Source organism: uncultured Algibacter sp. (assembly GCF_963976535.1).
In the GTDB taxonomy this organism is placed as follows: Bacteria; Bacteroidota; Bacteroidia; order Flavobacteriales; family Flavobacteriaceae; genus Algibacter_B.
On record NZ_CAXBLF010000010.1, the window covers coordinates 1 to 57,671 of the forward strand.

General features: G+C 31.8%; 53 protein-coding genes and 1 riboswitch (1 of these 54 running past the window's edge). Of the genes, 28 read left to right on the forward strand and 25 right to left on the reverse strand.

The features are described 5' to 3' along the window. The first annotated feature begins 444 nt into the window (after nt 1-444). The 10 genes from AAC024_RS04745 (at nt 445) to AAC024_RS04790 (ending at nt 12,591) form a co-directional block, all read left to right on the forward strand. Nucleotides 445-717: a hypothetical protein gene (locus AAC024_RS04745; RefSeq protein ID WP_339894066.1), complete on the forward strand. Its 273-nt coding sequence runs from the start codon at nt 445-447 to the stop codon at nt 715-717. A 100-nt stretch (nt 718-817) separates the two neighbouring features. Continuing rightward, nucleotides 818-1,588, forward strand: coding sequence for a hypothetical protein (locus AAC024_RS04750; RefSeq protein WP_339894067.1), 771 nt, complete (start codon nt 818-820; stop codon nt 1,586-1,588). Between the two features lie 28 nt (nt 1,589-1,616). After that, nucleotides 1,617-1,907: a hypothetical protein gene (locus AAC024_RS04755; protein ID WP_339894068.1), complete on the forward strand. Its 291-nt coding sequence runs from the start codon at nt 1,617-1,619 to the stop codon at nt 1,905-1,907. Nucleotides 1,908-2,041: 134 nt separating this feature from the next. Continuing rightward, nucleotides 2,042-2,692, forward strand: coding sequence for a TetR family transcriptional regulator C-terminal domain-containing protein (locus tag AAC024_RS04760; RefSeq protein ID WP_339894069.1), 651 nt, complete (start codon nt 2,042-2,044; stop codon nt 2,690-2,692). Between the two features lie 106 nt (nt 2,693-2,798). Continuing rightward, nucleotides 2,799-4,109 carry an AarF/UbiB family protein gene (locus AAC024_RS04765; RefSeq protein WP_339894070.1) on the forward strand — a complete coding sequence of 437 codons (1,311 nt, stop codon included), beginning with the start codon at nt 2,799-2,801 and terminating at the stop codon, nt 4,107-4,109. A 179-nt stretch (nt 4,110-4,288) separates the two neighbouring features. After that, on the forward strand, nt 4,289-6,130 hold the full coding sequence (locus AAC024_RS04770) for a wax ester/triacylglycerol synthase family O-acyltransferase (RefSeq protein ID WP_339894071.1): 1,842 nt from the start codon (nt 4,289-4,291) through the stop codon (nt 6,128-6,130). Between the two features lie 3 nt (nt 6,131-6,133). Continuing rightward, nucleotides 6,134-7,063, forward strand: coding sequence for a lysophospholipase (locus tag AAC024_RS04775; RefSeq protein WP_339894072.1), 930 nt, complete (start codon nt 6,134-6,136; stop codon nt 7,061-7,063). 15 nt (nt 7,064-7,078) lie between these two features. Beyond that, the gene (locus AAC024_RS04780; protein WP_339894073.1) at nt 7,079-8,260 is read left to right on the forward strand and encodes an alpha/beta hydrolase; all 1,182 of its coding nucleotides are present in this window, start codon (nt 7,079-7,081) and stop codon (nt 8,258-8,260) included. Between the two features lie 6 nt (nt 8,261-8,266). Continuing rightward, on the forward strand, nt 8,267-11,497 hold the full coding sequence (locus AAC024_RS04785; RefSeq protein ID WP_339894074.1) for an HAD-IB family hydrolase: 3,231 nt from the start codon (nt 8,267-8,269) through the stop codon (nt 11,495-11,497). Between the two features lie 86 nt (nt 11,498-11,583). Next, the gene (locus tag AAC024_RS04790; protein WP_339894075.1) at nt 11,584-12,591 is read left to right on the forward strand and encodes an NAD(P)H-dependent glycerol-3-phosphate dehydrogenase; all 1,008 of its coding nucleotides are present in this window, start codon (nt 11,584-11,586) and stop codon (nt 12,589-12,591) included. A gap of 496 nt (nt 12,592-13,087) precedes the next feature. On the opposite strand, the gene AAC024_RS04795 is transcribed toward AAC024_RS04790, so the two are convergent. Further along, on the reverse strand, nt 13,088-14,302 hold the full coding sequence (locus AAC024_RS04795) for an RsmB/NOP family class I SAM-dependent RNA methyltransferase (protein ID WP_339894076.1): 1,215 nt from the start codon (nt 14,300-14,302) through the stop codon (nt 13,088-13,090). Nucleotides 14,303-14,403: 101 nt separating this feature from the next. Here AAC024_RS04795 and AAC024_RS04800 point away from each other — a divergent pair, with 101 nt between their 5' ends. After that, entirely contained in the window at nt 14,404-15,450 is a 1,047-nt protein-coding gene (locus tag AAC024_RS04800) for an oxidoreductase (RefSeq protein WP_339894077.1), read from the forward strand. A 12-nt stretch (nt 15,451-15,462) separates the two neighbouring features. Here AAC024_RS04800 and AAC024_RS04805 read toward each other — a convergent pair whose 3' ends face one another. The 7 genes from AAC024_RS04805 to AAC024_RS04835 all read right to left on the reverse strand — a co-directional run bounded on the left by AAC024_RS04805 (nt 15,463) and on the right by AAC024_RS04835 (nt 22,832). Further along, nucleotides 15,463-15,906, reverse strand: coding sequence for a hypothetical protein (locus AAC024_RS04805; protein ID WP_339894078.1), 444 nt, complete (start codon nt 15,904-15,906; stop codon nt 15,463-15,465). A gap of 13 nt (nt 15,907-15,919) precedes the next feature. Next, on the reverse strand, nt 15,920-16,426 hold the full coding sequence (locus tag AAC024_RS04810) for a hypothetical protein (protein ID WP_339894079.1): 507 nt from the start codon (nt 16,424-16,426) through the stop codon (nt 15,920-15,922). Between the two features lie 45 nt (nt 16,427-16,471). Then, entirely contained in the window at nt 16,472-17,014 is a 543-nt protein-coding gene (locus AAC024_RS04815; protein WP_339894080.1) for an RNA polymerase sigma factor, read from the reverse strand. Nucleotides 17,015-17,536: 522 nt separating this feature from the next. Next, nucleotides 17,537-19,396, reverse strand: coding sequence for an ABC transporter ATP-binding protein (locus tag AAC024_RS04820; RefSeq protein WP_339894081.1), 1,860 nt, complete (start codon nt 19,394-19,396; stop codon nt 17,537-17,539). An 86-nt stretch (nt 19,397-19,482) separates the two neighbouring features. Next, complete coding sequence (locus AAC024_RS04825) at nt 19,483-21,213, reverse strand: phospho-sugar mutase (RefSeq protein ID WP_339894082.1); 1,731 nt, start codon at nt 21,211-21,213, stop codon at nt 19,483-19,485. 99 nt (nt 21,214-21,312) lie between these two features. Further along, entirely contained in the window at nt 21,313-22,263 is a 951-nt protein-coding gene (locus AAC024_RS04830) for a glycosyltransferase family 2 protein (RefSeq protein ID WP_339894083.1), read from the reverse strand. 38 nt (nt 22,264-22,301) lie between these two features. After that, nucleotides 22,302-22,832, reverse strand: a complete 531-nt coding sequence (locus tag AAC024_RS04835) for a DUF4199 domain-containing protein (protein ID WP_339894084.1) — start codon at nt 22,830-22,832, stop codon at nt 22,302-22,304. Between the two features lie 226 nt (nt 22,833-23,058). On the opposite strand from AAC024_RS04835, the gene AAC024_RS04840 reads away from it, so the two are divergent. The 3 genes from AAC024_RS04840 (at nt 23,059) to AAC024_RS04850 (ending at nt 25,245) form a co-directional block, all read left to right on the forward strand. Next, nucleotides 23,059-23,310 (forward strand): type B 50S ribosomal protein L31, encoded by a 252-nt coding sequence (locus AAC024_RS04840; protein ID WP_295982517.1) that lies wholly within the window; start codon nt 23,059-23,061, stop codon nt 23,308-23,310. 139 nt (nt 23,311-23,449) lie between these two features. Then, on the forward strand, nt 23,450-24,625 hold the full coding sequence (locus tag AAC024_RS04845) for a GlmU family protein (RefSeq protein ID WP_339894085.1): 1,176 nt from the start codon (nt 23,450-23,452) through the stop codon (nt 24,623-24,625). 284 nt (nt 24,626-24,909) lie between these two features. Next, nucleotides 24,910-25,245, forward strand: coding sequence for a hypothetical protein (locus AAC024_RS04850; protein WP_339894086.1), 336 nt, complete (start codon nt 24,910-24,912; stop codon nt 25,243-25,245). Here the strand turns inward: AAC024_RS04850 and AAC024_RS04855 are convergent. Beyond that, nucleotides 25,242-26,861 (reverse strand): ABC transporter substrate-binding protein, encoded by a 1,620-nt coding sequence (locus tag AAC024_RS04855; protein ID WP_339894087.1) that lies wholly within the window; start codon nt 26,859-26,861, stop codon nt 25,242-25,244. The genes AAC024_RS04850 and AAC024_RS04855 overlap by 4 nt on opposite strands. A 136-nt stretch (nt 26,862-26,997) precedes the next feature. Between AAC024_RS04855 and mtaB the strand changes: the two genes are divergently transcribed. Beyond that, nucleotides 26,998-28,338, forward strand: coding sequence for a tRNA (N(6)-L-threonylcarbamoyladenosine(37)-C(2))-methylthiotransferase MtaB (gene mtaB / locus AAC024_RS04860; protein ID WP_339894088.1), 1,341 nt, complete (start codon nt 26,998-27,000; stop codon nt 28,336-28,338). Between the two features lie 155 nt (nt 28,339-28,493). Continuing rightward, nucleotides 28,494-29,012, forward strand: a complete 519-nt coding sequence (locus AAC024_RS04865) for a hypothetical protein (protein ID WP_339894089.1) — start codon at nt 28,494-28,496, stop codon at nt 29,010-29,012. Nucleotides 29,013-29,081: 69 nt separating this feature from the next. Here the strand turns inward: AAC024_RS04865 and AAC024_RS04870 are convergent, their stop codons facing one another. Beyond that, nucleotides 29,082-29,378: an N-acetyltransferase gene (locus AAC024_RS04870; protein WP_339894090.1), complete on the reverse strand. Its 297-nt coding sequence runs from the start codon at nt 29,376-29,378 to the stop codon at nt 29,082-29,084. 117 nt (nt 29,379-29,495) lie between these two features. On the opposite strand from AAC024_RS04870, the gene AAC024_RS04875 reads away from it, so the two are divergent. Then, nucleotides 29,496-30,161: an alpha/beta hydrolase gene (locus AAC024_RS04875; RefSeq protein WP_339894091.1), complete on the forward strand. Its 666-nt coding sequence runs from the start codon at nt 29,496-29,498 to the stop codon at nt 30,159-30,161. Between the two features lie 35 nt (nt 30,162-30,196). Then, nucleotides 30,197-31,123 carry a lytic transglycosylase domain-containing protein gene (locus AAC024_RS04880; protein ID WP_339894092.1) on the forward strand — a complete coding sequence of 309 codons (927 nt, stop codon included), beginning with the start codon at nt 30,197-30,199 and terminating at the stop codon, nt 31,121-31,123. Nucleotides 31,124-31,145: 22 nt separating this feature from the next. On the opposite strand, the gene AAC024_RS04885 is transcribed toward AAC024_RS04880, so the two are convergent. Then, nucleotides 31,146-31,721 carry a DUF2892 domain-containing protein gene (locus AAC024_RS04885; protein WP_339894093.1) on the reverse strand — a complete coding sequence of 192 codons (576 nt, stop codon included), beginning with the start codon at nt 31,719-31,721 and terminating at the stop codon, nt 31,146-31,148. A 296-nt stretch (nt 31,722-32,017) separates the two neighbouring features. On the opposite strand from AAC024_RS04885, the gene rpmH reads away from it, so the two are divergent. Further along, complete coding sequence (gene rpmH, locus AAC024_RS04890; RefSeq protein ID WP_295982498.1) at nt 32,018-32,179, forward strand: 50S ribosomal protein L34; 162 nt, start codon at nt 32,018-32,020, stop codon at nt 32,177-32,179. A gap of 112 nt (nt 32,180-32,291) precedes the next feature. Further along, on the forward strand, nt 32,292-35,144 hold the full coding sequence (gene carB, locus AAC024_RS04895) for a carbamoyl-phosphate synthase large subunit (protein WP_339894094.1): 2,853 nt from the start codon (nt 32,292-32,294) through the stop codon (nt 35,142-35,144). Between the two features lie 24 nt (nt 35,145-35,168). Here the strand turns inward: carB and AAC024_RS04900 are convergent, their stop codons facing one another. The 10 genes from AAC024_RS04900 to AAC024_RS04945 form a co-directional block, all read right to left on the reverse strand. Continuing rightward, the gene (locus AAC024_RS04900) at nt 35,169-35,705 is read right to left on the reverse strand and encodes an acyl-CoA thioesterase (protein WP_339894095.1); all 537 of its coding nucleotides are present in this window, start codon (nt 35,703-35,705) and stop codon (nt 35,169-35,171) included. Nucleotides 35,706-35,898: 193 nt separating this feature from the next. After that, nucleotides 35,899-37,218: a DNA recombination protein RmuC gene (gene rmuC, locus AAC024_RS04905; protein WP_339894096.1), complete on the reverse strand. Its 1,320-nt coding sequence runs from the start codon at nt 37,216-37,218 to the stop codon at nt 35,899-35,901. Between the two features lie 89 nt (nt 37,219-37,307). Next, a complete protein-coding gene (locus AAC024_RS04910; protein ID WP_339894097.1) occupies nt 37,308-38,297 on the reverse strand; it encodes a hypothetical protein in 990 nt (329 codons plus the stop codon). A 326-nt stretch (nt 38,298-38,623) separates the two neighbouring features. After that, nucleotides 38,624-39,013: a hypothetical protein gene (locus AAC024_RS04915; protein ID WP_339894098.1), complete on the reverse strand. Its 390-nt coding sequence runs from the start codon at nt 39,011-39,013 to the stop codon at nt 38,624-38,626. A 1-nt stretch (nt 39,014) separates the two neighbouring features. Continuing rightward, nucleotides 39,015-39,734 (reverse strand): glycosyltransferase family 2 protein, encoded by a 720-nt coding sequence (locus AAC024_RS04920; protein ID WP_339894099.1) that lies wholly within the window; start codon nt 39,732-39,734, stop codon nt 39,015-39,017. A 152-nt stretch (nt 39,735-39,886) separates the two neighbouring features. Then, a complete protein-coding gene (locus AAC024_RS04925) occupies nt 39,887-40,507 on the reverse strand; it encodes an SCO family protein (protein WP_339894128.1) in 621 nt (206 codons plus the stop codon). 42 nt (nt 40,508-40,549) lie between these two features. Next, on the reverse strand, nt 40,550-42,244 hold the full coding sequence (locus tag AAC024_RS04930) for a hypothetical protein (protein WP_339894100.1): 1,695 nt from the start codon (nt 42,242-42,244) through the stop codon (nt 40,550-40,552). 116 nt (nt 42,245-42,360) lie between these two features. After that, nucleotides 42,361-43,155 carry an ABC transporter ATP-binding protein gene (locus AAC024_RS04935; protein WP_339894101.1) on the reverse strand — a complete coding sequence of 265 codons (795 nt, stop codon included), beginning with the start codon at nt 43,153-43,155 and terminating at the stop codon, nt 42,361-42,363. Nucleotides 43,156-43,299: 144 nt separating this feature from the next. Continuing rightward, nucleotides 43,300-44,325, reverse strand: a complete 1,026-nt coding sequence (locus AAC024_RS04940; protein ID WP_339894102.1) for an iron ABC transporter permease — start codon at nt 44,323-44,325, stop codon at nt 43,300-43,302. A gap of 67 nt (nt 44,326-44,392) precedes the next feature. After that, complete coding sequence (locus AAC024_RS04945; RefSeq protein ID WP_339894103.1) at nt 44,393-45,538, reverse strand: ABC transporter substrate-binding protein; 1,146 nt, start codon at nt 45,536-45,538, stop codon at nt 44,393-44,395. Between the two features lie 209 nt (nt 45,539-45,747). After that, nucleotides 45,748-46,025, forward strand: a riboswitch (cobalamin riboswitch). Between the two features lie 67 nt (nt 46,026-46,092). Here AAC024_RS04945 and AAC024_RS04950 point away from each other — a divergent pair. Beyond that, a complete protein-coding gene (locus AAC024_RS04950; RefSeq protein WP_339894104.1) occupies nt 46,093-47,976 on the forward strand; it encodes a TonB-dependent receptor in 1,884 nt (627 codons plus the stop codon). 119 nt (nt 47,977-48,095) lie between these two features. On the opposite strand, the gene AAC024_RS04955 is transcribed toward AAC024_RS04950, so the two are convergent. After that, nucleotides 48,096-49,529 carry a S41 family peptidase gene (locus AAC024_RS04955; protein WP_339894105.1) on the reverse strand — a complete coding sequence of 478 codons (1,434 nt, stop codon included), beginning with the start codon at nt 49,527-49,529 and terminating at the stop codon, nt 48,096-48,098. Between the two features lie 635 nt (nt 49,530-50,164). Between AAC024_RS04955 and AAC024_RS04960 the strand changes: the two genes are divergently transcribed. From AAC024_RS04960 to AAC024_RS04975, 4 genes are read left to right on the forward strand one after another with little or no spacing between them, the layout of a single operon-like run. Next, nucleotides 50,165-50,674 carry an RNA polymerase sigma factor gene (locus AAC024_RS04960; protein ID WP_339894106.1) on the forward strand — a complete coding sequence of 170 codons (510 nt, stop codon included), beginning with the start codon at nt 50,165-50,167 and terminating at the stop codon, nt 50,672-50,674. After that, on the forward strand, nt 50,661-51,149 hold the full coding sequence (locus AAC024_RS04965; RefSeq protein ID WP_339894107.1) for a hypothetical protein: 489 nt from the start codon (nt 50,661-50,663) through the stop codon (nt 51,147-51,149). Before AAC024_RS04960 ends, AAC024_RS04965 begins: the two co-directional genes overlap by 14 nt. A 43-nt stretch (nt 51,150-51,192) precedes the next feature. Next, nucleotides 51,193-51,753, forward strand: a complete 561-nt coding sequence (locus AAC024_RS04970) for a DUF4252 domain-containing protein (RefSeq protein WP_339894108.1) — start codon at nt 51,193-51,195, stop codon at nt 51,751-51,753. A gap of 15 nt (nt 51,754-51,768) precedes the next feature. Continuing rightward, on the forward strand, nt 51,769-52,311 hold the full coding sequence (locus AAC024_RS04975) for a DUF4252 domain-containing protein (RefSeq protein WP_339894109.1): 543 nt from the start codon (nt 51,769-51,771) through the stop codon (nt 52,309-52,311). Nucleotides 52,312-52,700: 389 nt separating this feature from the next. Here AAC024_RS04975 and AAC024_RS04980 read toward each other — a convergent pair whose 3' ends face one another. Together AAC024_RS04980 and purB are read right to left on the reverse strand one after the other, a co-directional pair. Beyond that, complete coding sequence (locus AAC024_RS04980; RefSeq protein ID WP_339894110.1) at nt 52,701-52,898, reverse strand: hypothetical protein; 198 nt, start codon at nt 52,896-52,898, stop codon at nt 52,701-52,703. 9 nt (nt 52,899-52,907) lie between these two features. Beyond that, nucleotides 52,908-54,251: an adenylosuccinate lyase gene (gene purB / locus AAC024_RS04985; RefSeq protein WP_339894111.1), complete on the reverse strand. Its 1,344-nt coding sequence runs from the start codon at nt 54,249-54,251 to the stop codon at nt 52,908-52,910. 143 nt (nt 54,252-54,394) lie between these two features. Between purB and AAC024_RS04990 the strand changes: the two genes are divergently transcribed. Next, nucleotides 54,395-55,375 carry a DUF1028 domain-containing protein gene (locus AAC024_RS04990; protein ID WP_339894112.1) on the forward strand — a complete coding sequence of 327 codons (981 nt, stop codon included), beginning with the start codon at nt 54,395-54,397 and terminating at the stop codon, nt 55,373-55,375. Between the two features lies 1 nt (nt 55,376). Here AAC024_RS04990 and AAC024_RS04995 read toward each other — a convergent pair whose 3' ends face one another. After that, a complete protein-coding gene (locus tag AAC024_RS04995; RefSeq protein WP_339894113.1) occupies nt 55,377-55,949 on the reverse strand; it encodes an adenylosuccinate lyase in 573 nt (190 codons plus the stop codon). A 59-nt stretch (nt 55,950-56,008) separates the two neighbouring features. Here AAC024_RS04995 and AAC024_RS05000 point away from each other — a divergent pair, with 59 nt between their 5' ends. Both AAC024_RS05000 and AAC024_RS05005 read left to right on the forward strand, forming a co-directional pair. Then, nucleotides 56,009-56,482 (forward strand): heme-binding domain-containing protein, encoded by a 474-nt coding sequence (locus AAC024_RS05000; protein ID WP_339894114.1) that lies wholly within the window; start codon nt 56,009-56,011, stop codon nt 56,480-56,482. 131 nt (nt 56,483-56,613) lie between these two features. Continuing rightward, nucleotides 56,614-57,671, forward strand: the 5' portion of a protein-coding gene (locus AAC024_RS05005; RefSeq protein ID WP_339894115.1) for a glycosyltransferase family 4 protein. It continues 187 nt past the right edge of the window; 1,058 of the gene's 1,245 nt are visible here — the first part of the coding sequence; the start codon lies at nt 56,614-56,616; the stop codon falls past the right edge of the window.

Here is a 57,671-nt window from a genome sequence, read left to right on the forward strand (position 1 = left end):
CATTCACTAGAAAATTTTTCAAAATAAACGATGCTCTCAAATTATTATTTAAATTCAATAGTGTCCGATTAAAATTTGTAGGATAGTCCGAACGATATATTGTGTATAGGCTAAAAGTTTTTTTTGAGATATGCCCCTTACTTTTACCACAAGTAAAAAATCAAAGTCTTTCTGAAATGAAAAATCTATTGTGAATTGATTATCAATTAGTTAAAACCAAGTCTTGATTCTATATTCTATCAGCGAAGCGGTCTTGGTTCTTTTATCGGACAATAATGATTTAAATTATTGAAACACCTGTTATTGCTGTGTTTTATTCTTCATACTTTAAGCTTTATTCCATTTTAATCTCTTTTTGAAAGCGAATTGCAACTCATTTGTAACTGCTTGATTATATGTTTGTACCATAAATTAATACATAGCACATTAAAACACTATAATATTATGGCAACTAAAACTAAAAAAGCGCAAACAACGATTATCGATACTACTGCAAACAAAGCATTAAAATTAGTAACTAAAGCAAATGATTTAGCGTTAAACACAACTGAAAAAGTAGTAACGAAGTCTATTGACTTAACCGAAAAAGGTTTAGGGCTTTCTTCTAAAATGGTGAAGAAAGGTTTAAAAGCGTCAGCAAAAAACCAAGACTTTGTATTTAATACATTAGAAACAGTAAAAGGGAAGGCTTTAAAGTTTTTACCAAAATTTAAATAATTAAAAAATAGGGCGCATACAAAAGTGTAACTCATTTGTAACTCACTGATTGTATGTTTGTACCAGAATTAAAATATTAATAAAATAAAAACAACATATTATGGCAACTAAAACAAAAACAGCAGCAAAAAAAGGGAACAAACCAAATGTTGCAAAAAAAGTAAACACAAGTTTAATTAATGCGTCTTTATCAGCAATTAATACAACAATTGATAATGGTGAAAAGTGGCAAAAACTAGCTTCTAAATTAATTAAGAAGTCAGAGAAAGTAAGAGAGCAACAAATTAATATGATTTTTGATACAGCTGAAACTGTAAAAGGTCAATTTATAGATGGTGCAGACAAAATGAAAGAATTAGTTGGGTATGATGCTGAATTAGTTGAGAAAGCTAAGGATATGGCAATGAATAACCCAGTTAGTAAAAAAGTAGTAGGAATAGTAGAAGATATTACTGAAAAAGTATCTGAAAACCCAATGGTTCAGAAAGCTGAAAAAGCTACTGAAGATTTAAAAAACAAGGGAATAGCTAAATATAATGACTTAAAAGGAGATGTGTTAAGGCAAGCTTCAAAAATCATTAATAAAGGTGAAGCTATAATCGAAGATGCTAAATCAACTCCTAAAGCTAAAGTAACTAAGAAAGCAGCACCAAAGAAAAGAGTTGTTAAAAAAGCAACTGCAACTAAGGCTAAAGCAACTAAAACTGTAGCTAAAGCTGCACCTAAGAAAGCAGTAGTTAAAAAAGCAACTACAACAAAAGCTAATGTAACTAAGGCGGCACCTAAAACAACTGTAGCTAAAACAGCAAGTCCTGTTATAAAAGAAACTGTTGCAAAAGTAGCTGAGGTTAAAGTTGAAGTAAATAAATAATTAGATTTAACTTATAATATAACTTAATATGAGCACAAAAAAATCAATGTTAGATACACCAAAGAAATTGGTAATTAAAGTACTAAATAGAACAAAAAGCAGTTTAAAATCTGTAAACGGTTATGCACTTAATACCACTGAAGAAGTAGTTTCTGAAGGAATAATTGTTGCAGAACAATGGCAAACTGTTGCCAACAAAGCGATAAAAGGTAGTTTATCATTGGCTGCAACCCAGCAAGATATTGTTTTTGATGCCTTAACAGGTGTAAAAAAACATGTTATGCTAAGTAAAAAGAGGTTTACTAAACTTATCGCATAGGTTAAAAGTATATTAATAGAATTGGTTGGAAGTAAAAACCAAGTTGCATATTATGTGTAGCTTGGTTTTTTTTTGTTTTGTAGTTTTTAGTTTAACCGAGTACATTTTGTACTTTTAAGGTTAAATATGGATTAATGTCTAAGAAAAATAAAATTGTAGCTTCAGAAATTATAACGTTTTACATGGATTATGTGGTCGAGCATAAGATTAAGCCAGACTCTGTAGAAGATTTTGCTAAGCTACATCAGTTTGATGACGTTAATTTTTATGACCATTTTGCATCATTTAAAGATGTAGAAAAGTCGATTTATAATGTTCTTTTTAAAAACGCATTACTTATATTAAAGGAAACTCCAGAATACCAAAGTTTTAGTAAAAAGAATAAGTTACTGAGTCTGTATTATACGTTTTTTGAAAATTTGGCACTTAATCAAGAGTATATTAAACTGAGTTTAAATGGCCTTGAAAACCAACTAAAAGCACTTTCGGTCTTTTCATTATTAAGACAAAGTTTTATTGGTTTTATAGATGAATTGAATTTGGAAACGTTGAATTTAAACGTGGATAGCATTGAAAATATTCAGAAAAAAACGATCAGAGAATCTGCATGGATACAATTATTATTTACCATGAAATTTTGGCTAGATGACACGTCTGATGCGTTTGAGAAAACAGATATTTTTATTGAAAAATCTATTAATACAAGTATGGAATTGTTAGATACCAAGTCGCTTCAGAATATTATAGATTTTGCGAAGTTTTTATATAAGGAAAAAGTGCAATAGCAGAAGTAGGAAGTAATGAAAATTTCATGACGTTGCATTTTATTACACAAAGGAATTTTGATATGAATGTTCCATGTGACCTAAAAAAAACAATAAGTTTAAACAGATGAAAACACTAAAAAATATACCAATCACTAAAATTCAACGGGCCTCAAAACTTGTGCAAACTGGCGCCAAAGTTGGTGTGAATTACCTCAAGTACTATGGTGATAAAATGGTAAATCCTATAGCTGATGCCAAAGAAAGATTAGACGAATCAAATGCTACAGATATATATGACAGCTTAAAAGATTTAAAAGGAAGCGCGCTAAAATTAGCACAAATGTTAAGCATGGAAAAGAATATTTTACCTCAAGCTTATGTTGATAAGTTTTCGCTTTCTCAATTTTCTGTTCCACCATTATCAGCACCATTGGTAATGAAAACCTTTAAAAAATCGTTTGGTAAATTTCCTAATGAGATATTTGATAATTTCAATTCTGAAGCAGAAAATGCAGCAAGTATTGGTCAGGTACATCGTGCTTCTAAAGATGGTAATTCACTTGCAATAAAAATTCAATACCCAGGAGTTGCAGACAGTATTTTATCAGATTTGGCAATGGTGAAACCCATAGCAATGAAAATGTTTAATATTAAGGGAGAACATTCTGATGTGTATTTTAAAGAGGTTGAAGGGAAGTTGTTAGAAGAAACCAATTATTTGTTAGAGATTGAACAAAGTCTAGAAGTTGTTGCTGCTTGCAGCCATATTCCAAATTTAAAATTCCCAAAGTATTATAAAGAGTGGTCTTCACAGCAAATTATAACTATGGATTGGATGGAAGGAATTCATCTTTCTGAATTCACAAAAATAAATACCAATCAAGATTTGGCAAATACATTGGGTCAAGCTTTGTGGGATTTTTATTTGTATCAAATGCACATCCTAAAAAAAGTACATGCAGACCCACATCCTGGAAATTTTCTAGTTTCGGAAGAAAAGAAATTAATAGCCATAGATTTTGGATGTATGAAAACAATACCCGAAGCGTTTTATAAACCTTATTTTGAGTTATTTAATAAAGATATTTTAGAGGATTCTAAATTATTTAATAACAAATTATTAGAATTAGAAATTTTAAGAAAAGAGGATACGAAAGAAGAAGTAGATTTTTTTACTAATATGTTTCACGATGTTTTAAGCTTTTTTACACAGCCATTTAGGGAAGAGACTTTTGATTTTTCAGATCCAAATTTCTTCGATAAAATTGCTGCTATAGGTGAACGTTATTTTAAAGATACAAGAACAAGAAACATGAATGCTAATAGAGGCTCTCGACATTTTATTTACATGAATAGAACTTTTTTCGGCCTGTTTAATTTAATGTTCGATTTAAAAGCGAAAAATATTAAAATAGAGAATTTCAAGTCGCTATGAAGTTGTAATTGATTTTATGCACAATTCGCTATCATTTTTAAATACTATGCGTGCATAGTATATGTGAAAAAAGCGTATCTTGCAAGAACCATAAAGCGACTTGTAATTGTGAAGTTTATACTTTCAAAATAAACAAGCAAACAAAGGAGTTTTAAAGTACAATCTAAAACGAATAATTAATGGCTAAAAAAATTGATTTGAAGGACATTATGCAAGATGCATTCGATTCTTCAATCCAGCAGATTTCAGGTTCTGACGCTGCATTTTTGTATGCAGAGTCGCCTACAAGTCCGATGCATATCGCAACGTTGAATATTGTTGAAGGTTCATTAAAATATGAAGACTTTAAAGAAATTATTGCATCTAAATTGCATTTAATCCCCAAATTCAGACAACGGTTACTTAATGTGCCAATGAATTTGGATTATCCGTATTGGGTAGATGATCCAAATTTTGATATAGACTTACATTTAAATCGTATAAGATTACCAGACCCTTCAAATTGGAAAACTTTGAGATATCTTACATCTAAATTGTTTAGTGCACCATTAGATTTACGAAGATCATTATGGTCAATTCATTTTATTGAAGGCATTGACGAGATTGCCCAAGTACCAAAAGGTTCAGTTGCTATTGTTACTAAAGTCCATCATGTTATGATTGACGGTAGTTCTGGTGTAGGCTTAATGGGTGTTTTATATGATAGTGATGAAAAGGGAAAGCAAAAAAAACGGTCTAAGCCAAAACCATTTAGTCCAGAACCTTTACCAGATGACATTAGCTTATTATTAAAAAGTGGTTATCAGTTTTTGAAAAATCCATTTAGAATTCCAAAAATAGTTGCAGAGTCAACGTTTAGTTTTATTAAAAGTAAAGCAGCCAAAAAACTAAGTATTCAAAGGGAATTTAGCTCAACAAAATTCCCGGTTCCAATAACTATTTTCAATGGTTCAATTTCGGCAAAAAGAACTTGGGGAACAGCCTTGTTGTCTTTTGAGCGTGTAAGTGCGCTGAGAAAAACAATGGGTGGAAGTATTAACGATGTGATTTTGGCTATTTGCGCAGGTGCAATACGACGTTATTTAATTGAAAAAGAAAAATTACCAATACATCCATTGGTGGCTAATGTACCGATATCGATAAGAGCAGAGAATAGCACAAAAATGGATAACCAGATTGCTAATATGATGATTCAATTAGCAACTCATATTGAAGATCCTTTGGAGCGTTTAGAGTATATCCAAGAACAAACTATGTTAGGGAAATCTAGTCACAATATTATGGGAGCAAAAGCCTTAGCTAAAATGGCCGATGTAGTACCTTTTGGTGTGGCAAATTTAGCTGCAGGCTTGTATAGTAAATACAATATTAAAGATTTACACAGACCACCATTTAATGTCACGATTACTAATGTTCCAGGACCAAGAGGCTTGCTTTATTTAAATGGCCATAAAGTGGTTTCAATTTTTGGTTTAACACCAGTTGTAGATGGTTTTGGATTAATTATAGCTGCATTTAGCTATAATGGACTAGTGAGTATTACAACAACTTCAGACGCTAAAACAATGCCTGATGCAGATGTGTTTTCAAAATATATTAGAGAATCTGCAAATGAATTGGAAGAGCAAATTAAAAATTTAGGAAAAGGTAAATTAGCCAATGAATCGACAAAACAAGTAAAAAGCAAAAGCACACCGTTTTTCAGAACTTTAAAAAAGTATTTAAAAGATAATCCAAAGCAAGTGAAAACACACAAAGGATTATATCAAATTCAAGTGGATTTAGGAGATACTACAGATGGTTGGGAGCTGGATCTTACTAAGGCAGCAGCAGTCATCAAGAAAAAAAAGAATTTAGATCCAAAAGTATTAGTTGAAATTGAAGATGAAAACTTATTTGCTTTGTATAAAGGTAAATTGCTTTTGGAGGAGTTGAAAATTCAAGGACGAATCAAAATAACAGGAACTGCAGCAAGTAAAGCAAAATTACTGAAGTTACTTACTGCATTTTTAGAACGCTAATCCATGCATTATAAAACAGATATATTAAAATCTACAGACGGAGAATCCTTTTGCTATTATAAATGGGTAGCAAGTCCAGAAGTACCTTTTAAAGGTGTTATACAAATAGCTCACGGCTTAGGTGAACATGCAGGTAGATATGATGATATAGCGCATCGTTTACAAGAAGAAGGATATTCCGTTTATGCGAATGATCATAGAGCACATGGTAAAACCGCTGAATTAAAACGCATGTTCGGCTATTATAATGGCAAGGCGTATTTTGAAGATTGCGTGGAAGACATGCATATGTTATCAGAGCTTATGAGATCTGAGCATCCTCAGTCAAAATTTATATTATTTGGGCATAGTATGGGCTCGCTTTTAAGTCGAAAATACGTTACCAAATATAGTACAGAATTAGATGCTTTAATTTTATCTGGAACAGCAAGTTTTATTAAAGGACTAGGAAGTATTGGACTTGTAACAGCATCAGTTATTGCAACATTTAGAGGAAGAGCACGAGGAAATGAATTTTTAAAATCCTTCTTTTTTGGTGAATTCAATAAAAAATTTAAGCCAAATAGAACAAAATTAGATTGGATTAGTAGTGATGATAAGCAAGTCGATTTATTTGCTAAAGATCCTTATCGTATCGAATATTTTTCACTTGGTGTATTTTTAGATATCATCAAAAATTCAAAAAAACTAAATAAACCTGAAGCCTTTAACGCTACACCAAAAAATTTGCCAATGCTTATATTTTCTGGAGATAAAGATCCAGTCGGTGAAATGGGCAAAGGTGTAATACGCGTTGTAAAACAATACGAGCGTCATGGAATGAGTGATTTAACCTTTAATTTATACGAAGGTGGAAGACACGAAATGTTAAACGAAACTAACGCTGAAGAAGTAAAACAAGAATTGCTGGATTGGCTAAAAACACGCATGTAAGACTAAAAATAAAGAATGGAAGAAACCCAAATTTTATATCGAATTTTTTCGCGCTTAGCAGTAGCTTTAGGAGTTTTAAATGGCATAGCATTAAAAGACGCTAAAGAACTTGTTATTGAACAAATTAAGGGGCTACGCTTTGAAGATGATATTAAAATATTGATTAATGATATTGATGAAGATGAGCATGAGATTATTGAGCAGCTACTTGCAGAAACTATTTTAGTTTGTGATGAATTAGGTTCGAGTCGTAATTATATAACGTTAGAAAATATTTTAAAACAAATCGCTGCGTCAATTTCCGAAGGACATAGTATAGAGGAATGTAAATACACTAATTCTATAGTAAATAGATTTAAAATGAATATTACTCTAATTAATAAAAAAATACCGCAACCTCCATTATTTAATATGATAATGGAAACAAGATCCTTGTTAGAATGGTCTTCGATTTACTGTTTATATCCATTTATTCCAAAACATATTAAAGGTAACGGGAAACCTGTATTGTTAATTCCACCTTATTTAGGTGATGATAATTCAACAACCTTTGTTAGAAAATATTTAAAATCTTTAGGTTTTAAAACCTATAAATGGGACTTAGGATTTAATATGGTTAAGTCGCATTATATCCCAAGATTAGAAGAAAAAATACATGATATTTTCCAAGAGCATAAGGAAAAAGTAAGTATCGTTGGCTGGAGTGGTGGTGGTATATTTGCAAAAATTATGGCTAATCGGCATCCAGATCAAGTAGAACAAATTTTAACGATTGGTTCTCCAATTTGGGGAGTAATGGATATGAAAACACCAGTGTATGGTGTATTAGAATTTTTTAGAGGAAAATCATTAAAGGAAAGAAACGAACGGTTTTTAGCTGAGCTAGAACCAATTCCAGAAGTACCTGTGACCTGTATTTTTACTAAAACCGATGGCTTAGTGCCTTGGAAACACTGTATAGAAGCAGAAACTTCTAGAAAGGATATAAAAAATATTGAAGTATATGGAAGTCATTCAGGTATGGGAGCCAATGTGAGTGTATTATTAGTTACAGCAAATATGCTTAGTGCAAATATACAAGGCAAGAAATTACGAAATGTGGGCTCAAATTATGAAAGGTTTCTGTATCCTAAATTTTGGACTAAAGCACTTAAAGCATTTAAAACTAAAAAATCAATTGCGGCAATTGTAAAGTAATAAGGTATGGATCATATTATTGAGCATCATAAATTTCAGGAAGCTTTAAAGCAAATCGCATTAGAGCAAGGTTTAGATCTTAAAGATGTAAAAAAGCAAGGTGCAAATTGTATAAAGGAGTTATATACACAGCAACACCCCATGACAAAATTAGTGTCAGTAAAGGGATTTGATTATATACTTTCCAGAGCTTATAATGATAAAATAGATGTCGATCCAAAAGGCATAAAAAAGCTCATGAAACTCATGCAGAAAAACTCTGTAGCGTTTATCATGACACATAAAACATATCTCGATACGTTAGTTTTAATCTCAACATTAGCAAGATACGGAATGCCAATTCCATATTCCTTTGGCGGAAGTAATTTAGCATTTCCAGGATTGAAACAATTAGGAAATAATGCAGGTTTCATATTTATACGTCGCAGCTTTAAAGATGATTTAATCTATAAAGCAGCTTTACGTCATTATATTTCTACGTTAATTGATAAAGGCGATCATTTAACCTGGAATATTGAAGGTACGCGTTCTAGAACCGGAAAAATTATCTACCCCAAAATGGGGATTTTAAAATATATAAAGGAAGGTGAGATACAGAGTGCAAGAGCTATAAAGTATGTGCCAGTTTCTATTGTTTATGACCTGATTCCAGATGTTAAGGAAATGACTGAAGAAGGTAAAGGACAAGCAAAAAAAGCAGAAAATGTAAAAGAGGCTGTTAATTATATTAAAAAACTCGGAAATGATTACGGGCGTGCAGCTATTCGTTTTGGAGAACCCGTTGAGATTGAAGAGCATCAGCAAGCCATCATTCCAGATATGGAAGAAGATAGCTATGCAGATATAAACACCTTGCCACGTTTTGCTTTTGAACTCATTCATAAAGCCAATGCCATTACGCCAGTTACTGCAGTGTCGTTGGTTTGTCATACGTTGCTTAATGATTTTGCTTTAACTAAAAAAGAAATTGAATTTAAGGTCAATAAGTTAATGACTTACATTGGTCAAAAACAAGAAGATGTCCTTATAGATAGAGGTAACAAGATTGGTGTTACCATTCAAACGGCTTTAAATTTATTACAAGGCGCCAGAATAATTCAGAAAAGTAGAGCAGGACAACGTGCACAATATAGTTTGGTTGCTACAGAGTATTTACCAGCAACTTATTATGCCAATATGGCTTCTGGCCATTTATACCATCAAGCCTTTATTGAGATGGCTTTGGTGAAAATAAAAGACGATACATCTGCGAACCGAATTACTCATTTCTGGGAGGAAATTATGAGGCTTCGTAATTTATTTAAATTTGAATTTTTCTATACAAATAAACCAAAATTCAGTAGCGAAATTGAAGCAGAATTATTGCGATTTGATCAAAATTGGAGAGCTGTTGTTGCAGATCCTAAAGGAGATATTTCGGCCTTGTTTAAGAAACAAGATTTATTTGTGTCAAGAACTATTTTGTTATCTTACTTAGAGGCAGATAAAGTCGTTTGTCATACACTTAATAGTTGGGATGTTGATGATGAATTTACTGACGATGAATTCATCGAATTAGCTATGTTTAAAGGAAAGGAGTTGCATTGGCAGTCTGAAATAACGCGCTTAGATAGTGTGTCTAAACCATTTTTAATTAATGCACTTCGTTTTGCTAAAAATGCTCATTTAATTCCAGTTGAAAGAAAATTGGATTATGATGGATTAGAGCACTGGAAAAATCAGTTAGATGATTTATCAGAACGTCTATTTTATTTAAAACAAATCGAAAATCTTCTCGACAAAAAAGACTTGACAGCACAGTCTTCTGAACACATCGTTGTTCCAGATTCTGGTAATGATGAAGTTCACCATGATGAAGCTGTAGAAGAAGGACCACATATTACGGCATTTTTTGATATGGATAAAACGTTAATCAATGATTTTTCTGCAAAAAAATTCATGACAACACGTTTGTTAAGTGGTAAAACAACACCAAAGGAATATCTAACACAATTTGCAACAGCTTTAATATTTGCAGCTGGAAATAGAGATTTTGAAGTGCTTACCAAAATTGCAGCGCTAGGAGTAAAAGGTATAGCCGAATCAGCATTTACAGAATTGGGCGTACAAGTTTTTACAGATTATTTGGAAGAAACCATTTACCCAGAATCTCGTGAATTAATTGAGAAGCATATAGAAAAAGGGCATAAAGTTGTGATTATATCAGCAGCAACAACTTATCAAATTGAGCCTATCGCTAAAGCATTAGGGATTAAAGATATATATGCCACAGAAATGGAATTGCGTAACGGTAAATTTACGGGTCGTGTTTCCGAAATGTGTTGGGGAGAAGGCAAAGCAAGAGCAGCTCGGAAATTTGCTAAAAAGAATGATATCGACTTATCTAAAAGTTACTTTTATACAGACAGTATTCAGGATTATCCTTTATTGAAAATTGTTGGAAAACCAGTAGCTACTAATCCTGATCAAAAATTATCTCAAGTTGCATTCGAAAATAACTGGCCTATTTTAAGATTTGAACATCCTGTTGAAAAACCAATGGTTAATGGGTTTAGAACTGCGTTGGCTGCTGCCAGCATTTATCCCTCTGCTTTTAAAGGCTTAGTAAAAGGTGCAATGACATTGTCTAGACAAGAAGCTGCAAATACTACGTTTTCAAGTATTGGAGATTTAGGTTCTAAAATGGCAGGTTTAGAAATTGCTGTAAAAGGGAAACATAATTTAGAAGAAATTAGACCAGCGGTTTTTTGTTTTAACCATCAAAGTGCAGCAGATTTCTTTATTGTAATGAAATTAATTCGTCATGATTTTACAGGTGTTGCCAAAAAGGAATTAGAGCGAACTCCATTCGGTCCAATTTTTACAGCCTTAGGAGCTATTTATATAGATCGCTCTAATAAAGCCAAAGCTATAGAAGCTATGAAGCCTGCTGTTGACGCCTTAAAAAATGGTGTTTCAGTAGCTATCGCACCAGAAGGAACTAGAAGTGGAAGTAAAGCTTTAGGGCCGTTTAAAAAAGGTGCTTTTCACTTAGCACTACAAGCAGGAGTTCCAATTATTCCAATAGTGATAAAAAATGCATACATGGCTATGCCAAAGGGAACAAGTATGTTTAAGCCAACCCATATAGAAGTGGTTGTTTTAGACCCTGTTGATACATCACTTTGGAAATTAAAAAATATCAATAAACATATTGAAGAGGTTCGGAATTTATACTTAAACGAATTAGAAAATTAAACGCATGAAACATCTATAACTAAATTTTAAGTCTCAAGAAAATGATTATATAGATGTAACATGTGACCTTTAAAAACAATAAAATCATGCAAACAAAACTAAACGTTGGAATACTGGGTGGTGGATCTTGGGGAACAACTGTTGCCTCATTAACGGCTAAAAATAGTAATACTATTTTGTGGGCAAGAAATGAAAATGCCGTTCGAGAAATAAATGAAGCACATACAAATTCAAAATATTTACCCGGAGCTAAATTAAACAAGAACTTAAAAGCATCAAGTTCTATAGAAGAAACAATTAGTAGTGCAGATGTGATTGTGATGGGAATCCCTTCGCAACATTTCAGGGAAGTTTTACGCATCGCAAAACCACATATTAGACCTTGGATACCAATCGTTAGTTTATCTAAAGGCTTAGAGTTGGATACCAAAATGCGGATGACCCAAATTATTGAAGAAGAACTACCTGGTCATCCAGCTGGCGTTTTAACGGGTCCAAACTTAGCTAAAGAAATACATTCTGGTCAAGCAGCAGCGGCCGTAATTGCTATGGTAGATAAAACCATTGCAAAGCAATTGCAACAAGTATTTAGTACAGGATTGTTTAGGGTGTATACCAACAATGATGTTATTGGTTGCGAACTTGGAGGTGCTTTAAAAAATATTATGGCAATTGCCACAGGAATGGGAGATGGTGCTAATGCAGGAGATAATACAAGAGCTGCATTAATAACCAGAGGGTTATCTGAATTAACCAGATTAGGAACTGCAATGGGAGGACGACGTAGAACGTTTTCTGGACTTGCAGGAATGGGAGATTTAGTGGCAACTTGCTCGAGTTCTAAAAGTAGAAATCATCATGTTGGTTTTCAAATAGGACAAGGAAAAAGTTTAGAGCAAATAATAGAAGAGATGAATGAAGTTGCCGAAGGGGTAAAAACCGCAAAGGTGGTTATGGAATTAGCTAAAGACTATAATGTTGATATGCCAATATCTAGGGAAGTATATAAAGTCCTTTACGAAGGAAATACAGTTAATGATGCCTTTAGAGGTTTAATTAAAATTGAAAGTGGCTCTGAAAAAGAACCAGGTTAGAATTATTTTGTTGTTTGAACAGTCCATATGGTGCTAATTATGTTTTCAAAGGAATGAATCATTAGGGCTTGATTTGTGTTTATTTAAATAAAATTATTATTGTTCGATAAAAGAATAAAGACCGCTGCGCTGATAGAATATAGAATCAAGAATTGATTTTAACTCATTGATAATCAATCTATAATGGATTTATCATTTCAGAAAGCTTTTGATTTTTTACTTGTTGTAAAAGTAAGGGGCATATCTCAAAAAAATCTTTTAGCCTATACCCAATCTATCGTTCGGACTATCTTACAAATTTTAATCGGACACTATTTAAAGAAAATGTAAATTCACTTCTTTTTAGTGGAATTTTCGGCAAAAATGTAATAGGGAAATTGCGAGTTATTCTGGGGTTTTGAACATAAAAAAAAGTGACGTGATTCTGAGTTTATACAAGAATCAAATCACTTTAGATTTTTATTTTTTTTATGATTAAAAAAAGCTCACACGGACACTATACGTTCCTTTCCAATAGCGCCATATAAAACCCATCAAAACCAGATTTATGAGACAAGACTTTATTATCCTTAACCAACGTAAAGTTTTCTCCGGATTCCGATTTTAAAAAGGTAGCCACTTGTTCTTGGTTTTCCGAAGGCAATACCGAACAGGTTGCATACACAAGTTGCCCGCCAACTTTAACCATTCTAGAATATTGTTGTAAAATCTCCTGCTGTGTTTTCTTGATTTTATCAATAAACTCAGGTTGAAGTTTCCATTTAGCATCTGGGTTTCGTCGCAATACACCAAGTCCGGAACATGGCGCATCAATTAAAACTCGGTCGGCTTTATCGTATAATTTTTTAATGGCTTTAGAAGATTCAATAACACGGTTTTCAATATTATGAGCACCATTTCGTTTTGCACGTCGTTTTAATTCATTCAATTTATTACTATAAATATCCATAGCAATAATTTGCCCTTTATTTTCCATTAAAGCGGCTAAATGCAATGTTTTTCCACCTGCACCTGCACAAGCATCAACAACACGCATGCCAGGTTTTACATTTAAATACTCTGCTACTAATTGAGAATTAGCATCTTGAACTTCAAAATGGCCATTTTTAAAAGCCTCTGTAGAAAATACATTAGCACGCTCTCTTAATTTTAGCGCACTAGGGTGATTATCTACAAAGTCGGTTTCTAAATCTAAATCAAATAAAGTAGTTTGTAATTTTTCTTTGGTTGTTTTAAGAGTGTTTACTCTCAAAATAACATCGGCTTGTTGATTTAGTGCTGCAATTTCTTTGCTCCAAATAGCATCGCCTAATTCTTTTCTTCCTATTTCATCCATCCAATCTGGAATAGATTCTTTCAATCTTCTCGTTTTTGAAAGTTCGTCATAGCGTCCTTTAATTTTTCGTAAAGGGGTGCCTTCAAAATATTTCCAATCGGGTAATTTTATTCCTTTTAAAGTGGCCCAAACGGCAAACATACGCCACAAGTTGTCACGATCAAATGGTTCCTTGACTTCAGCAATTTCAGCATACAAACGTTTCCAACGAACCATGTCATAAGTGGTTTCTGCAACAAAACCTCTGTCTCGTGCTCCCCAACGTTTATCACGTTTTAATAGTTGTTGAATAACTTTATCGGCATACTTTCCTTCGTTAAAAATTAGGGTTAAACCATCAATAACTGCAAAGCATAAATTTCTGTGTAATCGCATGTTGTTTAAATAAGGGTGCAAAGTTACGTTAAATGACACGAATTCACGAATGTTTTTATTATTTGAATGAATAGACTTATCTTTCTTGAAAACTCGTATTTATGAAACAATTTAGTTTAATAATTTTATCAATTGGTTTGTTGTTTTCCTGTGAAAATAAGAAGACGTTTAAACATAGAGATTTTTCTAAAGTTGAGATGGAAACTTTGATGAAAGATTCTTTGTTAAGTGTTAGAGCAATTGATTTATTGAATGATAAAAGTTTAGTCTTTGCTTCAAATAAGGGTGTTTTTGGGTTGTTTAATGATAAAACACAATCATGGAAAACATCTATTCAAAAGCATGATACTTTAAATTTACATTTTAGATCTGTAGCTCATACAGCGTTAGATTTTTTCATTCTAAGCATAGATAATCCGGCATTGTTATATAAAACGGGTGATAGCGGCAACATGGAATTGGTTTATAAAGAAGAAGGCAAAGGTGTTTTTTATGATTCTATGAACTTTTGGAACGAACAAGAAGGTATTGCAATAGGCGATAGTACAAATGGCTGCTTGTCTATTATAATTACTCGTGATGGTGGAAATACCTGGAACAAATTATCATGTGATGTTTTACCCATAGGACTAGAGCATGAAGGTGCTTTTGCTGCAAGCGATACCAATATTGCTATTATTGGTGATAACACTTGGGTGGCCACTACCGCAGGACGCGTTTATTATTCGCCAGATAAAGGAAAAACTTGGAAAATATTTATGACACCAATAGTTAAAGAGAAAGATACGGAAGGGATTTATTCAATAGATTTTTATGATGAATTAAATGGATTCGCTGTTGGCGGTGACTATACTAAACCAGATGATAACTCAGCTAATAAAATTAGAACAAATGATGGTGGAAAAACTTGGGAGTTAGTTGCACAAAATAAAAATCCTGGGTACAGAAGTTGTGTGCAATATATTCCAAACAGGAATGGGATGGAGTTGGTAGCTGTCGGTTTTAAAGGTATAGACTATAGCAATGATTCTGGAAGTACATGGAAACAATTAAGTGATGAAGGGTTTTATAGCATTCGTTTTCTAAATGATTCTGTTGCTTATGCTGCTGGTGCGGGAAAGATTTCTAAATTGACTTTTAAGGAATAAAAAAGTAAGGAATTAATCTCTCTCTCTTTTTCTTTTTTTAAATTCTTCAAACATTTTCTTTTTAAAATCATCTTCAGCTATTTTTAGAAGAATTATTTTTTTTGGAGATAAAATACCAGAAAGGTTATTGGCAAATTCCATACGCAATTCATGCATTTTATTTTCAGCCTCACTGAGTCTTATTAAAAGCTCGTTGGCCTTTTCATCAGTCATAGTGTCAATGTTCTCTCTTATTTCTTGTCTAATGGCTTTAACCTCTTTAAATCTAATTGCAGAAGTCTCTTTTTCATGCGCATTGTAAATAGGCCAGAATTGTTGTGCTTCCTTTTCAGATAGGTCAAGCTTTTCGGTAATTACAGATACCTTTAATGCTTTTATACGTTCACCGTTTTTGTGTTGTGCTGTTATGTTTAATGACATAAACAACAAGAGTATGAAGGGGAGTATTTTTTTCATTTTATTAAATGTTTTATTCTATCATTAAGGCTTCAATGTCTGCGTTATCAAATAGATATTCTTCAATGTTATCGTCGTTAACAAAATAGTCAATTATAAATGCTTCATCAATATGCTCATCACTTAATAATGCTGCAATTTCATAAGAACTTATATTTTCATCTATAATATAATTTTCAACGGTTTCAGTTTCTAAATTATCAAAAGTTGGCTTAATCTCAAAAATTGAAAGATTAAACAATAATAGAATTGCAGCTGCAATACTTGAAACATAAATTAAGTTTCTTATACTAAATAGCTGAATTACTTTTGATTCTTTTTCACCTAAATTCTTTTCAAAAATACTATCGTTAAAAGACTCAAAGTAATCATCAGGCACTTTAAAGCCAGTTTCTTTAATTGACTCTAATTTACTTTTAGCATTTAATTTACTTATAATTTTTTCATCAAAAGATTCAAAATAATCATGAGGTGTTTTAAAACCTGCAGAGTTAATATTATGTAGTTTTTTGTACTTCATTTAATTTTTGTTACTGCTTATTTGACTAGGATCAAGCTGAAAGGTTTAATTATCAGTTAAATAGGCTTCAATCTTTTTTGACGCTATATGGTATGATGCTTTTAGTGCGCCTTCACTTGTTTCAAGTATTTCAGACATCTCTTTATATTTTAAATCTTCAAAATATTTCATATTAAAAACCAATTGTTGTTTTTTAGGTAATGTAGCAATGGCGCTTTGTAATTTTAATTGAATAGCATTTCCTTCAAAATAAACATCAGATTGAAGATTGTTTATAGCAAGTTGTTGGATATCTTCATTACTAACTTGCAATCGTTTTGCTTTTTTGTTTACGAATGTTATTGATTCATTTGTACCAATCCTGTACATCCAAGAAAATAATTTGCTGTCACCTTTAAAGTTATCTATGTTTTTAAAAATCTTTATAAATGTATTCTGAAGTACATCATCTGCATCGTCATGAGACTTTACAATATTACGAATATGCCAATATAAGCGCTCCTTGTAAAGTTCTAGTAGCACTTTAAAGGCTTGGTCTTTATGGTTTTCTGATTTTAATTGTTCTAATAGTTGTGCTTCTTCGATCAAAAACAATTGTTTAGTCTTTAGACTAATAAATATACTAAAAGTTTAACGTGAATTTTTTTAAGTTTTCAGATTACAGCTATGACTCTGAAAATCAGTTGTTAATATTATAAAACATCGATGAAGTGTAATTTAAACACGATTAAGTGTATTTTTTCTTGTAGGATAAGCTTTTATGTTTTATGTTTGTATCAGAAACCTACTTATGTTGTTAGTCTTCCCCAAGTCTAACAAAACCAGAAAAAGGATAGAAGCCCCCAAATCTCTATCCTTTTTTTATATTTATACATTATTGTCCGATAAAAGAATCAAGACCGCTGCGCTGATAGAATATAGAATCAAGACTTGATTTTAACTCATTGACAATCAATTTACAATAGATTTGTCATTTCAGAAAGCTTTTTTTTTTACTTGTTGTAAAAGTAAGGGGCATATCTCAAAAAATCTTTTAGCCTATACCCAATCTATCGTACGGACTATCTTATAAATTTTAATCGAACACTTTTGATTTATATAAGTATAGGCTTATTCAAAGCTTTGCATGTCTACTAATTTTTGATACACTCCTTTTTTAGCAATAAGTTCGTCATGTTTTCCTTGTTCTACAATTTCTCCTTTATTTAGCACTACAATTATATCTGCGTTTTGAATGGTAGAAAGCCTATGGGCAATTACAATGGAGGTTCTATTTTTCATCATGTTCTCTAAAGCTATTTGTACGAGACGTTCGCTTTCAGTATCCAATGCTGAGGTTGCTTCATCTAAAACCATAATAGGCGGACTTTTAAGAACGGCGCGCGCAATACTTAAACGTTGTTTTTGCCCACCAGAAAGTTTGCCGCCAGCATCTCCTATATTGGTGTTTATCTGTTCGGGGAGATCTTTAACAAACTCCCAGGCATTTGCAATTTTTAGTGCTTCAATGATATCTTCATCTGTTGCATCGTCATTTCCTAGTTTTAAATTGTTTTTAATGCTGTCGTTAAATAGAATGGCATCCTGTGTAACAATACCAAGTTGTTGGCGCAATGAGTTTGTAGATAAATCTTTTATATCTAAACCATCAATTAAAATACTGCCTTTATTTACATCATAAAATCTAGTGATAAGATTGGCAATAGTAGATTTACCACTACCAGATTGACCAACAAACGCGACTGTTTTTCCTTTAGGGATGATTAATGAAAAGTCTTTTAAAACATACTCATCTTGGTATTTAAATGAAATATTTTTAAATTCAATTTCAGAATCAAAACTATCCTTTATAATTGCGTTTTCTTTATCCTTTAATGGGTTTGGTGTATCTATAATTTCTTGTATTCGTTCTGCAGCAGCTCCTCCTTTTTTTATGTTATATAAGCCTCGCGAAATTGCTTTTGCAGGCGTTAATATATTATAGGATAAGCCCATGAATACAAGAAAAGTACTACCGTCTAATAATGAATTTGAATGTTCGTTAAGTACGAGATTCCCTCCATACCATAAGATAACTGCTATCATGCAAATTCCTAAAAACTCACTACTTGGAGCTGCTAAATTTTGACGATTGAGTAACTTGTTTGAAAAGTGATAAAAGCGAGAGGTAGATTCTTGAAATTTTTCGTTAAACTTATCTTCGGCACTAAACCCTTTTATAATGCGCAGACCTGTTAGTGTTTCTTCTAAAGTAGATAAAAATATACCCTGTTCTTTTTGAACGCGATCTGATTTTCGTTTTAAACTTTTACCAATTCTTGAAATAATAATTCCCATAATTGGGATAAAAACAAAAATAAATAATGTTAGTTGCGGACTTATATAAAGCATCATCGCAATTGTAAAAAGAATAGTTAAAGGCTCTCTAACTATGAGTTCTAAAACCGATAGGAACGAATATTGTAAATCTAAAACATCACTTGTTACTCGAGATAAAATATCACCTTTTCTTTGTTCTGATAAATATGAAAGGGGTAATTCAATAGTTTTTTTGTAAACATTATTTCTAATATCTTTAATAACTCCATTACGCAAAAACACTAAAAAATAGTTAGCTAAATAACCGAAAATATTTTTAAGTAAAAACATAACAACTATTAATCCTACAACAAACATTAGCGCTTTTGCATTATCTCCACCAGTGTATTGGTACATATAGTACGCCAAAAAATCTTTTGCATAACTATCAATTTCCATTAGCCCAGAATAAATAGGCTCAACTGGTGCAACAAATGCAATTGGTTCGCCGGTAGGATTCATGTTTTTCTTAAAAATAACATCCAACATAGGCTTTAAAGCTACAAAAGACAGTGTGCCAAATAAAGCATAAAACACATTAGAAATAATGTGTCCTACAGCATAACGTTTATAAGGCTTTGCATACCTTAAGATGTTAAGAAAATGATTCATCTAATGATACTTATTTTTTAAATTGGTTAATTCAGAAATTTAGAAAACAATCTATGATAAATCATTCTAATTTATGGAATGTTTCATTAAATGAGATTCATGTCTTTTAAGATTGTTTCAGCCTTAGTATCTAATTCGGCTTCTATAGATTTAAAATTTTCAACTGAATTTAATTTAGAATTCACACTTACATAAAACTTAATTTTTGGTTCGGTTCCGCTAGGTCTTAAGGCCACTTGACTTCCATCTTCTAAGTAATAAATAATAACGTTTGATTTTGGTATATCAATGCTACTTACTTCACCAGTAATCATATTTTTAGATATTGATAAATCATAATCTTCAAGTTTTAAAACTTTAGAACCATTTACTATTTTTAATGGGTTTTCACGCGCATCAGTCATCATTTGCTTAATTTCTTCTGCACCTTCAATACCTTTTTTAGTAATCGAAACTAATTTTTCTTTATAACAACCATGTTCAACATATAGTTTGATAAGTTCATTATAAAATGAACTACCATTTGACTTAGCTATAGCTGCAATTTCACAAGCAAGTAGCGTGGAGGTTACGGCATCCTTATCTCTTACAAAATTGCCTACCATAAACCCGAAACTTTCTTCACCACCACCAATAAAATTTAATTGAGGGAAGTCATTAATTAGTTTTGCAATCCATTTAAAACCTGTTAATACTATTTTGTTTTCAACCTTATATGATTCAGCAAGTTTATTAATCATAGGTGTAGAAACAATTGTGGTTGCAATAAATTCTTTACCTTTAATTTTATCTTCTGATTTCCATTTTTTTAATAAAAAAGCGACCATCATGACCATGGTTTGGTTACCATTAAGTAATTGCATTTTGCCTTCAGAATTTCGCACGGCTACCCCTAATCTGTCACAGTCAGGATCTGTACCTATTACAATATCTGCATGTTCTTTTTCTGCAAGTTCTAAAGCCATTTTTAAAGCTGCTGGTTCTTCTGGATTTGGTGAAGCTACCGTTGGAAAATCCCCATCAGGTTTTTCTTGTTCTTTTACTATATGTACATTTTTGTAACCTGCACGTTTTAAAGTTTCAGGAACCGCAGTAATAGAAGTTCCATGAAGCGAAGTGAATACAATATTCAAATCATCTTTTGCTGCTTGGGTAGCGCCAACATCTCCATTTCTAACTGATGCATCAATAAAGACATCATCAACGTCTTTTCCTATATAATGAATCAAATCATTATTTGCTTCAAATTTAATATTAGCATATTCCAAAGCATTAATCATATTAATAACAGCATCATCATGTGGTGGCACTAATTGTCCGCCATCTTGCCAATATACTTTATACCCATTGTATTCTGGTGGATTATGTGACGCCGTTAAAACAATACCACAATGGCAGTTTAAATGCTTTACAGCGAACGACAACTCAGGAGTTGCACGTAAATCTTCAAATAAAAACACCTCAATGCCATTTGCAGAAAACACATCAGCAACTAGTTTTGCTAATGATTTACTATTGTGTCTACAATCGTAAGCAATAACTGCTTTTGGAGTTTCGTTAGGAAACGATTTATGCAAATAATCACTTAAACCTTGGGTGCTTTTTCCCAATGTATATTTATTTATACGATTAGTGCCTACACCCATGATACCGCGCATGCCACCAGTTCCAAACTCTAAATCTTTATAAAAGCTTTCTTGAATATCTTTTGGATTGTTGGCAATACTATTTTTTATAATAGTTTGAGTGTCTTCGTCAAAAGCAGGAGTTAACCATGCGTTTATTCTATCTAAAATTTTTGGTTCAATGTATATCATAAGTTTAATATAAAGTAGATTACAAAAGTAATCAATTGTGAAAGAATAATTTTCAAAAAGGCACGTTTTTGAAACAATTGAAACCATTTTTGATATATTCTAACTAAAATTTAATTCATCTTTAATGGAATACCTTTTTTTGTCTGTTTTATTGCGTAAAATGAGTTCGCCTAAAAATCCAGCGACAAAAAACTGTGTTCCTATAATCATTGTAGAAAGTGCAATATAGAATTGTGGGCGTTGTGTAATAAGTCTGCCATCGGGATTTAAAAATAATTTGTCAATTCCTAGGTAAGTGGCAAAAGCAAACCCAATGGCGAACATTATAAACCCTAAAGCTCCAAATAAGTGCATGGGGCGTTTACCAAAGTGCGATAAAAACCAAATGGTTATTAAATCTAAAAAACCATGTATAAATCGATTCATACCAAATTTAGTTTCTCCATATTTTCTGGCTTGATGTTGTACTATTTTTTCGCCAATTTTTGTAAACCCCGCATTTTTAGAAAGCAAAGGCATATAACGATGCATTTCGCCATTAACATCAATGTTTTTTACAACATCTAAATTATAGGCTTTAAGGCCGCAGTTAAAATCATGAAGCTTAACTCCAGATGTTTTTCTTGCTGCCCAATTAAATAATTTGGATGGCAAATTTTTAGAAATAACTGAATCGTAACGTTTCTTTTTCCAGCCTGAAACTAAATCGTATTCATCTTTAACAATCATATGGTAAAGCTCTGGAATTTCATCAGGGTTATCCTGTAAATCCGCATCCATAGTAATCACAACGTTACCTTTAGCTTTTGCAAAACCTGCATGAAGTGCCTGGGATTTACCAAAATTCCTTAAAAAACGAATACCTTTTACGTCTTTATTTATTGTAGATAATTGTGATATAACTTCCCATGAATCGTCTGTACTGCCATCGTCTATAAAAATGATTTCATAAGAAAAATGATTGGACTGCATAACTTTTGCAATCCAATCATGTAATTCTGTTAAAGATTCTTCTTCGTTGAGTAGTGGTATAACTACAGATATATGCATTTAGAATAGATTCAAAATAATATTCAAAAATACTGAAATTATTCTGCCTCTGGGTTATTTTTTTTCATTGCAGCTGCTACTATTAATCCTATGATGCTAAAAACAACAAGATAGCCCGCTAAACCCTTAGTAACATTACCAATTGAATATTGATTTTGTGATTCCATTTGCTCAACAGTCTCAGCAATCACTTCTGTAGGTGTGTTAAAATTTTCCATCATTTCAACTGTTTTTTCGATGGTTTTTTCTTTTAAAACATCGGCAGCATCTGTGTCTATAACGTTAAATAATAAAAAAGATACCAGGGTGCTTATCAATAAACCAATTAAAACGGTTATAAAATATGATGTAAATGCCTGTTTAAAAGAGGCAAACCCATTTTGTGCTTGTTTAACTTTTGCTACTGATATAATTCCAAAAATTATGATAGCAATTAATATAAGTATCCCAACCCACATGTTAGTTAAAAGTTCCAAATTTAGAGCATAGGCTAAAACGGTTATTAATGCTAAAAACACACCTAAATAAAGCCCATAATTAGTTGCAATAGATTTCAAAGATTTTTCCATAATAATTTAATTAATTTGTTAGTTGCTTAGTTAGTAATCAAAGATAGTAAAACGTTACATTTAAATGAAAAAGAATTGCTTAAAGCAGAGCCTTAGGGATTTTGTTGACATTGTGATTCCTATGCAAATGGGAATCAAAATAAAAAATAATAAAAAGTATTGTGCATTTATAAAAAATACTTAAATTTGCACTTCCAAAATTGAAAAGAATAAAAAGCATATAGCGATGAGAAAAGGTATACATCCAGAAAATTATAGATTAGTAGCGTTTAAAGATATGTCCAATGAAGATGTGTTTTTAACTAAGTCTACTGCAGATACTAACGAAACTCTTGAAGTTGATGGCGTTGAATACCCATTAGTAAAAATGGAGATTTCTAGAACATCTCATCCATACTACACTGGTAAATCTAAATTAGTAGATACAGCTGGTCGTATTGATAAGTTCAAAACTAAATACGCTAAATTTAAAAAATAAGTTTAGATTAAAAGATATTTATAAAAAGCCTTTCTACTATAGAAAGGCTTTTTTATTTTTACATGAATCTATTTTCAATCATTAGTTCTAAGATAAGAGGATAAACTTTTAACTTTCAACTTTTAATTTTTTTGTTTTTATGAATTATATCCTTTTTGATGGTCCATCGCGTAATAATTTATTGCCTTTTACATTTACAAGACCAGTAGCCGATATTCGTGTTGGTATTTTAACCATTAGAGAAAAGTGGGAAACCTATTTAAAATCTACCACCACTACTATTACTGAGGATTATTTATCAGATAAGTATCCTATGGTTGAAATGGATGAAAACATTATGATTAATGCATCTTATCTTCCAAATTTAGAGTTGGTAGAAATGATAAGAAACTTGAAAGATAACCAAGCCATTTTTAAAGATGAAGATGTTATTGCGTTTTTTACAACAGAAGCTCAAGACGACATTAATTTTGAAAACTACGAAGCTATTGAGTTTGCTGAAGATATTATCAAAATAGAAAATAGTTGGGATATTTTTTCTAAAAATGGAGAAGCCATTGAAGAAGATTTTGAGTTAATTACAAAAGGAAGAACATCACAGCCCATACCTGCAAGTAACAACATTATAGCACCAGAAAATATTTTTATAGAAGAAGGCGCGAAATTAGAATTCACAACACTTAACGCTAGTAGTGGGCCTATTTATATTGGTAAAAATGCCGAAATAATGGAAGGTGCCTTAGTTAGAGGTCCTTTAGCATTATGCGAAGATGCAGGTATAAAAATGGGAGCAAAAATTTACGGACCTACTACAATTGGTCCAAATTCCAGAGTTGGTGGCGAAGTTAAAAACGCCGTCTTGTTTGCTAATTCTAATAAAGGACATGAAGGTTATTTAGGCAATTCCGTTTTAGGCGAATGGTGTAATTTAGGTGCAGACACCAATAATTCCAATTTAAAAAACAATTACGCCGAGGTGCGATTGTGGGACTACCAAACCGAAGGTTTTGCCAAAACCGGTTTGCAGTTTTGCGGACTCATGATGGGTGACCACAGTAAATGCGGTATAAACACTATGTTTAACACCGGCACCGTTGTTGGTGTAAGTGCTAATATATTTGGCAGCGGTTTTCCGCGAAACTTTGTGCCTAGCTTCAGTTGGGGCGGTAACAGTGGTTTCACAACCTATTTAACCAAAAAAGCCTTCGAAGTTGCTCAAATTGTTATGGCAAGACGTGAAATTGAGTTTACAGACCAAGACAAGGCTATTCTCGAACATGTTTTTGAAGAAACAAAAAAGTATCGAAGAGAATAGTATTTGGGCGCCTGCCTGCCGGCAGGCTGGTTACCACTCCCGATAGCTCCCGATAGCTATCGGGACGGAAGGTCGAGCTCATATCTTTTTTTAACGTCATTGCGAGGAGTGAGCGACGTAGCAATCTGTAAATATTTTGTTCTATAATTATTTGCAGTTTTGTTTTAAAAAAAGGATGCCGCTTCAATCCCTAACGTACTTATCCGCAGTATTCAAGTCGAAAGCATATAGCTTTCTAGTTTGCTAAAACTAGGTATTGTTTTATAAAAAAAATAAGAAAACGTATGTTAGGAATTATATTAATCTATTTTATTGGAAGACGATTTTACGATTTGTCTACTGAATACAATAAAAACAAATGGGTTTATGCTATTTTAAGTGTTGTTGCCTATTATGTTATTGGGTGGATTTTAATTTTTATAATTGCCTTTTTGGATATTTATGTTTTTGAATGGGGCTTTGATTGGGAAAGTAGTTATGGTATTAACCTTATATCGCTCCCAGCCGGTTTAATAGGTGTATGGGGAATGTATATACTATTGGAATATAAATGGAAAAAAGCTGTTGTTGTAATAAAAGACGAAATTAATGATATTGGTAAAAATATAGAAGACAACTAATCTTTCCTCACATACCTCAAATCCAATAAATTAATTGGGTTAGTACCCAATCCTTTTACATTTTTTCGAGTAAATCGTATCACTTCATCATAATATAAAGGCACCATAACCGTTTTTTGCATCACTAAAGAATCCATAGTAGTGTATAAATGCTTTCGTTTTTCAATATCGGTAATAGTAAAAGCTTTGTTGTATAAGCTATCAAACTGGGCGCTTTTGTAGTGAAAGTAATTAGAGCCATCAGGAGCAAAATTTTTACTGTAAAAAATGGACAAATAGTTTTCAGCATCTAAATAATCAGCAATCCAAGAACTTCTAAACATATCAACTTTTCCGTTTGATCTGGCAGATCTTAAAGTAGCTTCAGGCATCACATCAACATTAATTGTTAGTCCTGTTTTTTCTAATTCACGTTGTATAAATTCACAAAAACTCAAATAATTACTTGATGTTACTAAAGTAATTTCAGGATTTGTTATACCGCTTTCATTTTTAAATTGTTCAACCAGTTGTTTTGCTTTCTCAGGTTGATAGGTAAAACCAATTGATGGATTATGTCCGGGAAGTCCTTTTGGAATAAAGCCTCCATTTGCGGGGTTACCAATACCATTTCTTAAATAAATCATCATCTTCTTTCTGTCAAAACCATAATTTATGGCTTTTCGTATTAATTCTGACTGAATTTCTGGTGTTTGAGAATCTAAGTAAAAACCTAAATATTCAGTATTCAAATAAGGCCCTCGAATCATATCGACGGTTTCTGCGTATTTACTTCTAAGCTTGCCATCAGCAGTTAACAATTCATCTTTATATGAGGCATCTAAACTGTTTAAAAAATCAATATTTCCTTGAGCAAATTGTAAAAATTCACTTTGTTTATCTGGTAGAAATGTAATCGCCACTGCTTCTAGATAAGGCAGGGATTTACCTGTTTCATCTTTTTCAAAATAATGATTGTTTCTCCTAAAAACGAGTTTAATATTTTCTTCCCAACGTTTAAGCTTAAAAGGGCCTGTGCCAATAGGGTGCGATCTAAAATCAGTACCATAATAATCTGCAACTTCTCTAGGAATTACAGAGCAATATTTCATACTTAATAAACCAATAAATGCAGGAAATGGCTGTTTTAAAGTAATCTCAAAAACAGTATCGTTAACTGCTTTAAAACTATCAACCTTGTTTAAAACCCAGCTTCCTGGAGCTGCAGTTTTTTCGTCTTTTAAACGATTTAGGCTATATGTAAAATCATCAGCAACTACAGTTCTAGTAGAGTCTTTGCCAAATAGTTTGTGTTTATGAAAGTAAACATCGTTACGTAAAGTGAAAGAATAGGTTAGTCCGTCTTCAGAAATGGTCCAATCTTTTGCAACAGATGGAAGAATATTCAAATCACTATCTAATTGTACTAAACCATTAAATAGCTGATTGCAAACCCAGGTATCTTGAAGTGTTCTTGAAAAGGCCGGATCTAAAGTGTTTATATTGGCATGTTCGTTATAACGAAACACGAGATGGTCTTTGTGGGTGTTCGAGTTATTTCCGCAAGAAAAAAACAAAATAAGGATACAACTAATTGATAAATAGCTAATTATTTGTCTTGAAATTGGTTTTATCATGTAAGTTATTAGTTGTAAATTTGCGCGCTAATGTCATGTTGAGCGCAGTCGAAACATCTGTATATTGAATAATTATGACAAAATGTAAAGATAAATTTTAAAAGATCCTGAAACAAGTTCAGGATGACAAAAAGTAATGAATAAAAAAGTCGCATTTTATACTTTAGGTTGTAAACTGAATTTTTCAGAAACTTCTACCATTGCTAGAAATTTTAATAATGAAGGTTTTGATCGCGTTGATTTTTCTGAAAAAGCAGATATTTATGTAATTAATACCTGCTCGGTTACCGAAAATGCCGACAAGCGTTTTAAGACTATTGTAAAGCAAGCTCAAAAGGCTAATCCGGAAGCTTTTGTTGCTGCGGTTGGATGTTATGCACAGTTAAAGCCGCAAGATCTAGCAGATGTTAATGGTGTGGATTTGGTACTTGGAGCTACTGAGAAGTTTAATATAACCAGCTTTATTAACGATTTGTTAAGTCATCCCGAGCGCAGTCGAGGGGTAGGAGAAGTGCATTCCTGTGAAATAGAAGAAGCTGATTTTTATGTGGGGAGTTACTCTATAGGTGATAGAACTCGTGCTTTTTTAAAAGTACAAGATGGTTGTGATTATAAATGTACATACTGCACTATTCCTTTAGCTAGAGGTATTTCTAGAAGCGATACGATGGATAATGTTTTGAAAAATGCAAAAGCTATTTCTGAGCAAAACATTAAAGAAATTGTACTTACAGGTGTTAACATTGGCGACTATGGCAAGGGCGAATTTGGTAATAAAAAACACGAGCACACGTTTTTAGATTTAGTGACTGAATTAGATAAAGTAGAAGGGATTGAACGTTTACGAATTTCGTCTATTGAGCCTAATCTATTGAAAAATGAAACGATTGATTTGGTTTCGAAATCCAGAACCTTTGTTCCTCATTTCCATATTCCGCTACAATCAGGTAGCAATTTCATTCTTAAAAAAATGAAACGTCGTTACCTGCGCGAATTGTATGTGGATAGAGTTTCTAAAATAAAGGAAGTGATGCCTCATGCTTGCATTGGTGTGGATGTTATTATCGGTTTTCCTGGAGAAACAGACGAGCATTTCTTAGAAACCTATAACTTTTTAACAGCGTTGGATATTTCATATTTACACGTGTTTACCTATTCTGAACGAGATCATACTGAAGCTGCTGAAATGGCTGGTATAGTACCAAAAAATGTAAGAAGTAAACGAAGTAAAATGTTACGAGGATTGTCGGTGAAAAAGCGTCGTGCGTTTTATGAGAGTCAAGTAGGAACTATAAGAACAGTTTTGTTTGAAAGCCAAAATAAGGAAGGTTATATTCATGGCTTTACTGAAAATTATGTAAAAACAAAAACGCCTTGGAATCCTGAATTAGTTAATACTTTGCATGAAGTAGAACTCACTGAAATTGACGATGATGGGTTGTTAAGATTTGAGTTTTTAGAGGTGATGTCAAGGTGATTTCTTCTGGTTTTAGACAAGTAAACCCTGAATTTAAGCCATTTAGCTTATTTATTGTGCTAATAAATCTTCTGCATATACTTTTACAAGTAATCATACCAAATAGATTTTAAAATGATTGATTATAAAGTTTATTTGGTATTAAATGCCCCAATATGAATAAATTAATTTTAAACCTATGTATTACATTTGTTCTAGTATGTTTTACTAGTTGTTCCACTGATGATACTCAAGATTCAAATAATTCATCTATTACAGGTGTTTGGAAATTAACAGCTTGGAATATTGAAGGCGGATTTGATATTAATAACGACGGTACAGTAAGCTCCAATCTTCTAAACGAAATTGATTGTTCGCGTAACGAAACGTTATTTTTTGATAATAATGGTGTTGTGTCTTTAAATACAACCTTCAATCCTGATATAAACATCGCTTTGTTAAATGAAGAAACGAGCAAATATAGTTTTGATATTACCTGTGATACTGAAGGAGTTATAAGTTTAGCAACAGAATATACAATTAAGGGTTCAATAATTACTATAGGAGAAAGTGAAGCGATGATTGAAGGTCATCAGATTTCTTTAGTTTTTGAAGATAGAATTAAAATTTACAATGAAGATTTTACAGAGGTTTTAGAAACTATTGATTTAACGTTGGTTTACAACAAACAATAAAATAACTAATAGAAAATACAAAAGCCGAAACTTGTAGTTTCGGCTTTTGTACTTTTCATTAAAAGAAATTTATATTCTAACCCCAACAGGAAGCATTCGTTTGTACTTTCTGTTACTCCTAACAAATTTTGCTATTTCCGGACATGTAGGCATAACACTTAAATTACGCGATCCTATTTGTTCAAAAACAAGAGATAAAAATTCTTTTTTAAAATCTTCATCTTTAATGTTATCTGGAATAATTAGTTTGGTTAAAAAAATCTTTCGCTCTTGCAAAGAATATTCAATTTTTGCTAAGTCATCATCAATTTTAATTTCAAATTGACGTAGAAAATCGTTGTCAATTAATTCTGCAGCTTCAACCATAGTAAATTTTTGTTTTATTTCTTAGGAATCTAAAAATAGTGAGTACTATTTCTCTAACTTTGTGCAAAATTACGAAAAAAAATCGATAAAATAAAGTAAATTAAAGGTTAATGCCTTATGGTTCAAGAGATAATACATGTTTATTTAATGCCAGGAATGGCGGCTAGCCCGAAAATTTTTGAACATATTAAATTGCCTGAAAACCAATTTAAAATTCATTTATTAGAATGGTTAATCCCCTTGGATAACGAAACATTAAATGATTATGCTTTACGGCTATCTAAAAATATCAAACATGAGCATATCGTCTTGCTAGGCGTGTCGTTTGGAGGCGTTTTGGTTCAAGAGATAAGTAAGCATATTAAAGTTAGAAAACTCATTATTGTATCTAGTGTTAAGTCTAAGCATGAGTTGCCAAAAAAAATGCTTTTAGCTAAAGCTACCAAAGCTTATATGTTGGTTCCAACACAATTGGCAAGTAAAATTGATATCTTTGAGAAATATGCCTTTGGTAACAATATAGTAAAACGGTTAGAGCTTTATAAAAAATATTTGTCGGTTAACGATAGTAGGTATTTAAGTTGGGCAATAAAAGAAATGGTATGTTGGGAACAGACAGAAGTTCTTCCTGATATTACCCATATACATGGTGATAAAGACCCTGTATTTCCAATTAAATATATTAAAAACTGTATTGTTGTTAAAAACGGCACTCATATCGCAATTATCAATAAATATAAATGGTTTAACGAAAATTTACCCAAACTAATTTTAGGTAGCTAAACTTTTTTTTTTAATTTTATAAAAAACTTATTAAAATGAAGATATTACAGAAAGCATTGGCGTTTGTAGGATTATTAAGTTTATGTACATTATTTATTTATGCCCTCCAAGACGCTCCTACAGATGAAAATTTTGAAACAAAATTGATAAACGATTATAATGTTTATGCGCTACAAGTACCAGATGATTTGAATTTTGCAGGTGAACCTATGCCACTAGAAAATCCAGATATATTAGAGCGCATGGATAGAGAGTTGCTAGTTAATACGTATTGGCAATCAAACGGATTACTAATGTTTAAACGTGCTAAAAAATACTTTCCTATTATTGAGCCTATTTTAGCAAAATATGGTGTTCCAGATGATTTTAAATATTTGGCAGTTATTGAAAGTGGCTTGACTAATGCTGTTTCTCCAGCAGGTGCAAGAGGTGTATGGCAAATTATGCCTACTACAGGTAGAGAAGAAGGCTTGGAGGTAAATGAAAATGTTGATGAACGTTACAATTTAGAAAAGGCGACTGAGGTTGCTTGCAAGTATTTATTAGGTGCTAAAGAAAACTTGGGTTCTTGGACATTAGCAGCAGCGGCATATAATGCTGGAAATGCGGGTGTTTCAAGACGCTTAAAAGAACAAGGTGTATCTGGGTATTACGATTTACTTTTAGGTGAAGAAACAGGGCGTTATTTGTTTAGGATTGTAGCATTGAAAGAGATTTTATCAAACCCCAAAAAATACGGTTTCAATTTTCGAGATAAAGATTTATATACTAATATTCCAACATATAAAGTAGAGGTAGATACTGCTGTTACTGATTTTACCCAGTTTGCACAAAGGTTCGGAATTAACTATAAAATACTAAAACTTCATAACCCTTGGTTACGCGAGCCACACCTTAATAATAAATCAAGAAAACCCTATTTTGTAGAAATACCTAAAGCAGGGTATTATGGTTTAAACTAAGGTGAGAAACAAATAAATAATATTATCCTCTTCTTTTTTGAGCTCTTACAGAACCACCAGATCCGTAGTGTTGACTAGGGCCAACGGCACGTTTCATATTCTGCTTCATCATTTTAATTTGGTCTGTAAGCATGCCTTGTTTGTCTAGTTTTTGAGCTTCGGTAAGTAGTTTTTGAGCTTCTTGCTTTCTTCGTTTAGAAAAAGCAATACCAGCCAAATTTAGCTTTGCCATGGCTAAGTCATGATCCATTGATAAGCCTAAAGAAATGGCTTTTTTAAAGTATTTTTCGGCTTCATTCATATTATCTTGAGAAACCATGATACCATGTAGGTAGTTGTAATATCCTTGTTGTTTAGTTACTAAAGCAGTTTCTGGATTCTTAATTTTGTTTAGCCATTTTTTAGCACCTTCAAAATCTTGTTTTCGTAATCTTAAAAAAGCTAATAGGATAAATTCATTCTTAAAATACAGAAATATAAAAATTAGAGATAAAAATATAAGTGCAATACCATTTCCAATATAACCTTCTGTAAATTGATAAACAGCAAAGGCAATGATTCCAGCTGCAATGATAAGTTTTATGATTTTATTATACATGATAGTAAAATTTTGAATAGTAAATAGTACGCTTTATGTGTAAAACAAACTACTTTATAGTTTTAAGACTGCAAAGAAAGTAAATTTTTATCAAAATGTGCATATAGATAATTAACAAAATATACGGTTATGCCAAATAAATAGAGGTCTGACATAACTTTTAGAGACTTGATAAATAATTCAAATATTTTTCAAAAAATGATTTGCAAAGTAATAAAGGCTTTGTATATTTGCCCTCGGTTTTAATAGAGCCATCTATTTTAAAAATTACAATTCAGATTTAAAAAAATAAGACAATGCCAAAAAGAACGTTTCAGCCATCAAAAAGAAAGAGAAGGAATAAACATGGTTTCAGAGAAAGAATGGCTTCTGCTAATGGTAGAAAGGTGTTAGCGCGTAGAAGAGCTAAAGGAAGAAAAAAATTATCTGTGTCATCTGAAAATAGACATAAGAAATAATGATTAACAATTGTTGATAATTAAAAGGTGTTACTTAAGTGTAACGCCTTTTTTTGTATCTACTGATTACTATTTTTGCAACACATTAAAGTACAACATATAACCAGTAAAAATGCCAAAAAATCCAAAACTAAAATCGATACTAATTATTGGCTCAGGGCCTATTATAATTGGGCAAGCATGTGAATTTGATTATTCAGGAACTCAGGCCTTACGTTCGCTTAGAGAAGATGGAATTGAAACTATATTAATCAATTCGAATCCTGCAACCATCATGACTGATCCTACAATGGCAGATCATGTATACCTGTTACCATTAAATACAAAATCGATTATAAAAATTTTAAAAGAGCATCCTCAAATTGATGCGGTTTTACCAACTATGGGTGGTCAAACAGCATTGAATTTATGTATTGAGGCTGATGAAAAAGGAATTTGGAAAGATTTTGATGTTGAAATTATTGGCGTTGATATTGATGCTATAAATATAACTGAAGACAGAGAACAGTTTAGAGAGTTGATGCTTAAAATTGGCATTCCAATGGCGCCTCAAGCTACCGCTAATTCTTATTTAAAAGGTAAAGAAATTGCCCAGGAATTTGGATTTCCTTTGATAATTAGAGCATCATATACACTGGGTGGAGCAGGAGCCTCTTTTGTTTATAAAGAAGAAGATTTTGATGAATTATTAACACGTGGATTAGAGGTGTCTCCCATTCATGAAGTTATGATTGATAAGGCTTTAATTGGCTGGAAAGAATATGAATTAGAGCTACTTAGAGATTCAAATGATAATGTTGTAATTATCTGTTCTATTGAAAATATGGATCCGATTGGTATTCATACTGGAGATTCTATTACTGTAGCTCCAGCAATGACTTTGAGTGACAGAACGTATCAAAGAATGCGTGATATGGCAATCCATATGATGCGAAGTATTGGAGATTTTGCTGGTGGATGTAATGTGCAATTTGCCATTTCTCCTGATGAAAATGAAGATATTATCGCTATTGAAATTAACCCTCGTGTATCGCGTTCTTCTGCCTTAGCCAGTAAAGCTACCGGATATCCAATTGCAAAAATTGCTGCTAAATTAGCATTAGGTTATCATTTAGATGAATTAAATAATCAAATTACAAAATCTACATCGGCATTATTTGAGCCTACTTTAGATTATGTTATTGTAAAAATACCCAGATGGAATTTCGACAAATTTGAAGGGTCTGATAGACAACTAGGGCTTCAAATGAAATCTGTTGGAGAGGTTATGGGTATTGGTCGTTCTTTTCAAGAAGCGCTTCATAAAGCAACACAATCTCTTGAAATTAAGCGTAATGGGTTGGGTGCAGATGCAAAAGAAAATAAAAATTACGAACAAGTCATAGAAAAACTCACCTATGCCTCATGGGATAGGGTATTTATTATTTATGATGCCATTGCTATGGGGATTCCTTTAAGTAGAATTCATGAAATCACAAAAATCGACATGTGGTTTTTAAAGCAATATGAAGAATTACATTTTTTGCGACATGAAATTTCGACTTTCACTATAAATACTATTGAAAAGGATTTATTGCTTGAAGCTAAGCAAAAAGGTTATGGAGACAGACAGATAGCACACATGTTGGGTTGTTTAGAAAGTGAAGTGTATAATAGACGTGAAGAGTTAGGTGTAAATCGAGTTTATAAATTGGTTGATACTTGTGCTGCTGAATTTGAGGCAAAAACACCATATTATTATTCCACTTTTGAAAGTGATATGGAAACTGCAGATGGTAATCGTTATGCAGATAATGAAAGTATAGTTTCTGATAAGAAAAAAGTGATCGTTTTAGGTTCTGGACCAAATAGAATCGGTCAAGGTATAGAGTTTGATTATTGTTGTGTTCATGGTGTTTTAGCTGCCGCTGAATGTGGTTATGAAACCATCATGATTAATTGTAATCCTGAAACGGTTTCAACTGATTTTGATACCGCCGATAAATTATATTTTGAACCCGTTTTCTGGGAACATATCTATGATATTATAAAGCATGAAAAACCAGAAGGTGTTATCGTTCAACTTGGCGGGCAAACAGCTTTAAAACTTGCCGAAAAATTAACTAAATATGGTATTAAAATTTTAGGAACTAGTTTTGAGGCTCTTGATTTAGCTGAAGATAGAGGCTTGTTTTCAAACCTTTTAAAAGAAAATAATATACCTTATCCTGAATTTGATATTGCAACCACAGCTGATGAAGCTGCTGCTATTGCCGATGTGTTGGATTTCCCAATTTTAGTGCGACCTTCTTACGTTCTTGGTGGTCAGGGTATGAAAATTGTTATCAATAAAGAAGAGTTAGAAAAGCATGTAGTTGATTTATTAAGCAGAATGCCAGGGAATCAATTATTACTAGACCACTATTTAGACGGCGCTATTGAAGCAGAAGCTGATGCAATTTGCGACGGTGAGGATGTTTACATCATTGGCATTATGGAGCATATTGAACCTTGTGGTATTCACTCAGGAGATAGCAACTCTTTATTACCACCATTTAATCTTGGGCCTTTAGTGATGCAACAAATTATAGATCATACAAAAACTATCGCTTTAGCATTAAAAACAGTCGGTTTAATAAATATTCAGTTTGCTATTAAAGATGATACAGTTTATATTATTGAAGCAAATCCAAGAGCCTCTAGAACAGTACCATTTATAGCTAAAGCTTATGGCGAACCGTATGTAAATTATGCAACCAAAGTGATGCTAGGAGAGAAGAAAGTGAAAGACTTTAATTTCCAACCTAAGTTAGAAGGTTATGCAATTAAGCAACCTGTATTTTCATTTGATAAGTTTCATAATGTCAATAAAAAGCTAGGACCAGAAATGAAGAGTACTGGAGAAAGTATTTTATTTATTGATAGCTTAAAAGATGATGAATTCTACGATTTATATTCAAGACGAAAAATGTATTTGAGTAAATAGAAAAAGCTACTTTAAGCGGTTTTTTTATAATTCTATTTTAACATTCTGTGTTTTAATAAGTTCGATATGCTCTTCAACTTTAAATTCTGAAGTTTTAAATCTAGAAGATCTTGTTCTGGTTTGCTCTTGTCTGGCAATGCTTCTTGCAAAACGTCTAACACTTTGTTCTGTGTCTAGAATTAAACCTGGAATTTTAGCGTTTTTACCATTTTCATCCTTGGCAACCATAGTAAAATATGAAGAATTACAGTGTTTTACTTTGCCGGTTTGAATGTTTTCAGATTCTACACGAACCCCTATAACCATGGATGTTTTACCAGTATAATTAACAGATGCTTTTAGGGTTACTAGCTCACCTACTTCAATCGGATTTAAAAAATCAACTTTATTGACAGATGCGGTTACGCAGTAATTTCTAGAATGTTTTGATGCGCAAGCAAAAGCGATCTGGTCCATTAAATTTAAAATACGCCCACCATGAATTTTACCACTAAAATTCGAGTGTGATGGTAGCATAAGTTCAGTTATTGATACTTGAGAATCTTTGGCGTGTTTAAACATAAGTTATTACCTTAAATTTTAATGATAACTAGTTGAACCCAAAATAACAATATATTTTGCTAAACTTCAAAACAGAATATTATTTTTGATAAGTTGTAAATAATTTTGAATATAAAAGTGATTTCATTAATTTTTATAGGTTCAGTTATTTAATTTATAAATCAAGAAATTAAATTTAAAGTCCTGAAAAAAATTATTCATCTTCTTCAGCACGTTTAATAATGGCTTCAGGAAGGGATTTTTTAGCTTTGGCTCCCATTTTTTTAAGTTTTTCAACACTTGTAATTAGGTTTCCTCTACCTTCAACTAATTTATTCATAGCTGAAGAGTAATCACTTTTGGCTGCATCAATCTTTTTGCCAACACCAGTTAGGTCTGAAACTAAGCCCTCAAATTTATCGTAAAGCGCACCAGCTTGTCGTGCAATCTCTATGGCATTTTGCTGCTGTTTTTCGTTGTTCCACATGCTATCAATGGTACGTAAAGTTGCAAGTAAAGTAGATGGTGTTACAATAACAATATTCTTTTCAAAGGCTCTATTATAGATGGAATTATCTTCATTTACAACTACTGCAAATGCGGGTTCTATAGGGATAAACATAAGTACAAAATCTGGCGATTCAATATCATATAAATCTTGATAATTTTTATCTGAAAGTTGATCTACGTGTTTTCTAATAGAATTAACATGGGCTTTTAGAAACTGTGCTTTGTCATCATCATCTGCATTAACCAATCGCTCATAATCTGTTAAAGATACTTTACTATCAATAATCATTTTTTTACCATCAGGAAGATGCAAAACCACATCAGGTAAAACGCGAGAACCATCGGCTCTTGTAAAACTCTGTTGAACAAAATACTCTCTATCTTTTTCTAAACCAGATTTTTCTAAGACACGTTCTAAAACCAATTCGCCCCAATTTCCTTGCATTTTACTGTCTCCTTTTAAGGCCCTAGTTAAATTGGTAGTTTCCTTTGTCATTTGTTGATTCAAATCCTTTAAACCCAACAATTGCTCTTTTAATGCAGAATGCATGCTAATGCTCTCTTTCTGAGTTAAATCCACTTTTTCTTCAAAGACTTTGATTTTTTCTTGAAGTGGATTTAAAATATTTTTGATATTTTCTTTATTCTGAAGTGTGAATTTTTCAGACTTTTCATCTAGAATTTTAGTGGCTAAAAGTTCAAAATCTTTTCGCAATTGCTCTTGTCGTTCTTCTATTTCAGCATCTCGTTTTACATTTAACTGTTGCAGGTTTTCATATTCTGAATTTCTTCTTGCTAATTCTGTGCTTAAAAATTCCTTTTCTCTTCTAATATCTTCGCGTTCAGCTTCAATTTTAGTCAAATTTTGCTTTAACTCATCAATAGTTAAACCCATTTGATTTTGACGTTCTTCAAGCGTGCTTTGTTCGCTTTTACTTTTAAGTTTAGTGAAAAGCATGCCTAAATAAGCCCCAATAGCTGCGGAAATTAAAATGGCTAGAATGAGAATGAGGTTGTCGTTCATTTATGATTTGTTATTTACTCAAAGGTAATTAATTGTTTAGCTTGTTTTTGTTTAACTATTTATTTTTAATTAACAAGTATACCAAAAAATCAAGATGTTATTTTTGCAAATATTACTTCATATTTTTGACTAAAATAAAAGAATATGGTGTAAATTATTGCAGGAGATATATGATGAATTATTCTATCCACAGAAGTTCTTAAGTGCCACTCTAAACCATGTGGTGTCAAAACATATACTAAAAAGTATATGATAAATAGAGAGATAATTACTTTAAAATCAAATGTTAGACAATATTTATAATCTATTGCAATAGCAGATATTAGTAAAATAATTAAAAGTGAATTTTTATAAATCACTTTTTCTAATAAATAATCGTAAATAGTTGAATATCTGTTGATTTCGGTTAGTTTGTTCAACGAATCAATAGATGTAGCATTTACTAAATCATTAACTGGAGCATAATGAGTTTTAAAATATATTATAAATAGAAGCGGTATTAGAGCACCTAATAAAAAGTATATTATATTTTTTATTTTTTTAATATTGTCAAATGAAAAAAACAGAAAAAAGATAACGAAGAATATGACCCCTTCATTTTTAATCCAACCATTTGTAGCAGCAAAAAAACCTATTAATATTAAAAAAAATAATGACTTGTTTTTATCAAAATGATTTTTTAAAACTATAGGAATGAGTATAAATACACTTAATAAAGTGTCTGAATATTGACTACTTGAAAAATAGTCTAAGAGAATGGAACTTAGAACAACAATAAAAGATATAATGCCTAATGTTTTGAATCTGAATTCAAAAAAAGACGATAATACTAATAATAATAAACAAATGGCAGTAAAGTAGGAAATAAATAATGGAACCATTGGGGAAATAATTCCTAATGATTTCCATATGCTAGCTATAAGTGAAGGCAGCATTAAAGGGTAATCTGGATGAGTCCATATAATGTTATTTGTAAATAAACTAGCAAATTGATCGTTGAAATATAAAAATTTTGCGTGTAAACTCCATATAGCCCATGCGTCCCATCTTCCCCATCGTAAACTATTAAAAAAGAACATGGAAGTAAATAGTACCAGACAAAATAAAATTATTGCCAGTTCGGAATTTAAAAGCTTAAAATTTGTGGAATCAACCTTTTTGAATATAGCAGTGAAATATTTATAGTTCACTATGCAATAAATTATAGGGGTAATTAAAAATAATATTTGATAAAGCGTAAAGTTCATACCAGTAAAAAGAGATAAACTGAATGAGAATGATAGAAACGAAACAGATAAAAATATAGAAATCACTATTTTTAAAAGTTTGTTATTAAATAATTTAAAATTATCTAATAAAATATAAAATGAAAAACACGAAAATAGAATTGCTATTAAAATCATAATTAATTCCTTAAAAGCATTACTTGATAATGTGTATTATCAATTACGTTAATTATTGTATCCTTAATACTGATTTTTTTATTTGAAATAAGCTTTTTGTTTTTTGTTTTGTTATCAAAAACTGCCAAAATGTAACTATCAGCCGGTATGTCTAAAAACTCTTTTTTTATAACAATTTTTGGAGTTAATGCAAATTGAGTTTTATAATATAACGCAACCGATTTAGTGTTAGAAAAGTAATACAATTCATTTGTGTCTAATGATATGTCTTTTATTTTTACAAGAGACTTTTCAAGAAAATCTATATCGTTCTCTTTGGAAAGAGATTTATAATTGTTGTAAATTATATAACTAATTATTATTACAAATATGACAATAATGGTTTTTTTCATTTTAAAAAAAAATATTATACTTTAAAATACAGTAAATAGCCCTAAATCCGTCTTTCCAATTTATTTTTTTTCCTTCAGAGTAAGTTCTACCGTAATAAGAAATTCCGATTTCATAAATTCTAATTTCGGGTATTTTTGATATTTTCGCTGTGATTTCGGGTTCAAAACCAAATCTTTTTTCTTGAAGTTTTATATTTTGAATAATACTTGTATTAAAAAGTTTGTAACAAGTTTCCATGTCTGTAAGATTTAAATTAGTTAACATGTTACTTAAAAAAGTTAGAAACTTATTTCCTATAGTATGCCAAAAAAATAAAACGCGATGAGGATTGTTTCCCATAAATCGGGATCCGTATACTACGTCTGCATATCCTTTTAAAACTGGTTTTATTAAGTCATTATACTCTTCAGGATCATATTCTAAATCGGCGTCTTGAATAATTAGAAAATCTCCTTTGGCGTTTAAAATCCCTTTATGAATAGCTGCTCCTTTACCTTTATTAGCTTCTTGCTCAAAATATTTTATGTCCGATTCTGGATTTTTAATAAGGTACTCTTTAATAATACCTTTTGTGTTATCAGTTGAATTATCGTTTATAATAATTATTTCTTTGCCAATATTATTTGTTAGATTTACTGCTTTTATCTTATTTAATATTAAATGAATTGTTTTTTCTTCATTGTAGACAGGAATTAAAATAGATAGTTTATTAATTGACATGTAATTGTATTAATTTTAAAAGCAATTATCTTGGTTAAAGATGTAAATATATATAAAATAGTGGATTATTTATCCATTATATCTTCAACTAAAACTCTCTGTTTTTCATCAGAAACAATCTGTTATTTTGGAAATAATATTTTGAAGATTCCTTATTCTAGTAAGCTACAATGCTTTAAACCTGTTTTTAAAGTTTTAATATCTTCAATTACTTGTTTAATGTCATCATCGTTTGTACCATCATAAATGCCGCGAATTTGTTTTTCCTTGTCTATTAAAATAAAATTAGGGGTGTGTATAAAATCTTGTAAACCTCCATCACCTTGTTCAACAACTGTGAAATAACTTTTTCGGGCAAGCTCATATATATGTTTTTTGTTTCCTGTAGTAACATTCCATTTACTGTCAATTACACCCTTGTTATTGGCGTATTCGCGAAGTATTGGAATGCTATCCATTTGTGGTGTTACCGAAAGTGATAATAACATAACATCATTATCATTTAAAAACGCCTTTTGAATTTTGGCCATATTATCTGACATAATCGGGCAAATAGTTCCGCAACGGGTAAAAAAGAAGTCGGCAATATAAATTTTGTCTTTATAGTCTTCCTGAGTAATCACTTCTCCATTCTGATTAATAAGATTAAAATCAGAAACCGTATGATATTCACTTTTATTTTGAAGACTTTTATCTACTAACTCAGGATTAAAATTTGAAGGATTATAAATTGGAAGTGGTTTCTTTTCCTCTTTATTACAAGCAGTTACCATGACAAAAACAAAAATGAAAATGAATTGATTTAAACGCATGGCTTAAATAGATTGTTGTTCTGCAATAAATTGTTTGGCTTCATTTATTTCGGGTCTGTCGCTTTTAGAGTTTTTAGTCAGCTCTATAAGTTGCTCAAAGTAGAGTTTAGTTTTTTCATTATTTCCGGACTGTTTTGCTGCAATTGCTGCTCCATAAATTCCATTAAATCTATTTGGATGTCCTTTTAAGTTTACTTCGTAAGCGTCTAAAGCTTCTTTTGGTTTGTTTAAGCTTAGAAGCATGTCACCTAAAAGTTCATCAGCTGGTATTACCTCGCTAGGTGTTACTGGATGTTTAGAAGTCTCGCTTTCCATTTTTGCAGCAAGTTTCATGGATGCTAGCGCATCCTCTTTATTTCCTTTGGCTAGATTTATCCATCCTTGCGCTGCATATATCTGAATTTGAACTTGATTTGCTTTGTAAGTTTTGGTGAAATTGTCTTTAGAGTCTAATAAGCTTTGATGTAAATCTCTTAAGATTTGAAGTTCTTGTTCGGCAGATGCTATGTTGCCAATATGCGAGTAGCCAAGTAATTTACCAAAGTGTAATAGGGCCTTTTCCCAAGAAAATTTCCCCCATGTAAAATCTATTTTTGGTAACTCTAAATTTGCAGCTTCTTCCCAGTTTTTATTTTCTAATGCTACTCTAACAGGTATGGCAGTTAAGGCATAAGCAGAGGCGAAATTATCGTTTGGGAAAACTGTTTTTACAGCTTGCATTTCATTTAATTGTTCCAATGCATTTTTGTTATCTCCCATTTGTAAATAGGCGTACACCAAGTAATCTACAGCATGAATTTCTTGAGTCCATCTGGCTTCTAGATTCACACTTTCAGCATAACAAATAGCTGAAGAGGCAGAGTTAATATTGGTATTTATAGATTCATTCCAAAGTCCAAGTCTCGTAAAAATATGAGATGGCATATGTTGTGCATGTGCAGATGCTGGTGCAATTTCGGCATATCGTCTTGCTGTGTTTAATCCCATTTGGGCTAATTCTGGATAATCATACGAATGAATAATATAATGGGCAATTCCCGGATGGTTAGGTTTTTCCTTAAAGAGATTTTCTAAAAGGGCTCCAGCTTTTTTCTGATTCTTATATGTTTTATCATTTGGATCTGCAGAAGACGTTAGAGCTAAAGCATAAAAAACGGTCGCTTCAGCGTCATCCTTATTACTTAAATAGATGTTTTCCATCTTCTTTGTATATAGCAATTCTCGTGCATTATGGTCTAAGTTTTCCCAATCTGCATAGAATGCTCCTATAGCATCTATATACAGTTGTGCCTTTTCTGTTTTTGGTAAAGATTCGGCTATTTTTAGCAATTGTAACCCTTTTTTTAATTCTGTTTCACTAGGTGGAGCCCATAAATCGTGATAAATACTCATGGTAACTCCCCAATATGCCATGGCACATTCTGGATCCATATCAATTACTTTTACAAAAGCTTTTTCTGCTTCTGCATATTCAAAAGAATGTAATAAAGAAATTGCCAAATCGAATGTTTCTCTTACCTCATAGTTACAATCTATAGAGAAACTAACGTCTCCAAATGGTTCTGTACTACATAGTAATAGTTCTCCTCTTTTTAAGTCTATTGACGCTAAAGCTGGATTTGGTTTTGGTGTTTTGTTTTTACAATTAAAGAATAGCAATAGCCAAAAAACTAAGACAATAAGTTTTAATGATTTCATCAGAATGGATTTTTAATTCGATTAGAAAATCACTGACAAATAGGGAAGACGCTGCTAAAAAATTGATTTTCAATTATCTAAAGGTAATAAAAATTAAGAAACTAAAAGAAATAATACTATTTCTTCATTCGAAAACTCCCCGTTTTCTCATCAAAAGCTATTAAATCCTTTGGGAATAAAGTTCCAAAAGTGCCTTTAGAAATAAGATGACATGGTTCATCTGAAACGACTTCGTTATTAGTCATCACGATTAAATTGTCACATAACTGAATAGCTAAATCTATTTCATGTGATGAAAATAAAATGGTTTTATTGGTTTCTTTAGCTAGTTTCTGAAGTAATTTTAAAATGTAAGCTTTATGATACATATCTAAATGGGTGGTAGGTTCATCTAGAATAATCAATTCGGTATCTTGAGCTAAGGCTCGAGCAATCATTACTTTTTGTAATTGGCCATCACTTAATTCATAACATTTTTTATGTTTTAAAGCAGAAATGTTAGTTTGTTCAAGCGCTGTATTGACTATATCGATATCATTTTTAGATAAGTTACCAACCCAGTTTGTATAAGGTTGCCTTCCTAAAGCAACAAGCTCTAAAACAGATAAATTTTTTGAAGCTAAAGGTTCGGTTAATACCAGACTCATAACTTTGGCCAAATCAAGTGGCGCATATTTTAATAAATCAGTGTTATTAATAAAAACTTGTCCGCTTAATGGGTTTTGAACATTAGTAAGTGTTCTTAAAAGGGTAGATTTACCAATACCATTTGCCCCAATTAGACCTACAAGACTCCCTTTTTTTAGTTCAATATTAATATTTGAAGCAACACTAGTTTTTGCTTTTTTTGAAGTATAACCAATTGATAAATCTTTGGTTTTTAGAATGATATTTCCTTTCTCTTTTATCATTAATAAGTTAATTTATTTCAGTCTTCAGTCAGTTATTTAAAACACCCCTAAAGTCTCCTCAAGGGGACATTACTCATGTGTGATTACTCAATATCACAATTCACATTTCAGTCTGCCATCAGTCTTTCGTCTTCCGTCAATTTTTCAAAATACCATTTTTCGTTTCCTAACTAATAACCAAATTACAACCGGAGCACCTACTAAAGATGTTATGGCATTAATTGGTAGGGTAAAATCACTATTTGGTAATTGTGCAATACTATCACAAATCAGCATCACTATGGCTCCAAATAAAAATACAGCAGGTAATAAAATTTTGTGATTTGAAGTATTAAAAACTTGTCGGGTTAAATGTGGAATAGCCAAACCAATAAAAGCAATAGGTCCTGTAAAGGCAGTAATAGTTCCAGCTAATAAACTTGTAGCTATAATTATTACTAAGCGACTTTGTTTTATGTTTAAGCCTAAACTTTTAGCATAATTCTCGCCTAAAAGTAAGGTGTTTAAAGATTTGATTGCCGCAATGCCGAGAATAATTCCCAACGCATAAATTAAGAATAAAATGCCTAGGTCTTCCCATGATAAATTACCTAAACTACCAAAGCCCCAAAAGATGTATTGTTGCAATTGCTCCGCAGAACCAAAATAGGATAGCACACTAACAATGGCTGCTGTAATACTCGCAAACATAAGGCCAATGATAAGAATTGCCATAGTATCACGAACTTTTAAAGACACCATCAGGACTGCCAGTAAAACTAAAAAACTTCCTAGACTTGCAGCAATAACAACGCCCCATTTTGAGATTAAAAGAGAAGCTAAAACACCTCCAAAAACGCTAGAGCCTAATATAACTACAGCAACACCTAAACTAGCGCCAGAACTGATACCTAAAACAAAAGGGCCTGCCAATGGATTTCTAAATAGTGTTTGCATTAATAAACCTGAAATTCCCAAACCCGAACCAACAATTATAGCAGTTAAGGCTTTTGGTAATCGGTAATTTTGAATAATGTGTTGCCAAGATTCTTGTTCTGTGGGATTTCCAATAAGTCCGCTAAATATATCTTTTAATGGAATGGATACCGAACCCAAACTTATATTCACTAGAAAACACACTATCAAAACGAGGATAAGTGCAAGAAATGAATATTTATAGTTTTTTGACATTAAAATGATTCTGTGATTTTTTTAAGACTCTTCAGGTTTTTAAAACCTGAAGGGTCTGTATTCTCAATTATTTTAATTTTTTAAAGAAGTAAGGTTCGTAATTTTCTAATAGTTCAGGATGGCAAATTTTTGTTATATCTTTTAATACTAAATCGGGTCTTGTCATTCCTAATTCGTAATACAAAACACCTCCAGTTTTACCAGTTGTATTTGTAAATGTGTAAATACTTTTATTTTGAAAGGCTTTAAACATGGTGTGATTTTCATTGCCATTTTTTAAAGCTTCTAAACTTGTATAATTTGAGGGACTCAACCATATATCTGCTTCTTTAGCTTTCACATAAACGGATTCAAAGTTCAACTTCAAACTTCCTGATCCTTTTGTATCGCTCCATAAATAGTTTACATTGGCATCTTTTAATAATTGCGCTTCTGTACTTGTTCCATTTGGTAAATACCAAATATCATTATGCATTGCACCACTCAAAACGGATGGTTTTGTTTTTGCGTTTTGGGCTAATTGTTTCACTTCTAAATAGTCTTTCTCAATTTTATTAAAAATGGAATCTGCTTCTTTTTCTTTGCCATACAAAACTCCGAAAAACTTAATCCATTCCGCTTTAGCTAAAGGAGAATCTTCAACCCAATCGCCATTAAAAATTACAGGAATTCCAGAATTTTTAATAGTTTCTAATGATCGGTTTGCTCCATCAATTCCAAAGCCTACAACAAGGTTCGGGTTAAGCTCTAAAAGCACTTCTGTGTTTAAACCTTCATTCTTACCGAGTTCTCTTATATTTCCGTTTTCAATATGCTGTCTTACACTTTCAGAAGAAATATATTCGGTTCCCGGAAATCCAACTAATGTTTGTTCAACACCTAATAATTCTAAAGCTGGAATATGGGTTGTTGATGTGACTACTATTTTATTGATTGGATTTATAAGGATGCCATCGAATTCATTTTTTAAAAAAGTTGTTTTCATAGCATTTTCTTTGTCTATCAAAACATAACTATATTGTTTTTCAGATTCTGGCCAAGGATTTATTATTTCCAGTATTTTATGTGTTCCTAAATCTTTTACAGAAAAACCTTTTGCATATTTAAGCTCAATATGCGCGTTTTCAATAGGGGTTTTTAATTGCTTTTTGGTTTCGTTTTTACAGTTTAATAAACCTATTGAAATTAATAAAAGTAAAAAAATATGCTTCATAAATGTAATGTCACAATTGTTACGCTTATTTGCTTAATTGATATCTATTTTTGAAAAAAAAATAAGACCATGCGGGACGGTTCAAATTTAACAATATATATAGTAGGTGGCGTTATAATAGCTCATTTTCTTATAGGGTTTATTTATCTTATTTATAAAATGAATAAGAAAAAGTAAAGTTTGTTTATCTACTTCTATTTAAAACATCTATTTTTGCAGCGAATTTTGGTTCTTGTTCAATTTTAATTGAACGGATTAAAAGGGAATCTGGTGCAATGATTTACGATTGCAGATTTACGATTTTGGTGAGTAATAATTCAAAATTCGTAATTCGTATATCGTAATTCGTTAAATCCAGAACTGTTCCCGCAACTGTAAGCTATAAAGCTTCATGTTCAACTTCAATGTCACTGTTCCAATACATCGGGATGGGAAGACCAACATGAAGACGCAAGTCAGGAGACCTGCCATTTTCAAAACAAATAAGTTAAACTTTCGGGATAAAAGTTTGAGTATGGTTAACACCTTACCATTCCGAGTAATTATTCATTAAAATGAAAAAAGCAAGTATTTTTGGTATACTATCTATTGGTATATCTATGTTTAGTTTTGCCCAACAGCAGCAGGACTCAACACAATCCCGATGGCTATCGGGAGAGCAACTTGTTGAAGTTGTAATCTCAGATTCACGATTCAAATTAAAACGTGAGAATTCAGGTAAAACGGTTATTAAAATTTCACAACAAGAGATTGAACGAAACCAGGGTAGAACGGTTTCAGAATTAATTAATACCAAAAGTGGTATTGAAATTAATGGAAGCAGAAGTGTTGAAGGTCAGAATTTAGGAACCTTCGTTAGAGGCGGAAATAACAGACAAGTTTTAGTGCTTATTGACGGTGTTCAAATAAACGATCCATCAATTGTAGCCAACGATTTTGATTTACGATTATTAAATTTAAATACTATTGAATCTATTGAAATTATAAAAGGCGCTTCAAGTACACTTTATGGTAATGCCGCTGCTACAGCAGTGATTAGTATCACCACTAAAAAGTCGTCTAAAAAAGAAATTTCAGGTAGTTTTTTAAGCGTTGTTGGCACGAATCAAACTCAAGATGATTTGAATTATAATGGCTCAAGTTTTACTAATAATGTGTCTGTGAATGGTACTGTGAATAGGTTTACCTATTTAGCGAGTTTTGGTAATCGCTTTGTCGATGGATTATCGGCAGCAAAGTCTGATACTCCAGAGAAAGATCCTTTTTCCAGGTATAATACGAATTTGAAATTGGGTTATGAAGTGTCTGATAATTTTGAAATAACTGCTTATGCCAGCTATGATAAATTTAAAACTGACATTGATGGATCTCCTCCACCAACTTATGCTTTTGTCGATACTGAATACGAATATGTGTCCCAACAAAAAAGAGTAGGTGTGTCACCAAAATTAACTTATGAAAATGGAAGTTTTCAAGTAAATGCTGCTTATACTAAGATTGATAGAGAAACCATTTCAGATTTTGGCTCTGTTAATGAAGCTGATAGTTACGTGATTGATGCTTTTAATAAATATGTTTTTGATGACACCTTTTACACTATTGTTGGTTTAAATTATGGTGATTATAATAGTTTATTTGTCGAAGAAGAGAGCTTTACAAATACAGACCCTTATTTAAATGTGGTTTATGTTTCTGATTTTGGATTGAATATAAATGCTGGAGGTAGATTAAACAATCATAGTGAGTATGGTTCTTATTTTGTATATAGTCTAAATCCGTCGTATAGTATTAAATCAAATTATGGATCCTATAAAATTTTTGGTTCTTATGCGACTTCGTTTATTGCGCCTAATTTATCGCAGTTATTTGGTTTTTTTGGAGCTAACCCTGATTTAAGACCAGAAGAAAATAAAACTTTAGAGGCTGGTTTTGAATTTAATGATGGAAAGGGGTTTCGTGCTAGTACTGTGTTTTTTAATAGAAAAGAAGAGAACACAATTATTTATACAACTGCTTATGAAAATGCGATAACTAATGCTACAGTTCAAGGTTCTGAATTTGAATTTGAAACTAGTTTTATTAAAAATTTAGATTTTAGTGTAAATCTTACATATTTAGAAGTTAAAGATGGTGAACGATTGCGTGTACCAAATTATAAAGCAAACGCAAGTTTAGGATATGATTTTTCTAAAACGACTTATGCATCCTTGAATTACCAGTTTGTTGGGAGTAGAACAGATACTAATTTTTCAACCTTTTTAAATGAAGAATTAAGTTCGTATTCATTAATCGATTTATATTTTAGTCATAAAATAATTAAGAATAAGTTGACCCTTTTTGCAAATGTGACTAACGTATTAAATGAAGATTATTTTGAAATTTTAGGCTATACTACAAAAGGAAGAAATGTGAGTTTTGGATTAAATTTGAATTTATAAAAAGTAAAAAAGGAAATATAAAAGGTCGTTTCAATTTATATTGAAGTGACCTTTTTTATGGAATTAAATCGCAATACTAAACACCATGTTTTTCTGCGTTACAAACTGAATTATCGGATTTAATCGATAATCATACCACCTTCAAGTGGATTAAAATCATTACTATCCATTAATAATTTAAAAGTCTTAGTAGATTTTGATTTAATTTCTGAAGCTCTACTAGTTGAGTTTTCAATATCAGCTAAAGCTAATGCAAGCATGGGCTCATCTACATCACCTAAAACACCGAAATTTAGAGGTCTTTCTTCATATTCAAATCCAATAGAAGGTGTTAAACCTGAGCCTGGTACAGTAATATCATTTTTATTTACCCCATTTGCAATTAAAGGCTGCATTGCATAGGTGTGGTTTGGGTTAGCGCCTGATCTTTCAAAATCTGGTGAATCATAAATTGTTCTTGATGCTTGCGTTTTTCCTGTCGTATTGGTTCCTATTTGTATAATTTCAATATATGGTGATAATCCATTTATTAAACCTTCACTTGCGGAAGCAGATTGTCCTGTGGTTAGAACGTACAATTTGTCTAATCCCAAACTATTAATTGATGTTCCATTATCTAATTTATTAGTAAAATTATAATCTGTATTGTTACTCTGTAAAGTGCTATTATATATGAGTTTTTGGAAAAGCTCTCCTGTATATTGTCCAGTAATCATACTCGCCAAAAAAGTTTCAACATTTACTCTTCCTCCTGGATTATATCTTAAATCTAAAACTAGATGTTGAATATTATTAGATTTGAAATCACCAAAAATAGCATTTAATTCATTTTCTGAACCTGCGGTGAATCCGTTGTACATTAAATAGCCAACATTTTCTCCTCCAACATTAATAATTTCTGTCTTGAAAACTGGATTTTCGCTGTACTGAGCTTTGCTTACAGTGATGTTTTCGTTGGTAGGGTCTATGCTATCGTCGGTTGTTTCTAATGTGCCTTTGTCGTTGTAAAATCCAAGATTTAGTGTGTAGGTATCTTGATTGGTTAAGGATCTGAAATTATTTTCGGTTAATATTACACCATCAATAGCATAAAAAATATCGCCACGTTTTAAACCTTTATTATCTGCTGGACTGTTAGGTAGAACCAATCGGATTACTCCAAAACCTTCAGTAGAACTATTAGGGGCGGAATATAGGCTAAGCTCCATACCGCTTGTATTTGTATTGCCTTGAAATAATTGTTCTAAAGCTAAATAATCACTAACCATCCAACTGAACCTGTCTAAGGTTTCTGGTTGATATATTAAACTTTCAAATAAATCAAAGGGCGAAGTAAAGTCGTTTAAATAAGAAGCATACTCACTATCACTAGAAAAACGATTGTTTGCTAAATCTGGTACATCGTCTTTATATAGATAAAAAAGATTCATGCCTTTCCAAACAAAATCATTTATTTCATTTGCGGTAACACCAATATCATCATTATCTTCAAAACAACTTACAGTACTTAGTGAAAATATAAATAGTAGGATTAGGGCTTTATAATTTTGCATAGCTTTTTCAGTATCAAGTTTAGTCCTTAAAACCCTAAATTTACTTACATTATTGTATAATACCAATTATCATTGAAAATAAACTTTATAATTCGTTTCTATCCCGTTCACATTTCAATATAAAATAAAACCGTAACTAGGGCTATGCTTTGATTTTCTATTTTATTTGAATGTGATATAATTCAAATTATTTATAGCTAATTTTAAATGATAATTGGTATGATAAAAAATAAATACTTGAAATTTCGTTGAATGTAGGTCTATGTCTTTTATAAATGATGATATAAGTGTTTTGCAGTAAATTAGCAGATATGCCCGCGTAAGGATTGCAGTGGAAAGCCCACAGCTGACCGATAGGGAAGCGAGGACTTGTAACCCTTCGGCTCCGCTCAGGATAAACTGCAAGCCCGACCCGATAGGGTTACGCCATTAAAATTATTTTTTTTATTTGTAATGTAACAAAACAAATACTGTGTCGTCGTAATATCAAATAGCCTTAACTAAGCTAATTTAATTAAAACCCAACCAATTAAGTTTCCCCTTTTGGGAAATCGAAGGTTCAACGAGACATTAACTTTAAATTAATATTAGGAGTTAAATGTCTGAATAGACAATGGGGCTTAAACCAAACCAAAATGACTCAAACGGAGTTTTTAAATATTGTAATGCCTTTTAAGGATAAAGTATTTCGGTTAGCAAAACGACTGCTAGTATCTAGAGAAGAGGCTGAAGATGCAACACAGGAAGTTCTGCTAAAATTGTGGAATAATAAACTTAAAATTGCTGAGTATAAAAATGTAGAGGCTTTTTCGATGACTATGACAAAGAATTATTGTTTTGATAAGTTAAAATCTAAACAGTCGCAAAATTTGAAAATTGTACATAGTAATTATGAAGAGAAAAATACACCATTACAAAAGCAAGTTGAATTAAATGATAGTGTAAGTTGGGTTGCAAAAATTATTGAAGATTTACCAGAACAACAAAAAATGATAATTCAATTAAGAGATATAGAAGATTATGATTTTGATGAGATTGCAAAAATGCTGGATATGAATAATACAGCGGTACGTGTAGCTTTATCGAGAGCAAGAAAAACAATAAGAGAAAAATTAACAAACACACACAATTATGGTGTTAAATAATATAGAAAAATTACTAGAAAAGTACGAGAACGGTGAAACATCGCTTAAAGAAGAGCAGCAGTTAAAACACTATTTTACACAAGGAACTGTAGCGCCGCATTTAGAAATGTACAAGCCTATGTTTGCGTATTTTTTGGTAAACAAGCAAGAACGATTTACTAAAGACGTTCCATTGACCTCGATAATTAAAAGGGGAAAACGTAATTTTAATTACAAATGGATTTCTGTCGCAGCAGTAGCGGTTCTTATGTTAGGGTTTTATTTTGGTAAATCATTAATTATTGATGATTTAGGCACTTATGATGATCCGCAACTAGCCTTTAATGATTTTTCAAAATCTATGGAAATGATTTCTGTGAAATTCAATAAGGGTGCTTCAACGGTTAGTTATCTAAATGAAGTGAATAAAGGTGCTTCAACTTTAGGATATCTTAACGAAATTGAAAATGCAACAAGTATAATTTTTAAAAACTAAATAAATAGAATTAATGAACACAAATAAATTAAAAACAAGAACGATGAAAAATAAATTAATAGTATTAGTAATGGTCATTATGTTATTACCATTAACAGGAATGGCACAGAAGAATATTTTTGAAAAGTATAGTGACGACCCTGATGTTACTTACGTATCTATAAAGCCCAAAATGTTTCAGATGATTGCTAAAATGGGTATTAATATTGAAGATGCTGAAGCAAAAGCATACATGGATATGGTGAAAAGCATCACCAGTTTTAAAACTATTGTTACCGATAATAAAACCATTTCAGCTGATATTTCTAAATGGGTAAAATCCCGTTCTGGAGGCTTAGAAGAGTTAATGGAAGTTAAAGATGATGGTACTGAGGTGAAGTTTTATGTGAAAGAAGGTAAAGATGCAGACCATGTTAAAGAGCTTTTAATCTATGTAAATGGTATTGACAAAGTAATGGATGAAAAGATTGAAATTAACGGTAAGGAACGAAAAATTGAAACTGTTGTAGTATCACTAACAGGGGATATAAATCTTAACGAAATTTCTAAACTTACTGATAAAATGAACATACCAGGTGGTAGTCATTTAGAAAAGAAGAATTAAACCTAAACATCAATCATGCAACGAGCAATCAAATATTTAGCATACGCATTATTAACCGCAGTTATTTTTACTAGCTGCGGTGATAATGTTAGTTTACAACGCTATTACGTAGATAACCAGGAATCTAAGAACTTTATATCTCAAGACTTACCGCTTTCACTTATTGAAATTGATAAATCTAATTTTACTGAGGCCCAAGAAGAAGCTTATAATTCAGTAGATAAATTGAATTTTTTAGGATATAAGATTAATGAAACTGACATTGAAACTTATAAAGCAGAATTAGCAAAGGTAAAAACCATTTTAAGTGATAGTAAATATAATGACTTAATGGAGTTTAGCGATAAAGGGAACAAGATATATGTAAAGTATATTGGTAATGATGAAGCAGCAGATGAGGTAGTCGTTTTTGGAAGCGCAAAAGATATGGGGTTTGGTATTGTTAGAATTTTAGGCGATGATATGAATCCAGACAAAATGGTTACTTTAATAAGTGCATTGCAAAATGCAAATATTGAAGAAGGTCAAATAGAAAATATTATGAATTTCTTTAAATAAATTATTTAAGTGCATGACGAAAATTTATTTTGAGAAATAAACTACTCGTCATTTTCAGGATAACAAAGACCTCACAGGTTTTCAAAACCTGTGAGGTCTTCGTAACGAAAAAACCGTAATATGCTATATGTGTGCAGTTAATAGTTCTATTCTAGATTTTTGTCATGTACTAAAATAATTTATAGTAAAATTGTGTTAATGTAAAAAAGAGGCTGTATGAAAAGTTTTTCGAGTTGTCAGTTTGAGCGCAGTCGAAAACGTTATAATCTTGATTTCCAATGCATTTCGACTGCGCTCAATGTGACAATTTACTCCAAAATTGACTTTTCAGACAGCCTCTCTTTTAATGTCAATTTTGGAGTATATGAGTTTCCTAAAAGGAAGCTTTTTTATTTTGATTCGTTTTGTTCTTGAGTGGTCTCTTCTGGTTTAAACTTAGAATAAAAAATATTAATAACAATAGTAAAAAATACAATAGTAAGTACGGTTAAAACAACAAAATTCTCTAGGACTTTTAGTATTCCAAAAATAAAAATACCAGCGGCCATAAGTCCGGTAAGCACTAAAGATTGTTTGTCATTTAACATAAATATGTTTTAAATTCCTGTATAATTACTAGGAGTAATACGTTTTAATTCTTCTTTTATTGTGTTTGAGACTTCTAATGTATCAATAAAACTGGAAATGGAGTCTTTATTTATTTTAGAATTAGTTCTAGTTAAACCTTTTAAAGCTTCATAAGGGTTTGGATAGCCTTCCCGACGTAAAATGGTTTGAATAGCCTCGGCAACAACAGCCCAATTGTTTTCTAAATCTTCAGCAAATTTACGTTCGTTCAATAATAATTTGTCTAAACCTTTTAAAGTAGATTTAAAACCAATTAGTGTATGGCCAAAAGGCACACCTACATTACGTAAAACCGTACTATCAGTCAAATCACGCTGTAATCTTGAAACTGGGAGTTTAGCAGAAAGGTGTTCAAAAATAGCGTTAGCAATACCTAAGTTTCCTTCAGAGTTTTCAAAATCTATAGGGTTTACTTTATGTGGCATTGCAGAACTACCAACTTCACCAGCTTTAATTTTTTGTTTGAAATAGTCCATAGAAACATAAGTCCAAATATCTCTATCTAAATCAAGAATAATGGTGTTAATACGCTTTAAAGTATCAAACAAAGCCGCTAGGTGGTCGTAGTGTTCAATCTGTGTTGTTGGGAATGAATGTTGTAATCCTAATTTCTCTTGAACAAATTTCCCACCAAAAGCTTTCCAATCAATGTTTGGATATGCCACGTGGTGTGCATTAAAGTTACCTGTAGCTCCACCAAATTTTGCAGCACTTGGTATATCGTTTAATAAATTAAATTGTTCTTCTAAACGCACCACAAAAACTTCAATTTCTTTACCAAGCCGAGTAGGTGATGCAGGTTGCCCATGTGTTCTAGCCAACATAGGAATGTCTGCCCAATCTTTTGATAAAGTTTTTAGCTTCTCTAAAACTATAAAATATTCAGGAACATAAACATGGTTCATGGCTTCCTTAATACTTAAAGGAATAGCTGTATTGTTAATATCTTGAGAGGTTAATCCAAAGTGAATAAACTCTTTGTATTCAGATAAACCTAAAGCATCAAATTGATCTTTAATAAAGTATTCAACCGCTTTAACATCATGATTGGTAACACTTTCAATTTTTTTAATAGCTAAGGCATCATCAGAAGAAAAATCATTATAAATAGCTCTTAAGCTATCAAAAATGGCACTATCAACAGATTGAAGTTGCGGTAATGGAATTTCGCAAAGCGCAATAAAATATTCTATTTCAACTAAAACACGGTATTTTATTAAAGCTTCCTCAGAAAAATATGGCGCCAACTCGTTAACTTTATTTCTATATCGTCCATCAATAGGTGAGATCGCATTTAAAGGTGAAAGTGACATATATAGTTGATTTTTTGTCCCGATAATTATCGGGATGGCAAAGATAGTTTTTTTGTATGGAAGTTGTAAAGAATTGAATCCGAAGTTTAATGAAAAAATTACACCTTTCAACAATAAATAGTATATTTATAAAAAACTGTAATATGAAATTAGTATCATTTTTATTCATTTTTATAATTTCCCAAACCATAACGGCTCAATTTTATAAAAAAGCCGAACCATTTACACATACGTATTCTATTGTAGCAAGAGATTCAGTAACCGGAGATATGGCCGTTGCTGTACAAAGTCATTGGTTTAGTGTGGGTAGTGTAGTTACTTATGGTAAAGCTGGTGTTGGTGTTGTGGCCACACAATCTTTGGTTAACCCAAGTTATGGCCCAAAGGGATTAACGTTAATGGAACAAGGTTTGTCTCCAGAACAAGCTTTAAATGCCCTATTGCAAAACGATGCAGGTGAAATGTTTAGGCAAGTTGCTTTTTTAAATAATGATGGCGCCGTTGCAACCCATACAGGAAGAAAGTGTATTGACGAAGCTGGACATAGGCAAGGTGAAAATTTTTCTGTTCAGGCAAATATGATGTTAAATAACACCGTTTGGGATGCCATGGCTATTGCTTTTGAATCTGCTAAAGGTGATTTAAGCCAACGCGTATTGGCGGCATTAAAGGCAGCTGAAAACGAAAAAGGTGATATTCGAGGTAAACAATCGGCTGCTATTTTAATAGTAAAAGGTGAGGCAACTGGAAATTCTTGGGAAGATGTGGTGATGGATCTTCGAGTTGAAGACCATGAAAATCCAATACAAGAATTGGAACGATTAATTAAAATTCATAAGGCCTATGATTTTATGAATAAAGGTGATTTAGCTATGGAAGTTGGTGATACAAAAGAGGCTGAAAATTTGTATTTAGAGGCACAAAAACTATTTCCAGATAATTTAGAAATGAAATATTGGTACGCCATTAATTTATTAAATAATAAAGATTTTAATAAAGCTTTTCCAATTCTGAAAACCATATTTAATAAAGATAAAAACTGGAAAACACTCACAAAACGCTTAGTAAAAAGTGGCTTACTTACTATTGCTGAAAAAAAATTAGCAGAAGTTATGCAGTTATAAATTACACTTTATTTTTCTTTATTTTTTTTAATGTTCGTTTAGCTCTAACCTTAAACCCAGCACTTTGTGTTGGAAAGTCCTGTTCCAAGATTAAAGCAAGTTCTGTATGTATCCAACTGTTATCTTTTCCAAAAAGATAAAGCGTTTCCATGGAGTAAGCTTTTGGGGCTACTTTATGGTCGCTAATTAGCCAATCGAAACAGGCTTCAACTATTAATTCTCTGTGAATTGGAGTAAGTGTTTTTTGTAAGGTATTTGGTTTTTTTGAATAATAATCATGGGCTATAAACTCACAAACTTTAGCAACAGGACGAACTGCAGAATCAAATCGAATTTTTTTCAAGTTGTTTGTAAATGTATTTAAATAAGGTATAATGGCATAAAGATATTCTGCGCAAACAAACTCAAAAACCCATGCTGCTTTACAAGAGACTTTATCATCTACCATAAATAAAATATCCATAAGTTTAGGGAACAAACTCATGTCTTCTAAAACCATATTAGCATACTTCAAACGGTTTTCGCGTAAAGCAGTTATGTAACTTAATTCTTTATAGAATTCTTCTAAACTCATAGGATATTTTACTACTTTTAAATTTCTAAAATATTTATGAAATATATAATTTTCAAACCATGAAAATAGTAAAAAAGATCGTGTTGTTTTTATTTGTTGTGTTTTTAATTGCTCAATTTTTTGGTCCGGAGAAAAATCAAGGAGACTTGGTTTCGATTGACTATTTTTTAAAGGAAACGAATCCTCCTGAAGATGTGAAAATTATTTTAACAAAAACATGTATTGATTGTCACAGTGATGTTACACAATACCCTTGGTATAATAATATAACTCCAGTAAATTTCTGGCTAGCTGCACATGTAAAAGATGGAAAAAAACATTTTAACTTATCTAACTGGGAGGGAAATTCTATAAAAAGAAAAGATCATAAGTTTGAAGAACTTTTAGAAATGATTGAAGAAAAAGAAATGCCTTTAAATTCTTATACTTGGACTCATGATGAAGCAAAACTTACTGATGAACAAAGAAAGGCTGTTATTGTTTGGGCAAAATTAGTACGATTAAAATATGGTTTAGAACCGAAGCCTGAGTAATGCCCCATCCTATCCTTCCCCGAAGGGGAAGCGAAAGCAGTTCCTAAAATTAATCCTGAATAAAACTATTCTTGGTAAATTTTAGTAGAGACTTTTAATCAGAAAGAAATTAATAGAAAATTCGTGAATACGTGGCGTCAAAAAATTTACTAATCATCGGTTTTGTATGGCCAGAACCCAAAAGTTCTGCCGCTGGTAGTAGAATGATGCAATTAATTGAGGTATTTAAATCAGAAAAGCATCAAATTACATTTGCAAGTCCTTGTGCTAAAACAGACAATGCTTTTAATCTTGAAAGTATTGACATTTCTCAAGTTTCTATTGAATTAAATAATTCATCTTTTGATATTTTTATTAAAAAACTTAACCCAGATGTGGTTTTGTTTGATCGTTTTATGATGGAAGAGCAATTCGGATGGCGCGTTGCAGAACAATGCCCCGATGCATTAAGGATTTTAGATACTGAAGATTTACATGGTTTAAGAAAAGGCAGACAACAAGCTTTTAAGGATAAAAAACCGTTTGAAGTATCTTATTTATTTAACGATATCGCAAAGCGAGAAATAGCCAGTATCTTTAGAAGCGATTTGAGTTTGATTATTTCTGAAGCTGAAATGGATATTTTGAAACATCAGTTTAAAGTTGATGAATCCTTGTTGTTGTATTTGCCTTTTATGCTGGATTCTATTTCAGAAGAAGACATTAAAGTACTTCCAAAGTTTGAAAACAGAAATCATTTTATAACCATTGGGAACTTTTTACATGAACCTAATTATAATGCAGTTCTAAATTTAAAAGAAACTATTTGGCCATTAATCAAGGCTACATTAACAAAGGCAGAATTACATATTTATGGTGCTTATGCTTCACAAAAAGTCAATCAACTTCATAACGATAAAGAAGGTTTTTTAATAAAAGGTTTCGCTCAAGATGTGAATGAAGTTATGCAACATGCTAAAGTATGTTTAGCACCCATTAGATTTGGGGCTGGTTTAAAAGGAAAGCTGATTGATGCCATGAAAAATGGAACACCTTGTGTAACAACAAGTATTGGCGCAGAAGGCATGTTTGGTAATTTAGATGCTAATGGTTTTGTTGAAGATAATCCAAAGCTATTTTCAAACAAAGCTATGGAGTTATTTCAAAATGAAACGCTATGGAAATCAAAACAAGAAAATGGATTTGAAAT

What these genes read in the sequence shown, in the direction of transcription:
- AAC024_RS04840 (WP_295982517.1), top strand. Translation starts at nt 23,059, where the DNA reads ATGAGAAAAGGTATACATCCAGAAAATTATAGATTAGTAGCGTTTAAA.
- AAC024_RS04995 (WP_339894113.1), bottom strand. Translation starts at nt 55,949, where the DNA reads ATGAGTTTAGAAGAATTCTATAAAGAATTAAGTTACATAACTGCTTTA.
- AAC024_RS04755 (WP_339894068.1), top strand. Translation starts at nt 1,617, where the DNA reads ATGAGCACAAAAAAATCAATGTTAGATACACCAAAGAAATTGGTAATT.
- AAC024_RS04805 (WP_339894078.1), bottom strand. Translation starts at nt 15,906, where the DNA reads ATGAAAAAAATACTCCCCTTCATACTCTTGTTGTTTATGTCATTAAAC.
- AAC024_RS04935 (WP_339894101.1), bottom strand. Translation starts at nt 43,155, where the DNA reads ATGATAAAAGAGAAAGGAAATATCATTCTAAAAACCAAAGATTTATCA.
- AAC024_RS04770 (WP_339894071.1), top strand. Translation starts at nt 4,289, where the DNA reads ATGGCTAAAAAAATTGATTTGAAGGACATTATGCAAGATGCATTCGAT.
- AAC024_RS04925 (WP_339894128.1), bottom strand. Translation starts at nt 40,507, where the DNA reads ATGGTAACTGCTTGTAATAAAGAGGAAAAGAAACCACTTCCAATTTAT.
- AAC024_RS04965 (WP_339894107.1), top strand. Translation starts at nt 50,661, where the DNA reads ATGGTGTTAAATAATATAGAAAAATTACTAGAAAAGTACGAGAACGGT.
- AAC024_RS04790 (WP_339894075.1), top strand. Translation starts at nt 11,584, where the DNA reads ATGCAAACAAAACTAAACGTTGGAATACTGGGTGGTGGATCTTGGGGA.
- AAC024_RS04885 (WP_339894093.1), bottom strand. Translation starts at nt 31,721, where the DNA reads ATGTATAATAAAATCATAAAACTTATCATTGCAGCTGGAATCATTGCC.
- AAC024_RS04760 (WP_339894069.1), top strand. Translation starts at nt 2,042, where the DNA reads ATGTCTAAGAAAAATAAAATTGTAGCTTCAGAAATTATAACGTTTTAC.
- AAC024_RS04765 (WP_339894070.1), top strand. Translation starts at nt 2,799, where the DNA reads ATGAAAACACTAAAAAATATACCAATCACTAAAATTCAACGGGCCTCA.
- AAC024_RS04990 (WP_339894112.1), top strand. Translation starts at nt 54,395, where the DNA reads ATGAAATTAGTATCATTTTTATTCATTTTTATAATTTCCCAAACCATA.
- AAC024_RS04920 (WP_339894099.1), bottom strand. Translation starts at nt 39,734, where the DNA reads ATGTCAATTAATAAACTATCTATTTTAATTCCTGTCTACAATGAAGAA.
- AAC024_RS04845 (WP_339894085.1), top strand. Translation starts at nt 23,450, where the DNA reads ATGAATTATATCCTTTTTGATGGTCCATCGCGTAATAATTTATTGCCT.
- AAC024_RS04955 (WP_339894105.1), bottom strand. Translation starts at nt 49,529, where the DNA reads ATGCAAAATTATAAAGCCCTAATCCTACTATTTATATTTTCACTAAGT.
- mtaB (WP_339894088.1), top strand. Translation starts at nt 26,998, where the DNA reads ATGAATAAAAAAGTCGCATTTTATACTTTAGGTTGTAAACTGAATTTT.
- AAC024_RS04915 (WP_339894098.1), bottom strand. Translation starts at nt 39,013, where the DNA reads ATGAAAAAAACCATTATTGTCATATTTGTAATAATAATTAGTTATATA.
- AAC024_RS04900 (WP_339894095.1), bottom strand. Translation starts at nt 35,705, where the DNA reads ATGTTTAAACACGCCAAAGATTCTCAAGTATCAATAACTGAACTTATG.
- AAC024_RS04795 (WP_339894076.1), bottom strand. Translation starts at nt 14,302, where the DNA reads ATGCGATTACACAGAAATTTATGCTTTGCAGTTATTGATGGTTTAACC.
- rpmH (WP_295982498.1), top strand. Translation starts at nt 32,018, where the DNA reads ATGCCAAAAAGAACGTTTCAGCCATCAAAAAGAAAGAGAAGGAATAAA.
- AAC024_RS04930 (WP_339894100.1), bottom strand. Translation starts at nt 42,244, where the DNA reads ATGAAATCATTAAAACTTATTGTCTTAGTTTTTTGGCTATTGCTATTC.
- AAC024_RS04910 (WP_339894097.1), bottom strand. Translation starts at nt 38,297, where the DNA reads ATGTTCTTTTTTAATAGTTTACGATGGGGAAGATGGGACGCATGGGCT.
- AAC024_RS04880 (WP_339894092.1), top strand. Translation starts at nt 30,197, where the DNA reads ATGAAGATATTACAGAAAGCATTGGCGTTTGTAGGATTATTAAGTTTA.
- AAC024_RS04825 (WP_339894082.1), bottom strand. Translation starts at nt 21,213, where the DNA reads ATGATATACATTGAACCAAAAATTTTAGATAGAATAAACGCATGGTTA.
- AAC024_RS04970 (WP_339894108.1), top strand. Translation starts at nt 51,193, where the DNA reads ATGAAAAATAAATTAATAGTATTAGTAATGGTCATTATGTTATTACCA.
- AAC024_RS04750 (WP_339894067.1), top strand. Translation starts at nt 818, where the DNA reads ATGGCAACTAAAACAAAAACAGCAGCAAAAAAAGGGAACAAACCAAAT.
- AAC024_RS04745 (WP_339894066.1), top strand. Translation starts at nt 445, where the DNA reads ATGGCAACTAAAACTAAAAAAGCGCAAACAACGATTATCGATACTACT.
- AAC024_RS05000 (WP_339894114.1), top strand. Translation starts at nt 56,009, where the DNA reads ATGAAAATAGTAAAAAAGATCGTGTTGTTTTTATTTGTTGTGTTTTTA.
- AAC024_RS04875 (WP_339894091.1), top strand. Translation starts at nt 29,496, where the DNA reads ATGGTTCAAGAGATAATACATGTTTATTTAATGCCAGGAATGGCGGCT.
- AAC024_RS04785 (WP_339894074.1), top strand. Translation starts at nt 8,267, where the DNA reads ATGGATCATATTATTGAGCATCATAAATTTCAGGAAGCTTTAAAGCAA.
- AAC024_RS04775 (WP_339894072.1), top strand. Translation starts at nt 6,134, where the DNA reads ATGCATTATAAAACAGATATATTAAAATCTACAGACGGAGAATCCTTT.
- AAC024_RS04855 (WP_339894087.1), bottom strand. Translation starts at nt 26,861, where the DNA reads ATGATAAAACCAATTTCAAGACAAATAATTAGCTATTTATCAATTAGT.
- AAC024_RS04940 (WP_339894102.1), bottom strand. Translation starts at nt 44,325, where the DNA reads ATGTCAAAAAACTATAAATATTCATTTCTTGCACTTATCCTCGTTTTG.
- purB (WP_339894111.1), bottom strand. Translation starts at nt 54,251, where the DNA reads ATGTCACTTTCACCTTTAAATGCGATCTCACCTATTGATGGACGATAT.
- AAC024_RS04830 (WP_339894083.1), bottom strand. Translation starts at nt 22,263, where the DNA reads ATGCATATATCTGTAGTTATACCACTACTCAACGAAGAAGAATCTTTA.
- AAC024_RS04960 (WP_339894106.1), top strand. Translation starts at nt 50,165, where the DNA reads ATGACTCAAACGGAGTTTTTAAATATTGTAATGCCTTTTAAGGATAAA.
- AAC024_RS04865 (WP_339894089.1), top strand. Translation starts at nt 28,494, where the DNA reads ATGAATAAATTAATTTTAAACCTATGTATTACATTTGTTCTAGTATGT.
- AAC024_RS04800 (WP_339894077.1), top strand. Translation starts at nt 14,404, where the DNA reads ATGAAACAATTTAGTTTAATAATTTTATCAATTGGTTTGTTGTTTTCC.
- AAC024_RS04945 (WP_339894103.1), bottom strand. Translation starts at nt 45,538, where the DNA reads ATGAAGCATATTTTTTTACTTTTATTAATTTCAATAGGTTTATTAAAC.
- carB (WP_339894094.1), top strand. Translation starts at nt 32,292, where the DNA reads ATGCCAAAAAATCCAAAACTAAAATCGATACTAATTATTGGCTCAGGG.
- AAC024_RS04780 (WP_339894073.1), top strand. Translation starts at nt 7,079, where the DNA reads ATGGAAGAAACCCAAATTTTATATCGAATTTTTTCGCGCTTAGCAGTA.
- AAC024_RS04810 (WP_339894079.1), bottom strand. Translation starts at nt 16,426, where the DNA reads ATGAAGTACAAAAAACTACATAATATTAACTCTGCAGGTTTTAAAACA.
- rmuC (WP_339894096.1), bottom strand. Translation starts at nt 37,218, where the DNA reads ATGAACGACAACCTCATTCTCATTCTAGCCATTTTAATTTCCGCAGCT.
- AAC024_RS04950 (WP_339894104.1), top strand. Translation starts at nt 46,093, where the DNA reads ATGAAAAAAGCAAGTATTTTTGGTATACTATCTATTGGTATATCTATG.
- AAC024_RS04820 (WP_339894081.1), bottom strand. Translation starts at nt 19,396, where the DNA reads ATGAATCATTTTCTTAACATCTTAAGGTATGCAAAGCCTTATAAACGT.
- AAC024_RS04980 (WP_339894110.1), bottom strand. Translation starts at nt 52,898, where the DNA reads ATGTTAAATGACAAACAATCTTTAGTGCTTACCGGACTTATGGCCGCT.
- AAC024_RS04835 (WP_339894084.1), bottom strand. Translation starts at nt 22,832, where the DNA reads ATGGAAAAATCTTTGAAATCTATTGCAACTAATTATGGGCTTTATTTA.
- AAC024_RS04870 (WP_339894090.1), bottom strand. Translation starts at nt 29,378, where the DNA reads ATGGTTGAAGCTGCAGAATTAATTGACAACGATTTTCTACGTCAATTT.
- AAC024_RS04850 (WP_339894086.1), top strand. Translation starts at nt 24,910, where the DNA reads ATGTTAGGAATTATATTAATCTATTTTATTGGAAGACGATTTTACGAT.
- AAC024_RS04975 (WP_339894109.1), top strand. Translation starts at nt 51,769, where the DNA reads ATGCAACGAGCAATCAAATATTTAGCATACGCATTATTAACCGCAGTT.